Raw genomic sequence first — 57,671 nt, 5'->3', positions numbered from 1 at the left:
CAACAACACCTATTGCACCTAAGGTACGCACATTAGCAACTGCATTAAGTTCGCTGCATTTATGAAGTTGTTGTAATTGGGTGTTTATATCGCTAATACGTTGTTGCCAGTTTTGATTTAGTAGTAAATCTATACTCGCGCACGCCACTGCACAGGCGAGTGGGTTACCCATAAATGTAGGTCCGTGCATCAAAACGCCGGCTTCGCCTTCACTAATACCCGTTGCTATTTTTTCGCTGGTAAGTGTTGCCGAAAGCGTCATTGAGCCGCCGGTAAGGGCTTTACCAATACATAAAATGTCGGGCTCAATGTCAGCGTGCTCAACAGCAAATAATTTACCCGTGCGGCCAAATCCTGTGGCAATTTCGTCGCAAATCAGCAGTATATTATAACAGCTACAAAGTTTACGTACGCAGGCTAAGTAATCGGGGTGATAAAAGTTCATACCACCCGCGTTTTGCACTATGGGCTCAATAATAAAAGCGGCTACTTGGCTGTGGTGTGCTTTAAAGTATTGCTCAAGCGTTTGAGCTTCTGCTTGGTTAAATTTGCTACCAAATTGACTCACTGGCGCAGGTACAAATATATGCTCGGGTAAAAAGCCGCTGTATAAACTGTGCATGGAGTTAACGGGGTCGCATACGCTCATGGCAGCAAACGTGTCGCCATGGTAACCCTTATAAGGCGTCATTAGTTTTTGTTTAGTGGTAATGCCTTGGCTAAGCCAATATTGCAGGGCCATTTTTATGGCCACTTCTACACTTACCGAGCCGCTATCGGCTAAAAACACTTTAGTTAAACTTTCAGGGGTAATAGCAACAAGCTTTTTACATAGCTCAACCGCGCTGTTATGGGTAATGCCACCAAACATTATGTGGCTCATGCTATTGATTTGCTCAACCATGGCGGCGTTTAAAGTAGGGTGATTATAGCCATGTATAGCGCTCCACCATGAGGCCATGCCATCTATAAGTTGCTCGCCGGTTTCTAGGTGAATTAAATTATGATTGGCATGGGTAACAGGGTAAACCGGGATTGGCTGAGTCATAGACGTATATGGGTGCCAAATGTGTTCACGATCAAAAGCAAGGTCAATCGTTTGTTTTTTATTCATATGTAAACTTTAACTTGGTGGGCTTCGTTGACAATGGTACTTCAAGACGTAGACTAAGCCAACATCACCACTGAGAAAAATAAGAGACTACTATGGAATTTGCACCTGTTCGCCACGATTGGACTCACGCACAAGTTAAAGCATTATTTGAAATGCCATTTAATGATTTACTTTTTAAAGCGGCGTCGGTTCACCGTGCTAATTTTAATCCTAACGAAGTACAAATATCTACTTTGCTATCAATTAAAACAGGCGCTTGCCCAGAAGACTGTAAATATTGCCCTCAATCAGGGCATTATAAAACCGACCTAGAACGTGAACGCCTAATAGAAGTAGAAAAAGTAGTAGAGCAAGCACGCCTTGCTAAACAAAAAGGCGCTACACGTTTTTGTATGGGAGCAGCTTGGTCAGATCCAAAAGACAGAGACATGCCGTACATTTCGCAAATGGTTAAAGAAGTAAAAGAGCTTGGCCTAGAAACTTGCATGACCCTTGGTAAACTTAGCAACGAAAAAGCTCATGAATTAAGCAGTGCTGGGCTTGATTACTACAACCATAACCTTGATACCTCACCAGAATACTACGAGCAAATAATATCAACCCGTACTTTTCAAGACAGATTAAACACTATTGATCACGTACGTGATGCAGGCATGAAAGTGTGCTCAGGCGGTATAGTCGGTATGGGCGAGCAAGCAAGCGACCGTTTTGGTTTGTTAATGCAATTAGCTAACTTGCCACAACAACCCGAAAGCGTACCCATTAATATGCTGGTTAAAGTAAAAGGCACACCCCTTGAAAACGTTGACGATTTAGATCACTTTGAATTTATACGAACCATAGCCACAGCCCGCATTATGATGCCACACAGTTATGTACGTTTATCGGCAGGGCGCAACGCCATGAACGAGCAAATGCAATCAATGTGCTTCTTTGCAGGCGCTAACTCCATTTTTTATGGTGATAAGCTTCTAACAACCGAAAACCCAGAAGCCGATGCCGACATGAACCTCATTAAAAAATTAGGCATGAACCCAGAAACTCGCGAAGATTACTCAGACGAAGCAGTAGCAGCGTCGCTTTCATCGCAAGTGGCTGATAAAGCAACGTCAGAATTATTTTACGAAGCTTAAGTTTAAACGTATGCCATTTGAATTTATAAGTACGCATCTGCAAGCGCGAAAGCAAGATGCGTTATTACGTAATCGCCATACTGTGCAAAGCGCTACAGCCCGCACCATTACAATAAATGACGTAACCTACCTCAACTTTGCGAGTAATGATTACTTAGGCTTTGGCGATTGCGCATTAAACCTTGAGCAAAGCCAAATACTGGGTAGTCACAGCTCGCCGTTAGTTACAGGGTATCAAGCGCAGCAGCAACAGCTTGAGCACTACCTTTGTGAGCAATTTGGCTATGGTGCAGGTATGTTGTTTAGCTCGGGGTTTAGTGCAAACAGCAGTGTAATTAAAGCGCTGTTTCAAGATAAAACCGCTGCGCAAAATAGTGCTATTTTTCAAGATAAGCTAAATCATGCCAGCTTAATTGACGGTGCAATGCACTCTAACGCCGCATTAGTGCGCTTTAATCATAACGATTTAAACCATTTACGTTCTCGGCTCGAAAAGTCAAAAGCGAAAAACAAGCTTATTATAAGCGAAGGGGTGTTTTCGATGGATGGCGATACCGCGCCATTAAAAGAGTTACTCGCCTTGGCTAAAGCACATAATGCATGGCTTATGATAGACGACGCACACGGCTTTGGCGCTTTGGGTAAAACGGGCTTAGGTAGCTGCGAAGCATTATTAGATGAGGGGTTAGCGCTTCCCGAAGTACTGGTTATTACTTTTGGAAAAGCCGTAGCAAGTAGCGGTGCGTGTGTATTAGCAAGTAAAGAGCTCATAAATTACATGCTGCAATTTAACCGCGATTACACGTATTCAACTGCTATGTCGCCGCTTATGGCAAGCCTTACGCTTTCTCGTTTAAAAACAATTAAAACAGCAACCAACAAACGCGAGCAACTTAATAGCAATATTGCTTTATTTAAACAGCTTGCTAAAACGCATAGCCTTGCGGTAATGGAGTCAAACACGGCAATTCAACCCATTGTACTTGGCTGCGCTGAGCAAACTCTAAAAGCCGCTGAGAAATTAAAAAAGCACGGTGTTTGGCTAACGGCTATTCGCCCACCAACGGTTGCACATAATACCGCTCGCTTACGAATTACGTTAACGGCGGCACATACACAAGCCGATATAACAACGCTTATTGAACATTTAAAAGGTTCAATAGCATGATTGCACGCGCATTAACTAATACACCAAAGCAAGCTGAGCGTATAACTGAGGTAGTTGAGCATAAAGTACCTCAAAACATAAAACCAATTGCAAATATGGCGAGCGGTATAATTAAACATCCTGCCAATAAGTCACTAAAAAAAGCAGCGCAAACTAAGTTTTCAAAAGCGGCAGAGCAATACAACAGCCATGCTAATGTACAAAAACAGGCTGCAAGTGACTTATTTAAATTAATAAATGTAAAATCACAAAATAAAAACAAGCTGTGTGTAGATTTAGGGGCTGGCCCGCTTGTAAATACACACACGCTGCAAAATGAGTTTGGGCAGGTATTGGCCATAGATTTAAGCTTAAACATGCTAAAAAGTAGCACGTTAAAATCACCTTGTATTTGCGCCGATATGGATAACCTACCGCTACAAGCAAACAGTGTAGATGCCATATTCAGTAACTTTGCTGTTCAGTGGTCTGCTAATTTTGAATTGTTAGTGCAATCACTTTATCGTGTTTTAAAACCAGGCGGGCAGGCGTATATAAGTACTGTGGTTGCGGGGTCGCTCAATGAAATTAAAACAGCCTTTACTGCGCTTGATAACAGCAGCCATATAAACTCATTTAATACACATATCCATATAAACCAATCAGTCCAAAAGGCAGGGTTTGCAATCAATAGCTTTCAAAAAAAGGTTTATACCGATTGTTACTCAACGCCTTTAAAAGCCATAAAATCAATTAAAGCCATTGGCGCTACTACACAAAACCATACTAATACACGCCAAGGGTTATTAACTAAATCGGCTCTGCAAAAGGTGTGTAATGCGTATCCGCTTATAAACAATCAAGCGTGTGTGTCGTACCATGTGGTATTGTTATCACTACAAAAACCAATCACAAAATTTAAATAGCGCACGATTAAAATACCAAGGCTAAGCAATGAGAGAATTTTTTATAACCGGTACCGACACCGACGCCGGAAAAACCCACGTTACCAGTTTACTATTAAAGCTACTTGCCCAACATAAAAAACCAGCTATTGGCTTTAAGCCGCTTGCTGCAGGCTGCGAAATGGCATTTGATCAGCTAGTAAACGCCGATGCGCTTATGCTTATGGAAAGCGCAACGGTAAGCGCCAAGTACGATGTAATAAACCCATTTGCTTTTGCACCGCCAATTGCACCGCATATAGCAGCAAAACAAGTAGGTGTAACCATCACGCTTGATAAATTAAGCGCAGCGTACTCTACACTTAAACAGCAAGGTGCTGATTATCACCTAACCGAAGGCGCTGGTGGCTGGGCATTACCTATTAATAACACCGATTATTTATACGATTGGGTTAAAGCAGAGCAACTTCCCGTAATTTTAGTAGTAGGCATGAAATTAGGCTGCTTAAACCATGCCTTACTTACAGCCGCCCATATGCAAAGTTTAGGCATTAACTGTGTAGGGTGGGTTGCAAACCAAGTAGACCCAAACATGGACGAATACCAAGCTAACCTTGATTCGCTTAAATCACGTTTGCCATTTCCTATTCTTGCAATAAGCCCTTACAGCGAGCAAACACCAAAACTACAAATATACAAAAGCTTACTCAATACTCTCGATTTAAATTCTTAAAAGTTAAAAAACTGCTTTGTTAAATACAAAGCAGCTTTTGTATAAAATACATAAGCTTAATATTTCGTTTCAGCCTTGAAATAATCACCCTTAGTACGCATATTACATTTATAACCAAGTTGCTATTGTTACTAAGGAAATAACAACCACCATGACCCACCCATTTATTGAAAATTACGCTCAAAATACGCACGTAAAGGCCGAGCCAGACGTACTAAAAAGTGCTTTGCCTAAAACCCGTGTGGGTATTTTAGGCGGGGGCACAGCAGGGGCAACAATAGCAATTCGCTTAGCAGCATTAGGTATTCACACTACTGTTTTTGAGAAAAAAAAGTCATTAATAGATGGCCCACCTATGTGCCACTTGCACGCAGGGGGTAATTTATACCGAGAGATACCCGACGAAGACTGCATAGACCTTCTTAAACAATGCATTGATATTTTAAGGCTGTACCCTTACACCATAGACGTACGTCCAACCGTGTTTGCTGTACCAAAGCGCGATGACGACTCACCAGATGATTTACTACCAAGGTTAAATAAAATAACCAATGCGTATAAAGAGTTAGTTGAGCAAGACCCTAACAACCAAGTGCTTGGCGAGCCTGCTAATTACTACCAGCTTTATAGCTATGAGCAAATGATCGCCCTTTCACATAAAGAGCAAATAGCAGAGCCTAAAACACTTGATGAGTGGATGATCCCCGTTGCCAAGCATCTAAATTTAAACAAAATAAAATACCCGCTTATTGTTGCTCAAGAATATGGTTGGAACATATTTAGATTGTCGGCCAGCGCACAGCTTGCACTTGCGCAGTATGAACACGCTAACGTACTTACCAGTACAGAGGTTAAACAGGTTAGCCAAGTTAATAGCAGTAATGACAAAACCCAATCACCAACCTGGCAAATTGAATACCAAAACGCACAAAGCAACGCCACACAAACAACAGAGGTTGATTACCTTATTAATGCCTGCGGGTTTCAAACCGGTATTGTTGATGACATGGTAGGCATTGATACCAAACGTATGGTCGAATTTAAAGCCTCGTATATTACTCATTGGCAGGGAGCGGGTGGGCAAATACCCGAAATTATTATTTATGGTAATCGCGGTACGCCCGAAGGTATGGCGCAATTAACGCCTTACCCAGATGGGTATTTTCAAATACATGGTATGACCAACGCAATTACCCTATTTAACGATGGCCTTGTTGAAACAAGCGGCAATAGCGCGCAACCTCAATTACCTAGCAAATATTTAGAGTACATAAGCGAAGGTTGGGATGAAACGGCACTTAAAGCACGCAGCCAAAAAGCAATAGATTTTGTTGCTGAGTTTGTACCGGCATTTAATAATGCAAATACACAAAACAATGCGTTATTTGGTGGGCAACAAATCCCAGGAGAAGACGACACATTACGCGTTGCCGATGTTAGCTTATATTCGCATATTAGCTATGCGCGCGCCGAAAACGTAAAAGCGTCATCTACGCTTATTGCTGCCGACGAAATAGTGGCTGAATTTACAAAGTTAGGCTTTGTAAGTGGCGAGCCCAATATTAATAACCACCGTAATAATCATCAATGGGCGTATCTTGAGCAAAACTGCAATGAAGACATAAGCAAAATTGCACAAGTGCTTGCAAAAGAGCGTGGGTTCCCTGTGGCTATGGCAAATATTAATAATGGCATAAACAAAACCACCTAAAGTTAAACCTCCTAACCATCTGTTTAAAAAGTGATTTAAAGCTTGCTGTTATTCTTAACTAACAGCAAGCCTATAAAATTTTATGCCTCTAAACACCCCAAAAAATATTTATTTATAAACGCATAAATAACCCTTGCGTTATGACATAGTTTGTCACAGAATAGCGCTAACGCTATGACATAGTGTGTCATAGCGCAGTGATTACTTTTAGCTGATTTAATTCTAAATTCGTAAATGGCTTAGTGATCAAACCTATTTTTGTGAGGACAATATGAAACGTATATTTTTGTTTTTATTAACTAACCTAGCGGTTATGTTGGTATTAGGTGTAGTGCTTTCAATAATAATGAGTGTGCTGGGCTTAAGCCATCGTAGCCTTGGCGGAATATTACTTATAGCCTCTGTATTTGGCTTTGGTGGCTCGTTTATTTCGTTATTTATGTCTAAGTGGATTGCTAAAAAATCAACGGGCGCACAGGTAATTACTCAACCACGCAACGAAACCGAGCACTGGCTTGTACAAACTGTATCAGCACAGGCTCAAAAAGCAGGTATAAAAATGCCTGAAGTAGCAATTTACGACAGCCCAGAAATGAACGCCTTTGCAACCGGCCCAAGTAAAAACAACTCGCTGGTGGCGGTTAGCACAGGTTTATTACATAACATGAGCCAAGACCAAGCGGAAGCGGTACTTGCCCACGAAGTATCGCACGTAGCTAACGGCGACATGGTAACGCTTACGCTAATACAAGGCGTGGTAAATACCTTTGTAATATTTGCTGCAAAAGTACTAGCAGGCATAGTAGATAACTTTTTAAATGGCGATGAAGAAGAGGGCGGCGGTAGCTGGTCTTACTTCTTATTCGACATGCTATTCCAAGTATTATTTGGTGTACTTGCAAGCATAGTGGTTGCTAGTTACAGCCGTAAGCGTGAATTTGCAGCCGACAGCGGCGCAGCTAAATTGGTAGGTGCAGATAAAATGCGATCAGCCCTTGAGCGATTAAAGCAAAACCACCCGTCGCAATTACAAGGCTCAATGATGGCCTTTGGTATTGCAAGTGGTAAAGGTATGGCTGAGCTGTTTTCATCTCACCCGCCGCTTGATGCGCGTATAGACGCACTACGTAAATAAGCTAACCCTTATTTAAAAACACAAAAGCCAGCTAATTAGCTGGCTTTTTAGTATGTGGTAACCGGTTTGTTCAAAGTTCTGGTTATTTACCAAAAATAATATCGGTAATTCCTTCTGGTGAGAGTATTTCAATCCAGTAGCCGTCTGGGTCTTTTATAAATGCTAAGCCCTTCATTGAGCCATCGTCTGGCTTTTTAACAAACTCCACATCGTACTTTGCAAAGCGCTCACTCGCTGCGTAAACATCCGGTACGCTAATACCAATGTGGCCAAAGCCTTTAGGCTCTTGGTTACCGCTGTGGTAACCCTCAAAGCTATCGTCGTCTTCTGTGCCCCAGTTATGGGTAAGCTCAATTAACGCAGGGCGACCAAATACCCATTTAGCTTTTGTTTTATCATCACCCTCTGGCTGCTCTGGCTCGTAGCCTAAAAAGTACAACGTAAACTTCATTTCAGGAAAGTCATACTTACCTAATAGCTTCATACCTAATACATTTTGATAAAATTCGAGCGACGGTTTGGGATCTTTAATACGCAACATAGTTTGCTGCATAACATAGCCTTTAGTGGCTTGTTCAATTTGCTCTGAAGATTCGTTATAGCTAGACATGGTAATCCTTTGTATAAATTAAGAAGCGAAAACATATATATAATGCTTAAACCATCATAATCAACTCTAAGCTAAATAAAAACTCCCTCGCATACATCACTATTTATAACGGATTACGTCCATAAAGCAGAAGTTAGTAAATATACCGCATTATTTTCTAAGCCATTTTCCTAGATGGGTTAGGAAAATGGATGATTTTTAATTACATAAATACTCATAAACTAAACCTAAACAAGGACGTAGGGTACTAAGTATGATTTGTATGGATGAAAATATAACTGAATTTGGCAACATGAGTGTATTACTTAATACCCAAAGTGACACAAGCTACTGTATACAGTGGTTTAGCAAAATGACTGGCGCTACAGTAATACTTACCCGCAAAGCCTCTCGGCAGTATCAAGTTACAAGAAAGTGGGCTACAGGGCGCGAACTCGACGATGTATCAAGTGAATTTACTCATGCTAATCAGGCAATTATTCACTTTTTAAATAATGTTGATATAGCAAAAATTAACGAACAAAGAATCGCTGCAGCAAAATATCACTGTATAAACTTATTTGTAAAAGCTGAAGGGTTAAGGCCTATAACCAACCTTAATTTACCAAAACCTAGGCTGCAAGAAGCGATTGGCAAAAAGGTGATGGTAAAATCAACATTAGGCAATAACAACATCGCAACCGGATTATTACTTCAGCTGGTGGGTAACCAAGTTGAAATACAAGTAAACCCCGACGACTCATACGATGATCAACCAAGGCAAAAATTTTATACTAAGCAAGTGTCAATTTGCTAAATTAGTCAGCTGCTTTTATTGGCAGTTTTACTTTAATAGTAAAGCCGCCATTATTAATAACTTCAAAACTACCCCCTAACGCACTAGAGCGCTCTTGCATAAAAGCTAAGCCATAGTGTCCGGTGTTATCGGTTAACTTTACACCATCGCCGTTATCACTAATTTCTAACTCAATAAAATGCTCGCTCGATTTAATAGTTATAGTGAGTGAGTTAGCATTACTATGTTTAATACAATTGGTTACTGCCTCTTGGCAAATTCTATAAACAGCAATTTCATGCTCTTTAGAAAGCGCTTGTTGTAGTGTAAAACTTACTTCGTAACTTATATTAGCCTGATTAAGTAAGCTTTTTAAGCGTCCCTGAATCATTGCTTTTTTAAGCCCTAACTCGTCAAGCTCTCGTGGGCGAAGATAATGCATTAACTGATAAACAGAGTCGTACATGGCATTTGCATTATTTTTTAAGGTTGTAACAAAGGTTTGTGTTTTTTCATTACTAATATGAGACAAAATAGCTAAATCTGTTTTTAAAGCTGTTAAGTTTTGGCCAAGTTCATCGTGTAACTCTTGTGAAAGGTGTTTTCGTTCGTTTTCTTGTACGGTAACCATTTTAGCTGCAAGGCGTGAGTTTTGATCAAGTTGCTTAGTGAGTGCGCGGTTAATTTTTTTTAACTCTACATTTTTACGTTTAAGCTCAGTAATAGCCGCGCCTAACACCATACTGGTAATGGCATTGGCTAAAATAAATAGCTGGCTTATATAAGTATTACTAGGTTCGTGAGTAATACTTGCTTCAACTATTATTAAAGCGTTAATAAGTGTTGCGCTAGTAATTGCGCCTAAAATACCAAACCGATACGAAAACCAAATAATAGGTAATAAAGATGCAAGGCGAAGTAACGGGTAGGTATCGGGTCGAAGTAAGTATGCAAATATAAGTACAAATATAACTATAGCTAATGTTAAAGCTAAATTAGTCACTTTAAGTAATGCAGGGCGCCTTAACGGAAGCTTTAAAGAGTAAACCAGCATAATAAACGGCGCAATAAGCAACGAGCCAGTTATATCGCCCAGGCACATATTTAACTGATACTGCAATAGCTCTTTAGCAACCTGAATGTTTGTAAATTCGAATGCACTTGAAAACAAAAACCACTTTATTGAAGTGCTTGCTACACATAACAAAATTAACGAAAGTATACCTAAGCTATTATTAATGCTTGGCGGCCAACGACTGTGTTTAAACACATACACAAGCGCATAAAAACAAAGCTCCTGCCAAAAGCCATGCAGTAAATTAAACTCCCAAACACCAGAACCTAAATACCCAAAGTGCGCTGCCAAAGCACGAGACGATAACCACAAAGTAACCCAATAGCGTGTTGGCGAAAGCAAATAAAAAGCTATTTTTATCCCTGCGGGAATAAATATAGCACTACTCTCAGGAACGGTTTCTAAATTAGCCCCAACCCAAAAAGCAGCAATACAGGCAACAAAATATATTCCACCTAGTAAAAGGTGCTTTGTAATTTCTTTGATACCTGCGATAGCAGAAAAGGTAAAAGCGGGGGGTGTACTAGGTAAGTTCATCTAGCTTTATTACTCCCGCATCAATGGCTATTTTTAACAGCTCAAACGAAGTGGTTACATTAAGCTTGCTGTAAATATTTGCCTTATGCACGTGCGCTGTTTTAGGCATAATTTCTAATTGTTGCGCTATTTGCTTAGCATTTAACCCTTTTGCTAATAGTGGCAAAGCTTCCAGTTCTCGGTTAGTTAAAATAGTTAAAGCTGAGCTTTGTGTGTTTAATGCAAAATTTACGTCTTCACTTATATAGCGTTTACCCAATGCAACCGATTTAACTGAATCAATTAGCTCTTCCGACGCAGAGCGTTTAGACACATAACCAAGAGCGCCTAGCCGTAGAGCATTACTCACATAAGGTTCGTAATCGTGCATGGAGGCAACAATTGTTTTTATTTCAGGGAAATTTTCGTTAAGGTAGGTTAAAAAAGTAAGGCCAGTTTGAGATTCATTAAGCGATATATCTACAATAAATACATCGGGTTGCTCAAGTGCAACGGCAAGTATTGCTTGGTCAACATTGCAGGCTTCTATTATTACTTCCCAGTCGGCTTGTAGTTCTAATAGTTTTTTAAAACTGTCGCGTACTAATTGATGATCTTCAATTATTCCAATGTGCATGTATTTCTCCCTTTAAATTTATTATACATTGAAATACATAACCATCAGCCAAAATATTTATTAAATTTAACTACCTAGTAAATATGTACACTGCAAAAATAAAAGGGCAATAACGCTCAGTATTTATATATTTAAACGGAGACACTATGAAAGCACTAAACAGTATTTTTGGACTCGCAATACTCTTTGTTATTTCAAATGCCAATGCTGCTGATGGAGTAATATCTGTAAAAAGCCCGTTAAGCGCTAAAGCCACAATGGATAAGTTTGAACAGCTAGCCAAAAGCAAAGACCTTACTATATTTGCACGCATCGACCATGCTGCAGGCGCTAAAAAAGTAAATAAAGAGCTTGACCCAACAGAAGTACTTATTTTTGGAAACCCAAAAGGCGGAACACCTTTAATGCAGTGCGCTCAAACAATAGGTATCGATTTACCGCTAAAAGCACTTGTATGGAAAGACGCACAATCGCAGGTGTGGTTAAGTTACAACGATCCTGTTTATATAGCTACGCGCCATAATGCAGCAAATTGCCCAGCTGCTAAAAAAATAAGCAAAGTATTACACACACTCGTAACAACTACTGTTACGCAATAAATTAAAAAGTGTAAGTAAATAATGAATATAAAGGAGTGACTATGTTTTTTGATGATATGCAGGGCTTAATACGTGTACTTATTATTGGCGTGCTGGGTTATATCGCGCTGGTGTTTTGGCTGCGTATATCGGGTAAGCGTACGCTTTCTAAATGGAACGTGTTTGATTTTATTGTCACTATAGCGCTGGGCTCTATTTTGGCCTCGGTGATTATTTCAAAAAGCGTTGCTCTGATAGAGGGCATACTCGCGTTTGTAGTATTAATAGGGCTGCAATATTTTATTACGTGGCTAAGTGTGCGCTCATCTAAATTTGCTTCGCTTATAAAAGCAGAGCCTACGCTATTGCTGAGTAATGGTGAATACTGCACGGCGGCACTTAAATCGCAGCGGGTAACTAAATCAGAAATTCGCGCTGCCATTCGTGGTGCGGGTATATTAGCCATAGAAGATGTAGCCGCCGTAGTGCTTGAAACCGACGGCAGTTTTAGCGTACTTAAGCAAAATAACAGCGGCTTAAAAACCGCGCTTAGCGATGTAAGTGTCTATTAAAATAATCCGCTACAATATGCCCAAGGCAGGCTTTATACCTGCCTTAATTTGTATTAATGCCTAAGTTATTTAGCGTGCTGCTCTAACAAACTAAAGGTAGGTAAACGCCATTTAAAGCGTATTGACGCCATACGTATTAAGTAGCCTGCAACAAGGCTTACAATAATGCTAATGTTGTCATCAATATTGTAATGGTGTAGTGCCAAGAATAAGCAGGCAACCAGTAACGATACACTCGCGTATAACTCGTTATGTAATACAAGCGGCGCTTGGCGACATATTAAATCGCGCAGTAAGCCACCAAATACACCGGTTACAACCGCAGCCACTACGCAAATACCATAATGCAGGCCCATATTTAGCCCCACTTGGCAGCCAATAATACTAAACGCCGCAAGCCCTAGCGCATCTAAGCGCATAAATATGCCCTTAAATTTAACTACCCATTTAGCAAGCCAGGTTGTGACAATGCCTGCTATGCAAGTAATTAATAAATACTCTGGGTGTTGTACCCAGGTAAGTGGGTAATTGCCTAGTAAAATATCTCGCACGCTGCCACCACCAATTGCCGTTGCACTGGCTACTAGCACTACGCCAAACCAATCCATTTTCATTCGCCCAGCGCTAAGTGCGCCGGTCATGGCTTCTGCGGTAATACCAATAATATAAACAACGGTTAGTAGCATGAGATAATCACTTGAAAATTGCACGTAAAAATAAGGTGTGGATTGTATAGATAAATTAAGTAAATAACGAATGAAAAATCACACTAAAAACGCTTAATTCAGATAGAAATAACTAATAACAAAACCGAGTGTAAACAAGCTGTTAAGCTAACAGGTTGGCAAAAGTTAGCAGTCGTAGAATAAAGGACAAATGGCCGTAATTTATAAAATAAAACAGGCTATTTTTTCCTGATTTTTAAAGCTCAAAGCTCGATATTTTTCCTATATGGTTAAGTGCTTTGCCATCTAATTAGAATATTTAAATTAACCTAATATGAATATTTGGTTGCGTGGTAGCAATTTAGGAACGTATACTAACGACTCTTAACTTAAATGGAATTTGCGTAATCGCAGCTTAATCAGCACAGGTAAATACATGAACAAAGGATTGTTAAAAGCGTGGAATGACGAAAAGGGCTTTGGTTTTATTAAATCAGACACCCAATCGCACGACACCTTTATACACATTTCAGCGCTCAAACACATGAGCCGCAAGCCCAAAGTGGGCGACATCATCTATTTTGAAGTCGCTACACAACCCGATGGTAAAAGCAAAGCCGTTAATTGCCGAATTGAAGGCGTAGCTGCACTTAAAGTAACACCTAAAAAATCAAACCATCATCGTGTTGCTAAATCTAATTTTACCGATAACTTTTTAGGCAAAGTCGCCTCAATTAGCATTATCGCCGTACTTGGTTTTGTTGCAGTAAATAAATACAACCATTATCAAAGTAACGAGCAATTTAATAGCCAAACTCCTGTTATTACCAACGCCGATTTAGCCACCTTTGATGAGCAATACCCAAAAATAGTTATTCCAAAAAGCGTTATTCCAAAAAGCACGCAAAATTTTACCTGCGATGGCAGGCAGCACTGTAGCCAAATGACTTCACGAGCCGAGGCGGTATTTTTTATAAATAACTGCCCTAATACAAAAATGGATGGCGATAGAGATGGCGACCCGTGTGAGAACGATACAAGGTTTTAGTGGCTAGGGCTTATATAAGTTTTGTAGTTAAAGATTAAATAAAGATAGGATTTAGTGTTTTCTGTATATAAATACAGTGACACGAGGTTTGGGCCATAACATTATTAAAAGTCGTTATAGGGTAAAGTAACAAGGGCTACTGAGTAGCAATAGTAGTAACCTATTTTTAATAGGTTTTTTGGTGTAATTATCGAACAACGTAATATACACCGTTTTGGATTTTACAATCCCCAGGCATAGTTCAACTTTGCGTTTCTACCGCAAGCGTCATTGGTAGAAAAGTAGCAACAAGAAATAATATTGAATATAAGCCTCATTGTTTTTGATCCGTTTATTAAGGTTTTGATACATGAAAATTACTTCCTTCACTTTAAAGAATTACCGGCGGCTAGCCAATGTAACCTTAGTGCTTGATGATAAAACAGCGGTTCTTGTAGGTGCTAATAATAGTGGAAAAACGTCTTGCATTGGTGCTTTACATACATTTCTAAAAAGCCCGGACAATCTCAAGGTTAGAGATATATCTAAGAAGAATTGGAAGCACATCCAAAATCTTGGTAAAGAAATCGAAGAAAAGTTTCCCTCCATCGAGAAAATGAAGGGGCTATCCGATGCTCTTATCAGTTTATTGCCTAGTTTAGATATAGAGATAACAGCGGAAGCGAGTGAGGCATATAAGGTTCGTGACATCCTACCAGACCTAGAGTGGAAAGGTGGTGCTCTATCCGTTCGCATAAATTATGAAGTGATTGACGTCACCAAACTATTTAGTGAGTTTATTAACACGAGAGAGGTAGTAGCCAAGCATCAAGGTAAGGTAAGCCTATGGCCTAAAGATCTCTGTGATTTCTTAGAGAAAGGACGGAACTTCAGTAAGTTCATAAAGCAAAAGCACTATGTTTTGAGCAAAGAGACTGATCCTAGCTCGAACGAAATTTTACAGCCGCTAAAATTTGAAGCTTTGAAAAAGTTAATTCGAGTAGACGTTATATCCGAGCAGCGGGGGCTAGGTGCTGAAGATAACGCAGATCAAAATGGACCATATTCTGAAAAGCAACGGCTCAACAAGTTACTTCGAGGCTACTATGAGGGTATTTTGAACCCAGAAGATTACCCAGAGGCTGACGACCTCAAAGTCTTGGGACAGCAGCAAAATTTAGAAAATGACTTCACCAAAAGATTGAACGATCAGTTTAAGGCTCCTTTCGAAGAGTTGGAAAGTATGGGTTATCCTGGTATCGGTGGCAATCCAGCTGTTGAAATTTTTGCGCAAATTAGCGGAACGGATGCGTTGCAAAAATCGTCATCGGTACGATACCGTTTTGATAAAAAAGATGAAGAATTTCTTCCCGAAAGCTACCTGGGGCTTGGCTACCAGAATCTCATCTATCTGACCTTTAGGCTTCTAGAGTTTCGCGACAAATGGATGCGTGTTGGTAAATCGGCTTCTTCACGGGACAATGTCGAAGAGCAGATTGAGCCAATACACCTAGTTTTACTTGAAGAACCGGAAGTTAATCTTCACGCGCAAGTTCAGCGTGTTCTTGTATCGAAAGCATACGATACTTTGCGGAATCATACCGATTTGCGCGACAAACATACCAAAAAAGATAAGTCTGAATACCAGACACAGCTCGTGATTAGCACCCACTCTAGTCATATTATTAATGATATTGACTTCAAAAATTTACGTTACTTCCGGCGGAATGATGCAAATACGTCCATCGCAATGGACCATACAACAATTGCAAACATGTCAGAGCTTTTTGCGCATGCGAAAGATGAGCTTTTGTTTGTAAGTAAACATTTGACACTCACTCATTGTGACATCTTCTTTGCCGACGGCGTTATATTCGTCGAGGGGCAAGCAGAGCGCCTTCTGGTACCAGAGTTTATTGTCAAGAGCTTCCCAGATTTATCTAATCGGTACATCTCGATGCTCGAGGTTAACGGTGCTCACACGCACAAATATAAAGCGTTAGTCGAGAAGCTCGGGGTCACGACACTAGTGCTGACAGATCTTGACTCTGTTGATAACAGCGGGAAGTCATGTTTTCCGGAAAGGAACTCTGATCAAAAGAGCAATAATGATACTTTGAAGTTCTGGCATCCACAGAAAGAAACCTTGAATGAATTAGTAGATTTGCCCAAAAATGAACATATTAAAACAAGCGAAGGTGCGCCGCTTTACGTTGCTTTTCAAAAGCCTACCCAGATCTCTGAGGAAGAGGTTTTGTCCCGAACATTTGAAGATGCTTTGATTTTGGCTAATTTTGGCCAAGAGTATTTTCAGAAGAAACCTAAACTCAAAAATGCAAAATCGGCCCATGAAGATGGCAGCAAGTCGCTGTCAGAGTCACTTTATGAATATGTGCAAGGTTTAAAAAAAGGCGACTTTGCCTTCGATTGCTTATTCCATCTCGCAGATAATGAGTCGAATAGCTTCAATGCCCCTGAATACATAAGCGATGGCCTTAAATGGCTGGCTGTTCAGCTTTCACCAAAAGAATAGGACGAGAAGTTATGTCAGATGGATTCTACTTGGCGGACACCAAACCCATAGATCATGACAGTAATGTTGATGAAGCTATTAAGGCGTGCCTACGAATAGGGTCAGGGAAAAGCTTTATTACCTTCGCTGGCGCGGGTTCTGGAAAAACCTACTCTCTAAAAAATGCTCTGGATTTCCTGAAAAATCAACACTCTGAGGACTTTTCTCGGCGAGGAAAGAAAATTGCCGTTTTAACCTTTACCAACAACGCGGCAGATGAAATCAAGGACCGAATCGAGCAAAACCCGATCTTCGCGGTTTCCACGATTCATAGCTTTTGCTGGGATGCAATTGGCGGCTTCAATGAGGACATTCGCAAGTGGTACTTGGGAAAAATTCCCACCGATTTAGAAGAACTCAAGGAAAAAGAAGATAAAGGCCGTGCGGGCAAGGCATCAGATGCCCGAAAAAGGGATATCATCCGGCTGAATAAGAAAATGGAATGGTTAGCGCAATCTCGTTCATTTAATTATGATCCAAACGGAATAAACTCCTCCCCAAATGCCCTTTCGCACACAGATGTTTTGAAGATTTTCTCTAATTTATTGACCAGCAAACCGATGATGATGGAAATCATAGTAAATAAATTCCCTTTTATATTCATCGACGAAAGTCAAGATACTAATAAAGACGTAGTTAGTGCATTCTTTGAGCTGCAAAAAGCTAAATCGTATAAAGTTGTTATCGGCCTGTTTGGGGATACGATGCAGCGTATCTTTGGCGGGGGAGAACCTGAACTGGGTAAAACTAAGCCCAGTGGCTGGACTACTTTAGACAAGAAAATGAATCATCGATCAGCAAGGCGCATCGTTGGTTTGGGGAACCAAGTACGTAGTGAGGATGATAAACGTAAACAGTTCGCCCGAGATGGAGCGGCGGAAGGTTATGTTCGATATTTTTTATTGTCGCACGGTGTTTCGGACAAAGACCAAGTCGAAGAGAAAATTCGCGAGACTATGGCGGAAGTGACGGGTGACAAGGACTGGACAGATACTCAATCCAAAGAAACGGCTATCTTACTTTTGGAACATAAAATGGCCGGACGTCGACTTGGATTTGGTGAGCTATGGGACACGCTTTCAAGATCAGAAAAGATAAAGGATCGAATTGCTGAAGGTGAAAATACCGAGCTTAACTTCTTCTCTAGTATTGTTTTTCCTTTGGCTGAGGCGAGCCGGAAGAAAAGGCGAGCCGAATTGATGTATATTTTGAGAGAAAACAAGTCTCCGCTGTTGGAAGCCAATGTGATTGATACAAATAAGAACGATCCGCTAGCTCTTGCACGAGTCGCGGAACATGCATTTAGAGATGTTGTTTCCAATGATATGGTTAGCTTTCGTGAAGTTCTAGAAATACTAGCTGAGCACAAGCTACTTAGAATCCCAGAAAAATTGCAGTCATTTGTGGCGGATTTAGAAAAAACAGAGACTGAGTCAGATACAGGCCAAATGGGAGCTGGCACGGAGATTGAACTAGAACCTAAGGAGCGGGATGACAGTGAAATAGATGCTTGGGCTGAAGCTTTGGAGACTAGTTTTTTCCAGATTGAAAAATATAAAGACTACATCGATGGGAACTCAATTTTCCGAACACACCAAGGTGTGAAGGGTAACGAATTCGAGCGTGTAATGGTTGTAATGGATGATGATGAAGCTGGGGGATTCTTATTTTCCTACGAGCAGTACTTTGGTGTGAAGGAGCTTTCTAAAAAAAGCCAAAAAAAAAGGAAGGCAGGTGAAGAAACTGGTTTGGATCGAACCCGACGATTATTTTATGTCACATCTACTCGTGCGAAGAATAGCCTTGCTCATGTGATTTATACTTCCGATGTTACTAAGGTAAGGGAAAGTCTTATGGATAAAAAGTTAGCGCGAGAAGGTGAAATTATTAAGTTATAAAATCACAGTTGAAACTGTAAATTTATTTCCATTACTCTAAACATAAAACATCGGCGAATTAGCACTCTAATAAACGCCGATGTTTATAATTTATCTAAATAACCACATTACTTATAAGCTATTAAACCCTAGTCCGCTTTACGGTTAAGGCTTATTAAACAGATTGCTAAAAGTAATGTTGCAATCATACCTGAGGCACCAGCAACACCTGATGGCAAGAATCCATCACGGCCAAAGGTGATTAAAATACCATTGGCAAGCATTGCAACTGCGCCTGCTAAGGCTGTAAGGCCGCCAATGGCTTTGCCACCTTTAGCTAAGTAAGATAGGCCAAAAACAACAGCTGCTAATCCTAATAGTAATTTAGCTGCGTAGTAAATCATGAATGACAACGAAACCACGCCACCAATTAAAGGTTGTGCACCTTCTACTGTGCCTGCAACTTTACCAAATGTAGAAAACAACGTAAGGCCAATACTTACCTGAACTATGTTAAGTGCTGCGCTAAACGCGATAGCTGACCAACCAAGTTGGGCGTTTTTTGCCTGCACCATAGACGCACCCGCAAAGGCAACGAGCAAAGTAAATACTAATGCTTCTAGCCCCCAAGCTACCTGTCTTGAAAAACTAATTTCAGCACTGTAAAGGGCTGAATAAATACCCTGTGATATAGCTAATACCAACAATAACAATGCTGTAATTAAGGTGGTGCGTTTATGTGTAAATTCCATTAGGGACCTCTTATAATTTTATATTTAACGCTTTAAAAAGATGCAGTTGCCTTTAATACATCAACCAGCTGAAACTTTTATATAAATAGCGCTTTCACTTGCAGCTATAAGACAGGTAAAGCGATTTAAAAATTTCACTAAAACCAATAAAAATAATAATTAATTACAATTAGACTCAGATTTTGGTTTTTTATGAAATTTAAATTAGCAAAATTGCTTTAATTCAAGCAATTTACGCTCGCTAAATCAACAGTTTATAATTTGAAATAGCTTAATTACATACCTTGTTATGATAAAAGCTTAAAATGAGACCAATCACTTAACGCCGTAAGTGTTTGCTCTGTAGGCGGGGCTACATAGATTAAACCTGAAATGGCAATAACCGATGCCAATGTAATTAATTTATTATCGAAGTCAGCTATTTTTAAAGCAGTGCCGAAAGAGCGTTTAATGGTGACATTATTTAAATCTACACTGTAAAGTTCATCGAGCAATAAATGGATTAATCCGCCGAGTAAAATAAACCCTCCCGTTAACCAGGCAAAGGTAGCTGCTTGTGTAGTTGTTTGCTCGTTAAGTTGCCACGTTACTTGCGTTGTTAACAGCGCGCATAACAGTAAAAATAGTAAAGAGTGGCAACTGCCTCTGTGTACTGTGATCCATTCAAAAATGGGCCTAATAATGTATTTCATAAATCCGTACACCAATAACGGCACTACTATTAACTCAATAAAACTAATTGTAATAATAAGCTCGGTGGTTATGTAATGCAGCACCAGTAATACAGCGCTCAGTGCAAATAAGTTAAAAATAGTGTCGAGTGATGTTGAGTTATCTGAATCTATGTCGGGTAATAAGCCGCCAATAGAGCCTAAAAACCATAGCCAGAGTGCGCCGTTTAAATCAGTATGGCCTGCAGATAATAAAGTGGCTGAGCTTAAGCCGGTGATGATGACTGCAGTATTAAGATGAGTATTGAAATTTGCCATTGTATCTCTTGATAAAAAAATAGGTTGGCATTCTATCAATCAAAAACTTAATTGTTCAATTTACTTTAAAGGTTTGGATGTAAATTTGGTTTAGCGGCGTATTTTTATAATAAAGACTATTTGAAAGCCGTGAAAACGCTATAGCATTCGCTATCTAATTTTTTATATCGTCGTAAAAGGCGACTTTTCCTCGGCCTGTTTCTTTTACGTGATAAAGGGTTTTATCACCGTTGTGTATTAATTCATGAAGTTCAGTGCCATCAGTTGGGGCTATTGCAATACCTATGCTTGCACCCACTGCGCATGTTTTAGTGTTTGAAATACTAACTTGTTGTTGTAGCTCATTTAGTAAGGTGGTTGCTTGCTCAAGGGTTGCTGCTTTGTTGTAGGTGTTTACCTGCCTAGCAATAATAAATTCGTCACCGCCTAGACGAATACACATGTCGTTTTTTTCGTGAAATAGTGTTTTAAATCTGTGCGCTGTTTCTATGAGCACTTTGTCACCAGCTTCGTGGCCGTAGGTGTCGTTAATAGGTTTAAACTTGTCTAAATCGATCATCATAAGTACCAAGTGCTTATTATTTTTTATACATTCCCGTAGCGCTTTTTGAAGGCGTTTTTCACCGGCGCGGCGGTTTAATAGGCCGGTTAGCGGATCGTGGTCGGCTTCAAAGCGGGTTTTAAGTTCGCGTTCTGCGCGCTCGGTTACATCGTGTAAAATTACTTCTACTAGTTGCTCTTGTTGTGGGCCTCGGTTGGTATCTCTTTGGTCTGTTAATCTAACAAATAAGCAGTGAAACCAGAGCGTTTTATAACCAACTTTACACTCTACATCTAACGTAGTTTGTGGTGGGTTATGAGCAAAGCGAATTTCTTCCAGTAGGCTCTGTAATTCATCAACGTTGTTTAATAATTCAGGGAAGTGCAAGGTTGATAACTCTTTTTCACCGGGTACGGTAAAGTAATGTTTAAAAGCGGGGTTAAAGGTGGTGATACTATTTTTACTATCGAGTAAACAAATACCAGCGCTTGCTTGCTCAAAAATAAGTCTAAATTTGGCTTCTAGCTCTTGGGTTTTTTTACGAAGCGTTTGTTCATTACTAATAGTTAAATGCAATTCGTGCATTAGGGCATTTATACCGTGCGTTAAACGGCTTATTTCGTCTCGCTTGCCTTGCTTAAAGGTTAGCATATTAAGGGTTTCTGGTTCTGATGGGTTAATTTTAGCAAAGCTGTCGGTAAGGTTTTGAATAGGTTGAGTAAGCCAACGCTGCACTACAAGCGATACAAAAAATGCGATAACGATAGATTGTATTAGCATTAAAATAAATTCTTTTTTAAGTGCAGCCTGTGCCTGTTGCTGTATAAAATTATCGTCGGGGTATATTGATAAAACACCTATAAAAGTGTCATCTAAAAAAGGATGAACTAGCTTAACTAACACTGCTTCTTTTTGTTTGTTAATAGTGCCATTGGCAATAAACAACTCCATTTCGCCTTTTGCGTTTGCTTCTCCTTCTAGGCTTGCGCCTTGTACTAAATCGTTACTGAGTAGGCCGTTAATTATTTCTTGGCTTAACTCTTTATCGTTTAAATAAGCAGCTATGGCGGCTGTTTTTTCCATTGTTTGCGCTAACTGTTGTACGAGTAAGTAATTGGTGTTTTTCTTTTCTTTAAAGCCTGAATAATACGACAGCATTGACGATACTAAAGATACAACAATAGCAACTAACGCAATTGCTATAGCAACGCGTATGTAGAGTTTTTGGCTAATAATTTTAATCAAATGTGTATACCACTTTTACTGCATCTGTAACTTGCGATAGCGGAATGTAGCCAATAGCAAATTGTGATGCTGCAATTTTATTTATTGCATCTTCAACGGATGCCGAAGGTGTAGGGGGCTTTGCACGGCCAGAAAATAACAACCTGGCCCAATACGCATTTATTTTTTGCTCGTCTTTATTGACCAGTTTTAAGTAAAAATCGTTTTTTAATGCTGATTGAGCGGGCAAATCGAGTGGCTTTGACGTTTCACCATCAGGAAAAGTTAAATACCTACCCATGTAAATATCAATTATTTCCCGTTTTGATAATGCGTTAATTGCGTTGCTTTTATTTACCACTACAACAAACTCTGTAGATTTAGCATAAAAGCTCACAAAAAGCAGGCATAAGGGGAGCATTACATTAAGACCTAGATTACGAGCGCTTATCATAACTAAAACACCATACTAGCATTTAAACTGAGTATATGTACTTTGTTGCTTTTATTTGCATCAGCAGGATTGCTAAGGCTCCATAGCCCCGCACCTTGAGGCTTTATATCAAAGCGGTCTAACTGCGCTTTAAATACTAAGCGATCCGAAAAATGCCATTTTACGCCTACGTTAACAGAGTGCTGGTGAACATTCGTAATTTGAACTGAAGATTGAGTGGCAACCGCGAGTTGTTGTATAGGTACTGAAAACTGCTCAGGAGTACCTGGTGGAAAAATAGGGCTGTTTACTTCAACTACATCATGGCGATTTTTAGCTGCCGTAAAGCCTGTGTAAAATATTGCATTATCTACTCTGTAGCCCGCACTAATATAAGTGCTAAATACAGATGGAGCTATTATCCAATCGGATTCTGAAATACCTAACTCAGATTGAATAAGCCAATTATTATTATCGTAAGTAACGCCAAAGGCTGCGTATTCTATGCTGTTGCCTTTGGTGTTAAATTTGTTAGATATACTTTGTGCTTGCGGCCATATACTTTGTGGTACTAAATCGAGTGCGGTTATAAATTCGTCCAACGCGGTTAGTTTATAATCGCCAAAGTTTGACCTTGATAACGAAAAACGCATTGTCCATGCATCTAAAGAGTATGTTGCACTAAGGGTTGTTAAGTTATCAAAATCAATAAAAAAGTCGTCATTATAGGCTTGTATCTTTGCTGTGGAGCTACCATAAGCGAGTTTTAAGCGTAAGAAGCCATCGTTAATGGCTTTACTGTATTCAACGTCTATTCCATCAAAATTACCTGCAATGTTTGCAAATGAGTAATACGAATGAGGCGGGCGCACCCATAAGTAAGCGTATCCGACGTAAGGGTACTCAGACAGTAAGTAAAGGTCGCTGTTTAACCTACCTGCGCGGATGGCCCAGTTACGTGATGGGCGATAACGTACAAAGGCGAGCTCTAAAAAATTATCAAAGCTTTTAAAGGCATGATCTTGTATTACTAGTTGAACTACAGAGTCCCAATTTTTGGCCAGTGATATATTAGCCTGACCACCTAAAATTGAATCACGCGTTGCTGAAAAACCAGATTCGTTCACATTTGAATAACTAGATGCAAAACCAATATCTGAATCGTCAGTGTAACTAAGGGTTAAGGATGCAAAACCACTAAATTGCACGTCAATGTCGTTTGCATAGGTTTTATTTGCAGCAAAGGTTGCCAATATTGCTATGGCAATAGTACCTCGGAACAACATGTTAGCCCGTATTTTTATAATGTAGATAATAAAAAGATAGCACAATTTATTAAATTACCAACTTCGTTAACATGTACTTTTTTAAATGCATAAGAATGATGCATTTAAGAAAATGACATTATTTAGGACTAGCATAAATTTTATTTTTTAACTCTAAATAACTTTATAAAACGTAATTTATACCGGTAGTTAAGTCCATAAAGATTAGTTAGCTGCATATATAAAAATGCGTAATAAGGCTATTTGCAAGATCTATTGTAACTCTCATATTTACTTTGTCTCATTTGTCAATGATTATAACGTTATATTGTTGCATTTAATTGTTGTTATAGTATAACATTCGCCGAATTCTAATTTATGAAAGAGCTTGAATGTGACAACACACGTACCGGTTACCAACACATCTAATAATGATTCTAAAATTGCAAAACAATCAAACGCTCAAAAAAATGACAATAATAGTGCGACTCAGAAAGCCATTATTGAAGTGGACTCGCTTAGTTTTAGCATTAAAAATAACGCTATTTTAAAAAACTTAAACTTTACTGTGGGCTCAGGCGAAGTTTATGCACTACTTGGCGGTAACGGTGCGGGTAAATCAACCACGTTAAAAACGTTACTGGGTTTTAATAAACCAACGCAAGGCTCGGTAAAAGTAGCGGGTAAAGAGGTGAGCAAAGCACTTGACTTTGTTCGTACTAAAACGGCGTACTTACCTGAGTCTGCAACGTTATACCCGCATTTAACAGCACGCGAAAACGTAGAATATTTTTTATCACTTGCTGATATTAATAAAACAGACGAGCAGATTAGTGCCGCGTTTAACCGTGTAGCGCTGCAACAAGCTGCATGGGAGCGTCCTATGCAAACGTATTCTAAAGGCATGAGGCAAAAAACCGCGATTGCACTGGCTATTTTACGTGAAGCCCCGATATTTTTACTTGATGAACCTACCTCGGGCCTTGACCCTGTTGCCATAGATGAGTTTAACCAGTTAGTGCGCGAGCTTGCATTAGCGGGTGCTTCTATTTTAATGGTTACGCATGATGTATACGGCGCCTGCCAAGTAGCTAACCGTATTGGGTTACTAAGAGCTGGTGAGCTGGTGGGCGAATTTGACGCGCCAGAAAACGGTCGTATTGATACTGAACAAGTGCACGCAGCCTTTGCGCAAAGAGGCGCGTAATGAGTATAAATAATTTCTCAAAAATGGTTATAGTTGCCAAAGATGAATGGCGCTATTGGCTTCGCTCAAAACTAGCAATGACCGTTTTAGCCATTGGCTTACTGCTTACGCTTTCATCGGTTGTGGTGACCGCAATTACTATGCTTGAACTAAGCCATGATCGCCATGAACTTCAATCAAATGCCGAGCAAAGTTTTGTTGAGCAGCCCGATCGTCACCCACATAGAATGGTGCACTATGGGCACTATGCCTTTAGAACGCCTTCACCACTGAGCACCCTCGACCCAGGTATTGACGCATACACAGGTAACTCAATATTTTTAGAAGGACATAGGCAAAATAGTGCAATGTTTGCCGATCAACGCCAAGGTACAGCGCTTACTAAATTAGGTAGCTTAACGCCTGCTTTTATAGTGCAAACATTAGCGCCGTTACTGCTTATATTAATTGGCTACAGCTCTATTAGTCGTGAGCGTGAATCGCAAACGCTGTCGTACTTATTAGCGCAAGGCACGTCGGGTATTACGCTTATTGCCGGAAAAGGTTTAGCACTGCTTTCGGTAGTGGGCTTGGTTATTGCGCCACTGGCTGTATCGGCTTTGTTTACGGTATCTGCGGGTGAAAGCTTATTAGCAGTTGCCAGTTTTGTTGTAGGTTACGCTTTATATTTAACTGTGTGGGTATTACTGATTTTACTCGCATCGAGCGTGTTTAGTAAAAACAGTGGTAGTTTTACGGCGCTTGCGTTTGTATGGATTTTACTGTGTATTGTTATGCCGCGCGTAGCAAGTACTACGGCCTCAACGGCTGTGCCATCTGCCGGTAAAATAGAAACCGATTTTGCTGTTAAAGCCGAGCTTAGAAAACTAGGCGATGGCCATAACACGAACGACCCTGCATTTAAGCAATTTAAACAATCACTCCTTGAAAAGTACAACGTAAATAGCATTGATGAGCTGCCGGTAAACTTTAGAGGTTTAGTAGCCAGTGAATCAGAGGCTAAACAAGCCAAAGTACTAAATCAATTTGCTGAGCAACGTATGCAAAGTGAACTTAAGCAAACGCAGGTATCGCGTTATTTTGGTTGGGTATCCCCTATGGTGGCTATTCGCACGCTTTCTATGATTGTGGTGGGTACAAGTATTGAAACGCATCATCGCTTTTTACGCGAAACTGAGCAACTTCGCTTTGATTTTGTGCAAGGGCTTAACAAAATTCATATTGAAGAGCTTGATTACAAAGATGATATGAACCGCAATGCTGATGCAGCAGCCACTAAAAAAGCACGTGTAAGCGCCCAAAACTGGCAAATACTAAAAGACTTTAATTTTAATGTAGACAGTGCAGATGTTCGAGCACAAAGAAGTGTACCTGCGTTTTTACAGTTATTACTGTGGATTGTAGTACTTGTGGGCGGTATTAAATTTGTAGGAAAACGTTTGTTATGAGCTATTTAATTACACAACTTATGCGTGAATGGGGCTTTTTATTGCGCCAAAAATACGTAGTTGTATTACTACTGTGTAGCCTTGTTTTATCGGGTTTTGCTATTTACAGCGGGTTAAGCGAAGTAAGCGCACAGCAGCAAACAATAGAGCGCTTAAAAGCAGCAGATCAAAGCGACCGCGCCAAAGTACAGAAAAAGCAAAGCGATGCAGGCATGTTGGCTTATTACAGCTTTCATTTAACGTACTCGCAGCCATCTAACCTGGCATTTGCTGCTTTAGGCGAGCGCGATATATTCCCGTGGAAACACCGCATTAATTTATTAGCGCTTGAGGGGCAAATTTACGAAAGCGATGCACAAAATGCTGAGCTGGCTCAAGCCGGTAAAATAGATTTTGTGTTTGTAATTAGTGCGCTAGCGCCACTGGTTATTATTTTGTTGTTTCATGATTTATTTGCAAGCGAGCGTACCAGCGGTAGGCACGATTTATTAGTCACTACAGCTAAGTCTTACTTTGCTTTGTGGGGCGCTCGTATAACCGTAAGGTTTGTAGCAATAATAGTGTGTTTAATGCTGCCATTTTTTGTAGGCGGATTTATAGCTGGGGCAAGCGCGTATGAAGTGGCGTATGTATCGCTGCTCTGTATTGCCTACCTTGCATTTTGGACTGCACTAAGCGTGTGGTGGGGTAAAAATGCAACCAGTGCGCCACGTGTTGCCTCTAGCTTAATTGGTTTGTGGGTGTTGTTTGCTTTTATTATTCCTATTTTAGGCGACCTTGCTATAAACAAGTCAGTGCATTCGCCTAAAGGTGGCGACATTATGCTTACTCAACGCGAGGCCGTAAATGATGCGTGGGATTTACCAAAATCTGCCACTATGCAGCCTTTCATTAAAGAGTACCCAGCGCTTGCACCATATATTGATATGAAAAGCGAATTTGAATGGAAGTGGTATTACGCATTTCAACAAATGGGCGATTTAAAAGCGGCAGAGCTTTCAAAGGCCTATCGCGACGCAGCCGCTAAAAAATACGAGTTAGCCGGTTTTGTATCTTGGGTTTCGCCACCGCTGTTATTGCAGCGCAGCTTAACCCGTGCAGCCAATACCGATTCAATTGCCGCGTATGCTTATGAGCAGCAAATTAGAGATTATCATCAACAATTACGCGAGTTTTATTACCCGTGGTTATTTTACAAAGGCGACCCAACTAAAGCTGCCCTTGAAAACATGCCACTCTTTGAAAACACCACGCAAAGCAGCAACTAAGAATACAGCGCTAAACGTACCTGTTTAGCGCTATTAAAATTACTACATAACTATAAAATACTTACATTACTCACAAGGTTCACAATGAAAACCAATACAAAAGGGTTTAAGCTCACCTATTTAAGTACTTGCTTAGTAAGCTTATTTAGCAGCCACGTTATGGCCGCTGAGCAAAACCAGCTAAGTAAAAGCGTAAAGGATGACGCAATTGAAAAAGTAACCGTTGTTGCATCTCGCCAGGCTTATCAAGGTAACTTTAGCCCTTTAGAAACACCTCAGTCAGAGCTTAAAATTGATTTAGAAGCCCTTGAAAACGCAGGCGCAGTAAGTCTTGATCAAGCGCTTGATTTATCAGCCTCGGTTGCACGCCAAAACAACTTTGGTGGGCTGTGGAATAGCTTTTCGTTGCGTGGCTTTGTAGGCGATGAAAACCTGCCAAGTAATTACTTAGTAAATGGCTTTAATGCAGGACGTGGCTTTGGTGGCTCACGTGATTTGTCGGGTATTGAGTCGGTAGAGGTTTTAAAAGGTCCGCGAGCGGCTTTATTTGGCCGTGGTGAACCAGGTGGCACAGTAAACTTAGTTACTAAACGCCCAACGTTTGATACCGCAGGTGAAATTAAGCTCTCTGTAGGTAGTTTTGATACTTACCGCGCCGATGTTGATTACACCACAGCGCTTAACGACGACGTAGCAATTAGACTGGTTGGTTTTTATGAAGACGCCGAAAGCTTTAGAGATACGATAGAAACCACTAAACAAGGCTTTAGCCCGTCAATCGTGTGGAATATTAATAATAACAGCCAACTAATATACGAGCTTGAATATAGCGACCAAGAAGTACCGTTTGATAGAGGTGTATTAGCCATAGATGGCGAACTTGGCCTTATACCTGAAAGCCGCTTTTTAGGTGAGCCGGGCGATGGCCCAATTGAAGCCGATGTACTAGGGCACCAGTTAGAGTATATTCATGACTTTGATGATAACTGGAGCATTTTATTTGGTGCAAACTACCGTGATACCTCTATGGAAGGCTTTGCAACCGAAACCGGTTTTGGTGGCGTAATTGATGGCGAAGTAAATCGCTTTAGACGCTACCGCGACTTTGATGCGAAATACCAAGTATTTAGAACTGAGTTAAGTGGTAATCTTGAGCTTGGCGGGTTTGAGCACCGTTTAATTATGGGTGTTGATGCCGATAAATTTGAAAACGACCAAGTCATTTTACGTGTACGTGGCGATCAATACATTAATGTATTTAACCCTGTTTACGGCGCGTATGAATTACCAACGCCAACATCAAATACTGACCGCGTAGAGATTCAAGAGTCGGTAGGGGTATTCATTCAAGATCAAATAAGCCTAACCGATAAGTTAGATATACGTATTGGTGCACGTTTTGATGATTACGAGCAGCGCTTAAATAACCGCTTAGCTAACACTAACACTAACACTAACACTAAACAAACTGAGTCACGCGTGAGCCCGCAGTTTGGTGTAGTTTATGAAGCAAGCGATTATGTATCTGTTTATGGTGCTTACGGTGAGAACTTCCGTCCGCTTTCGGGTGCCGATGCCAATGGCGATGGTTTTGAGCCAAACCAATCTACATCTGCAGAGGTTGGTGTTAAATTTACATTAAACGATGGTGCCTTATTTGGTACTGTTGCCGTGTTTAAAGTAGAGCAAGACAATATGCTTGTTGTAGACGATGCAACAGCGTTTACTTTTGCAGCCATTGGTGAAGCACAAAGTAAAGGGATAGAAATAGACCTAACGGGTGAGCTTACCGATACGCTTGAAGTTTGGGCGTCGTATGCGTACGTTGATGCAACAATCGAAAACTCATTTTTTGATGCCAACTTTGGTTACACAGTAGAAGCGGGCGCGTCACTATTAAACGTGCCAGAGCAACAGCTTAGCTTACAATTAGTACAATCAACAGTTCTATACGGTAAAGCCATTAAGTTTGGTGGTGGTTTATTACATGTGGGCAAGCGTAACGGCTTTTTTGGTACCGACTTTGAGTTACCAAGCTACACAACAGCCCGTGCTTTTGTAAATTACGATGTAACAGACGCGATTGGAATTACGGCTGAGGTAAATAACCTGTTTGATGAAACGTATTACACAAACTCGTTTGCCGATGCGTGGGTACAACCTGGTACACCAAGAAACGTTAAGTTTTCTGCATCATATAAGTTTTAATCGTTTTTAAGGTTATATAGCTTTTAAAAGTTATTTAAAGCACTAAGGCCACTTCCAATTAAGTGGCCTTTTTTGTGATTAATTCGTTTTGTTTACGTAGTTAGGCTGTACAAAATTAAATCAACTGTTTATGGTAAAACAACCATTTTAATGAGCCAAGTTATAAGTTTTTGTACATATAAATTGAAAGGACTCTCAATGTTCAGCCCTAAAATTATTTTTGCGTTAATACTTTTGCCATTTATAAACTATGCAAATGCGTCTGAAATTATTTTAAAAGATGCTTATAACTTTGCCAAATTGTTTAAAAAGCAAAGCCATTTAACCCCTCATTTACTACAAACTCAGTATTTAGATATTGGCAGTAAAGGGATTGAAATATTTACGCCTCGGCGCATTAAAAGTGCAGAGAATATGCTTCGTATGATTAACAATAATAAGCACGTTTACAATCAAGCGTTAGACATTTGCCTTCCTCAAATTGAGTCACTTAAAAGTGAAGCATTACAAACCCTAAATGAAACTCAAAGCGTGCTATCGCAAACTCAATCGGCGCCAGTGTATATTGTTTTTGGGGCAAATAATTCTGGTGGAACTGCCTCAGAAAATGGTTTAGTACTTGGGCTTGAAGTTTTATGCTCATTAGCGCAAAGCAAAGAAGAATTTAAAAATGTATTTATGAACTTTATCGCGCATGAAATTACTCATGTTTATCAAAATAGGGCGTATGTAACTCATAAAAACAAACCAAAGCCAACCTTACTATTTGTATCGCTGCATGAGGGGATAGCAGATTTTGTCTCAGGATTGGTGTTAAATAATATTTCTAATGCTGAAATACTAAGGCATACATACGGTTTAAAGCATGAAAAACAGCTTTGGAAGCGTTTTAAATCACAAATGAATGGTACTAAACTTGGAGACTGGTTTTACCAAACTGATACTACAAATCAACCAAACGATATGGGGTATTGGATAGGTAAAAGAATAGCTAAAGCCTATTACGAACGTGCAGAAAATAAAAAAGAGGCGCTTATTACACTCATTAACTTAAAAGACGCTAATGCTATTTATAAGGTCAGCAAATACAACCCTTAAACTTATTCTAGGTAGCTATCAAAAATTTGCTTGTACTTGCCGGTTTCTTTGAGTTTTTGCAGTTGTAAATTAAAGTCATCGCGCACTTTTTTGGACTTAAATAAATACCCATTAGGACTTTTACCAAATAAAGCGAACCGATCAATTTTTTGTGTTGTATCAATATCTTTTATATTTGCGCGAAAGTAGTTAAAGCTTTGTTTATCCATTTGTATTACATCAACCTTATTTAAGTACAAAAACTTAACTTGAAGCGATTGGTCGTGGATTTCGTTATAACGCGGGTTAGCTTTAACCATATTTGCATACTCATCCCCTAGGTGAATGGCTGCACTTGGCCAAGACAATAAACTATAATTTTTTAAATCGGCTATTTTACTAAGGTTAAAGTTATTTTTACTTAAAGCGACAGCTACATTTTCGTAAACATAAGACTCGCTTGATAAATAGCCTTTTAGGAGGTTTCCGTTGGCAGTATTTAAATTGATATCTGCTACTACATCAATTTTATCTTTTTTGTAGTCTTTAGCACGCCTTGTATACGGGTAATAAAGTGCCTCAATTTTGTAGCCCAGTGGTGTTAAAGCCGCTGTAATAATATCTACTGTTAAGCCACTATTTGACTGAGGAAATACAAAAGGGGGGAGTTTTTCACCAAAGCCTACAACGAGCTTTTGTTGTGTGGTGGTGGCACTAACAAAAGGCGACATTAGTATTGTGGCTATTATAATGGTGTTTAACGTCATTTTTTCTGCAATAAATTAATTATTAATATTAAAAAGATAGTAACTAACTCGTTATGCAACAAGTAAAAAGCCCATTAAACTAACTATTAGTTAGCTTTAATGGGCTGATAGTTATCTGTTTTTTTAAACAATTTTAAAATGGCGCGTAACCATCAGGTGTTGTAACCGGTGTACTCCAACGCTCTTTAGCCTCTATCCCAGGGCGTTGTGCGCCTTGCGCTGGTAAACGGCCGCGATCACCAAACAGCCATAATACAAAGTTTGTTCTATCGCCACTGGTAATAGGTTTTGCTGCGTGAGGTACATTGCCTCGGTGTATCATTGCGGTGCCTGGTTTAAAGCCAAGTTGTACAACGTTACCATTTACTTGGTCGTAAAAATCAAGCTCAGAACCTGTAAATTCCTCACCCGGTAAATTTAAATTAATATTTAACGTTACCGCTGATGCATCGGTATGTGGGCGAATCGATGCATCTGTATTTGGATCGTAGTAAATAGAAAATCCAAATGTTTGCGTATCGTAGCCAATTATTTCAGGAAACAATAAGCGCGAAATAGGGCGCATATAAGTGTTTAGCATTTCGTTATAAAATGCTTGAAAACTTGGCGCTGCTAAATAGCCCTCAGATCGTTTGTCGAGCATGGCACCACGGCGGTTTAATACAATACCGTACGGTGGACGCATAGGAATGTTAGAGTTCCATACTTGTTCAAGGTAGCCACGTAAAACTGCTAGGCGCTCAGGGTCAAAAAATTGGAACTGAAACACATCAGGAGCCACTTCTTCTAGTAGTGATTTTACTAAATGCTCTTTTGATGGATCTTGCCATGCAGCATTAACGGCTTCACGTAAGTTTTTATCTAGTAACGAATCGTCAAGTGTAAAGATGGTTGTATCTACTTCGGTTTCTTCCCACTCTTTCCAGGCTTGTGTAAGTAGTTGGTCGTTGTTGTACCAGAAATGCTGTACAGAGTGCTCACGGTTTAACATGGCCTCTCTTGAAGGTAACGCTAGAGCACGAGCAAGTTGTAATTGGGTGGCAGACATAATGTGTAACTCCCGTTATTGAATTGGTTTGTATCAATCTAGGAGTGCAATTTATTATATTTATAAACTTAGATAAATAAGCTGTTTTAGGAAACAGTATCAAAATAATGTTTATAATTAGGGGCGAATTGTATAATTTAGTGTTTAATTTATGGTTAGCGGTTACTTGTACGTTAAAAGTTTTAAATGGATTTTCTATGTTGCCAAAATGTCTGAATTGCCAAGAGAGTATATCTCTAGCTTGGTTTGTTGTTGCCCGTATGTCTACAAAGTATAGGTGTACTGAATGCGGGGCACTGCATGAGTTTACCCAAAGGCATAAACTAATTGGTATTATTGCTGTAATTCCACTGTTATTTTTAGTGAATTTGTTAGAGCCCTTTGTGACTATATCAATCCTGAGGTTTGTAATAGTGTTAGCTATTGCTGTAACAGTGATGGTTTTTATACCTAAACAACACATACTCTCAGATCATGATAATTTTAAAGAAGAGATTAAAAATAACGATTAAATTTGATGAGTTAACACCTAACCCATCAAATTTATAATTATTAACTTGTTAGTGAGTTGCTCTATCGCCCCAAATATCTTCTAGGCGACTATCGCGGCCGCAGCGCCAACGGTATGTGTTGTAACGAATAGGGTTATTTTTATAATAATCTTGATGAAAGCTCTCTTTACCTTTAATAGGGTAAAAGGTGCTGGTACTTAATATAGGCGTTACCACTGTTTGATTAGGGAACTCGTCTACAACGGCTTGCTTGGTTTGCTCTGCTATTTTTCGTTCTTGCTCGTTAGCTACAAAAATTGCGCTTAAATAACTTGGCCCTTTATCACAAAATTGGCCTTTGGCATCAAAGGGATCAATATTTACCCAATAGTGATCAAGTATACCTTTGTAGCTCACCACATCCGGATCGTAAGTAATTTGCACAGCCTCGTAATGACCTTGATGATTGCCATTGTAGGTCGGGTTTTTAAGCTTACCGCCTGTAAAACCAGATATTACATCTTTTACGCCTTCGAGTTTTTCAAAGTCGCTTTCCATACACCAAAAACAACCACCGGCTAACACTGCTTTTTCGGTTTTTGCAGCATGAGAAAAAGTGCTAAACAAAATTGCGGCAGATGTTAATGCAAGCGTAAGTGAGTTTTTCATATAATAATCTACCTCTAGTGTGGGTTTAAATACATATTCTTAATAGTTAGACCCTTTAACTGTAAAACCTATTTCATTATTTTTAGTAGGCTAACGTGAATAGCGGAAAAAGTAATATACGTAATGGTTTTTAATTAAGGCCATACGTACATTAGCTAACCTCTGTAGCACAATGTTGTATTATTAGAGTGTGTTTATTAAAGTGAAAGCATTGAGATAAAAGTAGCAGGTGTTAAATGAACCAGTTAACCGAAAAATCGATAAGTTGCCCGTATTGCGGCGAAAGCATTGAAGTATTACTTGATGCAGCTGACATTGATGAGCAATACATAGAAGACTGCCAAGTATGCTGTAAGCCTATTTCGTTTGTTGTATTTGAAGACGACGATGAGCTCAAAGTAAATGTATACAGTGAAGACGATACATTTTAAATTGGCGTAAATTATAAAAAAGGCTGCATAACTGCAGCCTTTTTTATTGGGGCGTTAGCTATTTTGTTCTCGAGCTAGCTGGTTAGGGAGTAGCTCTTCTACTATTTCGCGAGCGGGAAGCGTGTAACGTGTGCCATCAAACATGACTGAGGTAAACTCATTTATATTAGTAATGCCGGTTAGGGTCCAGCCCTCGCCGCGCTTAGGACAATACACAGTTGTGGTAGGTTGTATTACTTTAAAATCATCACTCATTTGAGCCTCTGTACTGTTATTACTTTAAATATAATGCTTGTTAATAGGGTATGGTAAGTTAATAATGCTTGCCCATAAAGCGCTATTTTAATTCACTAAATAAAATGTTTAAAACAATTGAGCTCGAACGCGTTACTTTGCGTTTAATTACCCACAAACATGCCCCGCAATTATTTACTATTTTGAATCACCCGCAAGTGAGCGAGTTTAACGATTACAATACGCCGCTGAGTAAAAGCCAAATTAAACAACTAATTCAAGATGATATTACCGCCTATTACGAAGGCGAAGTGATTAGAGTCGCAATTGAACATAATATTACCGGCGAGTTAATGGGGACCTGTGGGCTTTACAATTTATCGGCGTGTAAAAGTAGTGCGTTTATTGGTTTTGAGCTTCACCCAAACTTTTGGGATAAAGGCGTTATGTTTGAGGTAATAACTGGCTTCATAAAAACACTTAAACAGCATATTGGCCTTAAACATTTAAGCGCTGAGGTAAGCGCGCATAATGCGCGTTCTCATAATTTACTTTTAAAATTGGGGTTTAGTTTGCGCGAGCATTCTATATGGCATAAGCAGTTATAGTGAATACTCGTTAAAAAACTTATCATTACAGGAACAAATAAAATATAAAATTTAACCTCTTTGACTTATAGTGAAGTGTAAGCAAATGAATTTGTTACCCGAGTTTTTAAAACGTGTTCGCTTAACAAGGATTTTATATGCTAGAAAAGCTATCTCAAGATGCCCTCGTTATTTGGGCTACCATAGACCCAATAGGCACCATGGCACTATTTGCGGCGCTTACTTCTCATTTAAATGATCAACAACGTCGTAAAACTGCATTTAAAACGGTGCTCTATGCCGGGGCTGTTTTACTGGGTTCTATATTAATAGGGCAGCTAATACTTAATGCGATGGGTATTAGGTTGGTTTCGTTTCAGTTAGGGGGCGGAATTATATTGTTTTTGTTTGGCCTGCAAATGATTTTTGGCAGCGACTCTAATAAAGTAAAGCAAGATCCAGGGCACGATATAGCTGTTTTTCCACTGGCTATACCTGCAACGGCTACGCCAGGCGCTATTTTGGCTGTAATACTCCTTACAGATAACCATATACACCCCATTACCACTCAAATCGGCACTGCGCTTGTTACGCTTGGTGTATTAGGAGTCACATTAATACTGTTACTACTTTCGGGTAAAATTATTAAACTAATTGGTACGGGCGGCGCATCTATTTTAACTCGCGTAATGGGCATGATTTTAGCGGCTTTTTCGGTAGAACTAATTATGACGGCGCTTGAAATAGAACAATGGGTAAAAATAGATTAAATGCTAAAGAGGATTCGCTAATGGCAATAAAAATATCAAAGTACCATTTAGTAAATGTGTGTTTGGCCATTGTGATGGTAGCTTTGGCTGTAACGGCTATTAGATATTATAACCATTATGTATCGGCGTTTACTGACATAACCATTGAGTCTAAAGTGCTTAACGAATCGCGTAAGGTATTTATTAGGTTGCCTGCCAATTACGATAAGAGTAAAGCTTACCCATTAATTATTAAAACAGACGGTAATTTTAATTTAGATAATTGGGATCGTACTTTAACCGCGCAAAGAAAAGCCGGTGAATGGGATGGTGCTATATTAGTATCTATCCCTAATAAGTTTTGGAAAACTACACGTAACCGTGACTTAGTGCCGCCTTATGCTCGCCAAGAGGTAAATACTGAGCCTCGCCCCGAGTTTCCAACGCTTTTAGAACCTAATGGAGAGGCTCATAAGTTTTTAAAGTTTATAGAAGCCGAATTACTCCCTTATTTGCAAACCCATTATAAATTGAATGATCAACGTATATTAAGTGGATTTTCGGCAGGGGGAAGCTTTGTACTTTATACACTGCATACTAAACCTGAGCTATTTAATGGGTATTTCGCATTTAGCCCTGCAGCTTGGTACGACGATATGAGTGTTGTTAAACGCTTTAGTGACTTTTTAAAAACAAATAACCCAAAAATTAAAGCGCCTACATTTTTATATTTAACGGTTGGCGGGGCAGAGCATCCGCTAATGTTGGAGGCTTTCCAAAATTTAGAAGCAACGCTTAACGCAAATCCTAACGCTAATTTAATGTGGCATAGCACAGTTAACCCAAACGCAGAACATAATGACAACCCTAAGCAAAGTTTGGCAAAAGCTCTAGTTGATTATAAAGAGTTTGTACAAAGCTTAACTAAACATGTTGGCTCGGGTATCGCTATGCATGAAGAAGGTTTATCAATTAATAGATGATGATAGATGGGTTGTTTTGAACCGTGAATATTAGGGATTGATATGGATTATTTAGTTAAAAAACAGCTCATCGTTTTGTTATTTTTAATGGCTACAATTATGAGTAGCTTTAATTCTACGGCAACGGCCATTTGGGAAACTGAAGGGTACGGATATGTGTTCGATTTAACAAATCATGTGAAACCACTTGTCTACGATATAAGTGATAATTATTGTATTTTGAATCATTTTTTAACTGATGAAGCGCAAAGAGATGGTGTAGCCATTAATGAAAGAACCAATAAATTAGATTTTGATAAGTTATTCCCTCTATCTGTCAGAAGACTAGATGTATTACCAAAAATCTGCAGTTTTAAAGAGCTAAATAGCTTTCAAAGCAATAGTTACGTATTCGATAGCCGTCAGGTATTAAGTGTTGTATTAGACAGCTTTTCTGATCATTACGCATTCACTGAGGAAAAAGAGTTAGACTGGAAGGCATTGAAGTCACAGTGGCTCCAACGTGCTGATAACAATACAACTCCAAATGAGCTACAACGAATCATTGACGAATTTCTTGAATATATGCGAGATGGTCACGCGATATTAATTGATGGATCATTAAATAGGTTAAGCCATTACTCACCGAGAAAGTCTGCTTCAGAAAAAAGGCTGAAAGAATTCCTAGCTGAAAACCCAGCATTCTCGGATATTTCACAAGTTTACAGACATATTTATAAGAAATGGATAAAAAATGTAGAATCCTACTTTTCTACCAACAAACCAGCACACTATCTAGAAGATAATTATCTCATTGCAAAACTAAAAGGTGGTGCTTCTTACTTTAGAATCGAAAGTTTTGATCTACATGAAACACACAAAGTAATGCAAAAAGTAACGCCACACTTTAATCGCTCTAAGGGAGTGATAATAGATCTTAGGGATAGTTCTGGCGGCAGTGATTTAGTGGCTCTACAAATAATGTCATACCTTATTGAGAAACCACTTCGAATTGGCACTAAAAGCTTCAAAGTTCCAACTGGCATGAGTGAAAAGAAAGATATACTTGTTTCCCCCACGTACGTTAAACCTTTTATTGGTAATATTGTTGTGATTACCAGTCACCTCACTCCAAGCGCTGCTGAGCTGTTTTTAATAGCATTAAAAGCTAGGAATAATGTGACATTCATCGGTGAAAGTAGTTATGGAGCCTTCAGTGATGCGTTGATAAAAGCACTACCAAATGGTTGGGGGATTACGTTATCTAATGAGTTTTATTCCGACAGTGAAGGGCAAAGCTATGAATTTGTAGGAGCTCCTGTGGAACATGCTTTTGAATTTCCTAACATCGAGGATGTTGAGGATAGTAAAGACTCAGCGTTAGAATATGCCATAAAACTTTTAGGTGAATAACTCAATAGAAATTAACTGAAGTAATGGCGTATTTGCTTTAGGTAGAGCCATTACTGTGTTTATGTACAGCAATGGCTGTGTTGGCTATAATATTAGCCAATTAAACAAGGTTAGTACTAATTAAGCTATTTAAACTTAACCGCTGGTGGAATGCTAAAGAACACATCATACTAGATTTGGTTTAGTACCTATCTATGCAATAGGGTTAAATTTTAAAGTAAATAAACAGAGAGATGCGGAGTTACCGTTCATCTCTTATAAATTTAGCTTTAACTAGCCTTAACTAAGGTTCTGCTCAGCTGCTTGCTTTTTATTTTTAACAAATAAGGTAACAGCAACAACAGCACTTAAAATGGAGCAAATAATAAATACGTTATGAATTCCCCCAGGTATATATTCCATAAACGAGGTAAAAAACTGCCCAGAGAATACCGCCATAGTAAAGTACGATAAGTTACGACCACGTACGTTTTCTTCGCTGAGTTCTACCGTCATATGGTTTAAAAGCGGGATACTAAAGCCAAAACCTATACCTATTAATATTGCACCTAAAATTAAAACTAGGGTACTTGGTTGGGTAAAACATACATACGATAATCCAAAACCTAAAAACGCCAGTGCCAGTACGTTTGTTTCACCAATTAGCTTAGTTGCTTTTGGCATTACGCCCGCTGTAAATACAGCTACTAACGATATAAATGCGAGTAATTCACCTATTTGAGATTCGTTATAGTCAAGTGCACTCATAGTAATAGGTAATAAAACGGTGGAGGTAAAAAATATAGTCATCGCGAGGGTAGAAACTATATAAACCCCTTTTAATGAAAAGGCGCCAATAACGGCTTTTGTATTATCAGTTATGTGTTCTTCAACTTGGTTGCTTGCTTTATGTTTGCTTGGAACAAAAAACAAAAGCATGGCTAAAAATACCCAGGCAATTAAATAAAGTGCGAGCGGTAAACCCCAAAACTGTGAAGCTAAATAACCACCTAAAAATAAAAATATTACTCCGCCAAGTTCTATTGCCATGCCTTGTTTAGCTATCATGCCTAAGCGAGCTTCACCTTTGTACCAAGTAGAAATTAATACAGTACAGCCAGCCATTACTATGGCCGTTACACCACCAAGAATAAATCGGTTAATAAATACAAGTGTTGGACCATATAAAAAATAGCCGCTAGCCCCTACAAAGCCATATAAAAATAATCCAATTATTAAAAGTTTATACGCGCCATATTTATCTATTAACCGTCCGGCAATTGGCGCAAATACAACAGCACCTAAAGAAGGTAATGTAATTAAAAGTACAGTGTTATTAGTTATACCTAAACCGTTTGAAATACTAACTAAGCCTGGCGCTAAAAGAGTGCCAACCATAATGGTTAAGCTGGCAATACATAATAACGTAAAGCTACCGGCCGCTTTGAGTGAATTCATCGTTTCTCCAATTAATGTAAAAATTAAGCTTTTTTAGCTAGGGCATTAAAAACTCCGCTAATAACTATAAAAGTAATACTTATGGCAATTACGCCATCCCATTTGTATAAATCAAATGCTTTTACACCTGCAGCAGACCCAACAGCACCACCAATGTAATAACCGAGCATATAAATGCCGTTTATTCGGCTTTGTGCGCTTGGATCTATACTAAATACCCGTACTTGGTTTGATACCTGAGCGCTAAATACCCCAAAGTCTATGAGTATAATGCCAACTATTAACGCCACTAAACTGCTACCAAATAGTCCTGTAATTAAAAAACCTATTGCAATTAAGCTAAGCGATATGGCAATAACGTTTTTAGAACCAAGCTTACTTACAAAGTTACCCGCTAATTTTGCGCCAATAACACCTGCAAGGGCTATAACACCAAATAATCCTGCTTGTTGAGCACTGTAATTAAATGGCTCATTGTTTACATAGATTGCAAGCGTTGCCCAAAGCACATTGAACGATGCAAACCAAAATGCGCCTGAAAACGTAAACATACGCAGTTGCTTGTATTGTTTAAATAAACTTAAACTACTTTTTATAAGCGCTAAGTAACTTAAATTAGCATGTGGTTTATTAACGGGTAAAAATACATAAAGTAGGGTGCCAAACAATGTGGCTAATAGCGCCGACATATAAAAAACACTTTGCCAGCCAAAGTGATCACCAACAAAACCACTCAACGTACGTGAAAGTAATATTCCAAGTGTTAACCCCATCATTAACGTACCAAGTGTGGCGCCTTTGTTTTGAGCGCTCACCATTGAAGCCGCAAAGGGAATGAGTTGCTGAGTAATATTGGCGCCTACGCCAATTAAAAATACGCTTATAAGTAATACGGTTAAGTTGGGCGCTAATGCCGCAATGAGCGATGCTGCAACTAACAAACCAGACAAAATAGTGATTAGTTTTCGCCTTGGCAGTGAATCACCAAGGGGCGATATAAATAAAAGCGCAAAGGCATAACCAAATTGGGTTAGTGCAGGAATACTCCCTAATTGAGCGTCGGTTAAATTAAACGCGACTTTCATTAAAGGCAGTATGGGTTGGTTGTAATATAGGTTTGCAGCGGTTGCTGCAATTGCAGCGGTCATTAGTAATAAAATAAATCGACTTAACTGCTGGTTTTGTTCAGGCTTGGTCATAGCTATCTTGCTTTATTAACTGTAGGGCTATGGTATGAGTTCTTTACCTATAACAAAAATGATATTATTTTATAGAATCTATACAAATATTGTATTTAAGGTGTGTTATGGATATTAAAACATTAAAAAGCTTTGTGAGCGTGGCTAAGTATCAGAGCTTTTCAGAAGCTGCAAAAGAGCTACATACCGTGCAACCTGCAATTAGTAGGCATATTGCACAGCTTGAAAGCGAGCTTGATGTTGTATTGTTTTTACGAAATTCACGCGATGTCGCTATTACTGAAGCGGGTGAACAGTTATTAAAAGATGCAAATGCAATTGTTGAGTTAACTCAACAGGCCAAAACAAAAGTTAAGCGCGCTCAAAATGGTCAAATTGGGTCGCTAACGATTGCCCATTTAAGCTCTGCGTGTTTATCGTTTATGGCGTCGCTCGTTCGTAGCTATAAAGAAAAGTACCCACAAGTTCACGTTACACTTATCGAAATGACAGCTACAGAGCAAATAGAGGCACTTAAAAATGAGCGTATTGATATTGCGTTTTCTCGAGCGTTACCAAGCTCAATTGCCGATGAGTTTTTAAGCCACTGTATTTATATTGACTCGTTAGTGGCTATTGTTAATCAAAACCATTTTCTTGCTACTAGTAAAAGCATTGATTTAGAGCGTCTTAAAGATGAGCAATTTATTATTTTTAATCGCGAAGAAGCGTTAGGGCTTTTTGATGAAACCATTTTGCAATGCAAACAAGCTCATTTTTCACCGAACATTATTAGCCAACCTCGACATATGCAAACGTTAGTCACCGAGGTGGCCGCTGGGCTTGGCGTTGCTATTGCGCCTTATTGCGTGCGTAAGTTATACAGTGATGGGTGCCACTTTATTAAGCTTAATAATGTAACTACGCAAATACCGGTAGAAATTCAATTTAAAAAAGCAGCGACTAATGCAGCTGTAAATGCATTTGTTGATATAGCGCTTAATGCAAGGCAACAAATACAAAAAAGCATGGCGTAAAAAAAGCCCAGTTAAAAAGTTAAAAGGGCTAAAAGGGTTGTGCTTAGGGAGGAGTGCTCGTTTTAAAACTTATATCTAAATCCAAATGCGATGCCGTCATCTTCTGACTGCTCCATTTGTGCTTGCTGATCTTTATCATCGCTTTCAAAGTCACTAAAATCTTTACGTGCTTCAACGTAAGCAATGGTGTCTTCATCAATTAAGTAATGGAGCCCGATAACGGCAAACTGTCGTTTAAATTCATCGTTCGGATCAGCGTTAAAGTTTGGTTGAATTACGTAATCATCACCTGCATCAAATACGTTGTAGGCAATGAAAGGGCGAAAATCATTTTCAAAGCGATACGATGCAAACGTTTCTATACCAATGGCGTCTTTTATTAAACGACCAATATTGTCTGTATCGTGGTTTTTGTTCTTATTAACATTTGCAGCAACATAAAGGCCTTGCTTATCAATGCTGCCCCACATAATACCAGCGCCATAAATTAAATCTTCAACGTTACGAGTAGAGCCATCACCAAAGGTTAAATCAAACTCGCCACGGTTAACGCCTGCTGTAAGGGTTAGCATATCGGTAGGAGTGTAGGTAACAGATGCACCAAATGTGTAATTAAATTCTACTTCTTGGGCAGCTGTATCGCCTGCATTCCAAAGCGTTTCACATTCTTCTTCTGTAATGTCACTCACGTCACAGGTATAAAATTCACTGTTTTTAAGTTGCGCCTGTACTGCAAAGCTAAAGTCGTTAAAACTATTACGGTATTGTACTAATTTATCGCCACGGCCTGTACCGTTTACTGCGCCGTCATCTTTGTTGTACGTGTAAACACCAGCGGCATTACCATCCCATACAAAGCTGTTATTCGTGCCGTATACAACGTCGTACCATGCGCCCCATTGCTTACCAATCGTAAGCTGGCCGTATTTTTCATGTGAAAGGCCGGCATAACCTAAACGGTTGTACAAAAACTCATCTTGAATTGATTCAAAGCGATTATTATAAATAATGTCGCTGCTACCCACTGGGTTTACGCCCCATTCCACAAGTGCAAGGGCAGAGAAGTCATTTTTGAGTTTGCGGGTAAACCCAAAGTTAATACGCGACGTGCCATTTACTACTTCGGTTTCGTTTTGTGTGTTGATTACACGTACATCAAGATATCCGCCCACTTTTACTGTGTTTTTATCATCTTTGTATAATTCAACCGCAGAAACTGTCGGTGCAAATACAATACTTGCGCTGATAAGTGTTGCTAATTTTTTGCTCATCTTGTGTGTGCCCTGTGTAAATAGTGCGTAGGTAAAAATTCAGGCTCGAAGACTAGCAAAGCAATAAACAGCTCAAAAGTGAAAAATACTCAATAAATTTGAGCGTAAAAATTAATGAATATTCACTTAAGGTTAACGTTGTTTTTTTATGTGTTGCTGAAGTTTGTTTTTACAGTTAAGTAATAAGTAAAAAGGATTAGAAAAAAGCGGGAGGGAAGTTTTTCAATTTGAATTATTTTCATGTTGTTTAAAAAACAACGACTAGTGCAAAAGCTCTAAAGTGCTTTGTATTCATAAATATAGCCTTTTTATATGATCGCATATACATAAATGAGTTAAATAAACACGCAAACACGTTAAAAGTAATTACTCTAAATTTTAGTGCGAATTGTAAAATTGTTTATCGATGAATTTTAATGTACTCAAATTGAATAATAATTAGTAATCTAAAGCGGGTTTAAATCGCGAGCCGTTAAGTGCGTGTGCCTTTAAACTTTCATAGAAAAATAGGCCATTTTGGTTTAAACTGCGCGCAATTTAAATACATCCTGTCTCCCTTGGAGGGTAGCGCTATTATTAGTACAGCTAACATCACCATGCAATTTGGTGCTAAACCGTTATTTGAAAATATCTCAGCAAAATTTGGCGAAGGTAACCGTTATGGTTTAATTGGCGCAAATGGTTGTGGTAAATCAACATTTATGAAAATACTCAGTGGTGAACTTGAGCCATCTTCGGGTAACGTAAGCACTGATCCAAATGAGCGTGTTGCTAAACTAAACCAAGACCAGTTTGCTTACGAAGAATACTCTGTAATCGATACTGTGATCATGGGTCACAAAGAGTTATGGGATATTAAACAAGAGCGCGATCGTATTTATTCATTACCAGAAATGAGTGAAGAGGATGGTATGAAGGTCGCTGATCTTGAAACTGAATTTGCTGAAATGGACGGTTACTCTGCTGAGTCTAAAGCGGGTGAGCTTTTATTAGGTGTTGGTATTGCTACTGAGCAGCATTATGGCCCAATGTCTGAAATTGCACCAGGCTTTAAACTACGTGTGTTACTGGCACAGGTGCTGTTTTCTGATCCAGATATCATGCTACTTGATGAGCCGACCAATAACTTGGATATTTATACTATCAAGTGGTTAGAAGATGTTCTTAATCAGCGCGATTGTACTATGATCATCATCTCGCATGACCGTCACTTTTTAAACTCAGTGTGTACGCATATGGCCGATATAGATTACGGTGAGCTGCGTATTTACCCAGGTAACTACGACGAATACATGTTTGCAGCAACGCAAGCACGTGAGCGCCTATTGAGTGAAAATGCCAAAAAGAAAAGCCAAATTGCAGAGCTTCAGCAGTTTGTATCGCGTTTCTCGGCTAACGCGTCTAAAGCTAAGCAAGCAACATCGCGTGCTAAGCGTATCGACAAAATTCAGTTAGATGAAGTAAAAGCCTCTTCGCGTCAAACACCGTTTATTCGTTTTGAACAAGAAAAGCAGTTATTCCGTAACGCGCTAGAAATGACAAACCTTAGCCAAGGTTTTGAAGACAACACGTTATTCTCAGGTCTTGAAGGTTTAGTGGAAGTAGGTGAGCGCATTGCCATAATTGGTGAAAACGGCGTAGGTAAAACAACCTTACTTAATACTCTTTCAGGACGCTTAGCACCTAAAGGTGGTGAGTATAAGTGGTCTGAAAACGCTAACATTGGATACTACGCACAAGATCATGCTGACGAATTTGCAACCGACATGAATTTGTTTGAGTGGATGGAGCAATGGCAGCAAGAAGGCGACGACGAGCAAGTTGTTCGTAGTTTCTTAGGACGTATGTTGTTTTCACAAAACGATATTAAAAAGTCAGTTAAAGTAATATCAGGTGGTGAGCAAGGCCGTATGTTGTTTGGTAAAATTATGATGCATAAACCAAACATATTATTAATGGATGAGCCAACTAACCATATGGATATGGAATCTATCGAGGCGCTTAACTTAGCCCTTGAAGCTTACGAAGGTACGTTATTGTTTGTATCTCACGATCGTCAATTTGTATCATCGGTAGCGACCCGCATATGGGAAGTTAAAGATGGTAAAATTATTGACTTTAGAGGCAATTACGCAGAATACCTAGCGAGTAAAGAAGCGTAAGCTCTTTTAACCCCTAAACTTTAAAAGCCATGTTTAAAACATGGCTTTTTTTGTTTTTGGCACTTTGTATTAGTCGCAATTAATGTGGCTTTGGGTATAATACCCGCCTAAAACCGGACATAAGTCCGCTATTTTAAAAATACATTACTGAGGAGTATTTATGACTGTTGGCATTATTATGGGTTCTAAATCAGATTGGCCAACCATGGAACACGCAGCACTTATGCTAGAAAAATTTGGCATTGAGTACGAAACCAAAGTGGTATCAGCCCACAGAACTCCTCAATTACTTGCAGATTATGCAAGCTCAGCAGCCGATAGGGGCATTAAAGTAATTATTGCCGGTGCTGGCGGTGCAGCGCATTTACCTGGTATGGCTGCTGCTTTTACATCGCTTCCTGTATTGGGCGTGCCAGTGAAGTCAAAAGCCTTAAATGGTGTTGATTCACTTTTATCTATTTGCCAAATGCCAAAAGGTGTAGCAGTAGGTACATTGGCTATTGGTGAGCCGGGTGCTGCAAATGCTGGTTTATTAGCGGCTCAAATTTTAGGGTGCCAAAACCCAGAGATCTTTGCAAAAATTGAAGCGTTTCGTAAAGAGCAAACCGACACTATTTTAGCTAATCCAAACCCTGCAGAGTAATAATGACTATTTTAATTTTAGGTGCAGGCCAGCTAGCACGTATGATGAGCTTAGCCGGTGCACCACTTAATTTAAATGTGGTTGCTTACGATGTTGGCAGCCAAAAAATTGTTCACCCGCTAACAGGCGAAGTGTATTCAACCACGCTTGAACAAGCTATTGAATCAGCTGATGCAATTACCGCTGAATTTGAGCACATTCCAGATGATGTATTAACGATTTGCTGTAACAGTAATAAGTTTTACCCAGGAAAAGCCGCTATTAAAACCGGTGGTGACCGTGCTCTTGAAAAAGCATTACTAGATAAAACTAACGTAACCTGTGCGCCGTACCAGCTAATTACTGAAAAAGCGCATTTAGAACTTGCCGTTAAAAACTTAGGTAAGCCACTTGTTATTAAAACATGCCAAGCAGGCTATGACGGTAAAGGGCAATGGCGATTAAAATCAGATGATCAAATAGACGAAATTTGGTCACAAATGGCTGATTTTATAGCATCGGGCACAGAAGAAGCGCCGCATACTATTATTGCTGAAAAAATGATCCCGTTTGATCGTGAAGTTTCTATTATTGGTGCGCGTGATAAACACGGTAATGTAGCTATTTATCCGCTAACTGAAAACGAGCACACCAATGGTGTGTTAACGCTCTCTATTGCAGGTAAAAACAATCATCAGGTTGAGCAGCAAGCTGTAGACGCATTTACTAAAATAGCGAATGAGCTAAATTATGTAGGTGTGTTGGCCATTGAGTTTTTTGATGTGCAAGGCACATTGTTAGTTAATGAAATGGCGCCGCGAGTTCATAACTCAGGGCATTGGACACAGCAAGGTTGTCACTGTTCGCAGTTTGAAAACCATATGCGTGCTGTTGCAGGGCTGCCTCTAGGTAATACAGAGCTTAAACACATTACGGCGATGATCAATGTGTTAGGTCAACCAAGTATTCCAAGTGATGTACTTAAAACGGTTGATGTAACGAGCCACTGGTATGGTAAAACAGCTAAGCCGGGTCGCAAAATGGGTCATATTAATGTATCGGCGGTTAATATAAGTGAGCTTGCAGACAAACTTGGCGAACTGACAGAGTACCTACCTGAGCAAGACTATCCAGGTATTTTAAAAGCAGCTGCCAATTTAGTGCTTAGCTAGCATAACTTGCCTAAATTAATTATATAAATACCGGCTTTAGCCGGTATTTTTTTGTCATAAAAATAGGCTTTAAATATGTAATACTGTTAAAGTCTATTTTTCAAATTTGTGAAGTAAAATAATGAAACTAAAAACAATTTATGGCGCGCTTGTTATCGCCGCTTCATTTAGCTTTAACGCATTAGCAAGTGAGAGCTTACGCATTGCTACCTTTAATGTAAGTATGGATGCAACTAATCACACGCCAAAAGGTGAGCAAATTAAAAGTGATGCTTTAGCTAACGCGCTTAAAGCCAACCACCAGCAAATTAAAAACATTGCTGAAATTATTCAGCGTGTACGACCAGACATTATTTTACTCAACGAATTTGATTACATACCTAAAGAGCAGGGCATTGAGTATTTTAAAAAACATTACTTAAACGTTAGCCAAAACAATCAGCAAGTTATTGATTTTCCTTATAGCTTTATTGCTCCTGTAAATACAGGCTTAGCCACTCATTTTGACTTAGATAACGATGGTAAAAGTACAGGCATAATGGCTGATGCACAAGGTTTTGGCTTTTTTGAAGGTCATTATGGCATGGCTGTGTTGTCTAAATATCCTATCGATTTTGATAAAGTAAGAACGCTGCAAAAATTTAAATACAAAGATATGCCAAATGCTCAAATGCCAACAGATCCTAAAACAGGTGAGAACTGGTATAACAAATACGAGTGGCAAGCACTTAGGCTAAGCTCTAAATCGTTTTGGGATTTACCCGTTAAAGTCAATAATAAAACGGTGCACGTACTGGCCTCACACCCAACACCACCTGTATTTGATGGTGACGAGGATAGAAATGGTAAGCGTAATCACGATGAAGTAAGGCTAATTGCCGATTACGTGAGCAACAAAGCTTACATTTACGATGATAAAGGTCAAAAAGGCGGGTTAAAAGCGGACTCTCGTTTTGTTATTTTAGGTGATTTAAACGCATCCCCTGAGGGCGATAAAGCCCGTACAAATACAACAGATCAAATACTTAAAAACGCACTTATCAACGCAAGCTTTGTGCCGCAAAGTGCAGGCGCAAAAGAGCAATACGACACAAATGAAGCGCAAAATTATACGGCGAACTGGCAAGCACGTGTTGATTACGTTTTACCGTCAAACTATGGCTTAAAAATTAAGAACGGTGGTGTATTTTGGCCAACAAAATCAAGCAACGAGTATCGTTTAATTAAAGATAGAAACGCATCAAGCGATCATCGTTTGGTTTGGCTAGACTTAATTGTAGAGTAAACTGAACTTTACCCTATTAAATAGCTATTTATCTTAAAAAATTGCAATAACTTATGTGCTTCTGCTTAAATATGGATTAATTATAATAACCGTATAGAAGCACTATGATTTTTAATCTTTCTTCATCTAAAACGTTAGTGGCATTGGCCGTCGCCTCAAGTGTTATGCTTACCGGCTGTAGTGCAACCGCTAATACTTCCTCCTCACAGCAAAGCGCTTTACCAGCAACTAAAGTTGCTGCGGTTGTAAACACACCTGCCAATGTAGGCTCGCAAAATATAACGCTAGAGCAAGCAATGGCCGATCCTGATTGGATGGGTAACAAGCCTGAAAACGCCTATTGGGCAGCTGATTCTTCTACTATTATCTATGCTCAAAAACAGCAAGGTAGTACGCTTCGCGATGTATATAGCCAACCAGTTACAAGTCAAACAGCACAGCAAGTAGCGCTTAATAAGTTGCACACGGTTGGGTCTTCAAAAGCTGTTTATTCAAAAAATAAAATGCTTGCTGCTTACACTTTTAAAGGCAATGTATTTGTTAAAAACCTAAAAACGGGTGAACTTAAACAAATTACCGCCACGTCAGCTAGCGAATCTAAACCACAGTTTTTAAATAATGGTGATTTAGTTTATCGCCAAGGCAATGTGTTTTTTAAGGTTGATTTAAAAACAGGGCTTACAACTGAGCTTGCTAATTTAAAATTAGCCGATGAGCCTAAAGGGCTTCAAGAACCAAGTAGTTACATAGCTAAAGAGCAGCACAAGCTTATTGAATTTGTCGCATTACAGCAAAAAAATAAGCAAGATAAGCAAACTCGCAACAAGCAAATTAACGAGCAAAATAGCTCTATTGCAAATACAAGTTACTACCTTGGCGATGGTAATACAGTTAAAGAAGTTCAGCTTTCGCCAAATGGCGATGCGTTAATAGTTGTTGTTCAAAAGCAGCAGTCGTGGCGTGGTGAAGGCGATATTATGCCTAACTACATTACAAATGACGCGACAATAGAGCCTAAAAAAGCACGCCGCCGTGTAGCCGATGCAAAAGAGCAAACATCAGAGCTTGTTTACATTAACTTAGCTGATAAAACACAAAAAACACTTAGCTTTGATACGTTACCGGGTTTTGACGAAGACGTTTTAGCAAAAGTTAAAAAAGAAAACTATGCACGTGATGGCAAAACGTATAAATCTGAAAAAACACCACGTGGTATTAATTTAATTATGGACTGGGGTTTTGAGCAAAGCCCAATAGTGTGGAACGATGATGGCTCGCAAGTCGCTATTATGCTTGAAGCATGGGACAACAAAGATCGCTGGATAGCAACGGTAGACTTTGAAAGTAATAAACTTGTATCGCAACACCGCTTGCATGATGACGCGTGGATTGCTTACGCATTTAATAACTTTGGCTGGTTACATAATTCAAATACGCTTTATTACCTTTCGGAAGAATCTGGCTACAGCCAGCTTTATAAAAAGCCATTAAATGGTAAAGCAACGGCGCTAACACAAGGTAAATTTGAAGTATCAAACTTAACGCTTACAAGTGACAACAGCGCAATTTACTATAAAGCAAATGTTGAACACCCAGGTCTTTATGAAATTTATCGTGTTGATCCACAAACGGGTAATAATGAGCAAGTTACCGATTTAAACGGCATGACTGATTACACGCTAAGCCCAGATGAAAGTAAGTTACTTCTAAATCACTCTACCATTATGAAACCAACAGAATTGTACGTTGCAGATGCTAAGGCAAATACTACTGCTAAGCAGTTAACACATACAGTTTCTGATGAGTTTTTAGCTAAAAAGCTAACCGCCCCTAAAATTGTTGCCGTGCCGTCTAGCCATACTGATCAACCTATTTATGCAAAAGTATATTACCCAAGTGATTACGTAGAAGGGGAGACAGGTAAAACTCGTAAAGCGGTCATTTTTAATCATGGTGCTGGTTATTTACAAAATTCTCATATGGGTTTTTCAGTGTATTTCCGTGAGTTTATGTTTCATTCATTACTGGCTGATGAAGGCTACATAGTAATGGACATGGATTACCGTGCATCAAAAGGATATGGACGCGATTGGCGTACTGCTATTTATCGTCAAATGGGCACACCTGAAACACAAGATTTAGCCGATGGTGTTAAATGGATGGCGCAAAATGCGAACGTTGATACCAAGGCGGTAGGTACATATGGCGGGTCATACGGCGGCTTTATGACCTTTATGGCATTGTTTACAGCACCTGAGTTGTTTCAATCGGGTGCGGCGCTTCGCCCAGTTACCGATTGGGCACATTACAACACCGGTTACACAGCGAATATTTTAAACCATCCGGATGTAGACCCTATTGCTTATGAGCGAAGCTCACCAATTTACTACGCAGAGGGATTAAACAAACGCTTGTTGATTAACGCCCCTATGGTTGATGATAACGTGTTTTTTCAAGACTCAGTGCGTTTAGTACAACGTTTAATTGAGCTTAAAAAACAAAACTTTGAAACGGCTATTTTCCCAGTGGAACCACATGGTTTTGTTCAGCCTTCAAGCTGGTTAGATGAATACCGCCGTATCCATAAGTTATTTAAAGAAACGCTTTAATCTTAAATTTTTAAATTAAAGTATAAAAATAAAAACGCCGCGTTAGCTAACGCGGCGTTTTTATTAATATTTGAAAGCTTAATCGCTATTTTTTAAGTATTTTATCGCCAAAGGTATTCCAAGCAATGTGCCGCCTACAGCACCAATTAAATGTGCATCTATTGCAACAGTTGAATTTATTAACTTGCCTATGTCGGCATTTGGGCCGCTAAATTGCTCAAACGCTATTTTTATCCATACACCTGTAAACAACAAATAACCCGACTTAAGTCCTAACGTGACATCTTTAACTGCTCCCCAAATAATTACACCATGAAGTAGGGCGCTGAGCCCTGTATAGATATGTATACTTGGGCAAAACCAATAAACACCGAGTCCACACCAAAGAGCCAGTAAACAGATATTAGAGGTATACCGTAAAGGCGTGGTGTATTCGCCGTGTAGTAGCCAAATTAGGAATATACCACTGCAATTTAAGCCTAAATGTGCCCAATTAGCATGCACAAATTGGCTGGTGAACACTCGCCATATCTCACCTTGTTCGACAAGGTTTCGGTTAAATTCAAGTAAATTATTTAAATCAAATGCAGCAAAAATGGTACTAAAAAGCATCAAGAATAATGGCGGTAATAAATAACGAGGTTGAAAAGGTAAATTAAGCATTTTATTGTATTTTTTTAGTCAAAATTTTTGCATATTGTGCCCGTTTAACTTTAAGATGCCAAATACAACTACGTAATTAAGTGTTTTTAGTATTTTTATGCATTTTAAACTTAACTCATTATTTGCCATTGGCTTGTGTGCAGTAACACTGCCAACTATTGCCAAACCAACTCAAGTCGAAACACGCGAACCAGAAGCCACCACTTCAATTGTGCAAAAGCAATTAGTAACTGGTGAAAAGTATATGGTTGCGGCAGCAAATCCATATGCGTCTAAAGCGGGTCAACAAATTTTAGCCAAAGGTGGTAGCGCAGTCGATGCCGCTATTGCTACTCAACTTGTACTTACACTTGTTGAACCACAGTCGTCGGGGATTGGTGGCGGTACATTTATGATGTACTACAACAAAGCAAACAATAAACTGACCAGCTTTGATGGCCGTGAAACTGCACCCGCAAATGCAGATGAAACACTGTTTTTAGATAAGCACGGAAAAGCGGTAAAATGGATTGAAGCCGTTGTAGGTGGTCGCTCTGTTGGTGTGCCGGGTATTTTGCATGCATTTGCTAATGCGCATAAGCAATATGGCACATTACCTTGGCAGGAGCTTTTTAAACCCGCCATAGAGCTTGCAGAACAAGGCTATGAAGTATCACCCCGTTTACATGGCTTATTAGCGCGTCAGCTAAACCCGGGTGTACTTAGCATGCCAGTTATAAACGAATACTTTTACCCAAATGGTAAATTGATTGAAGCAGGCACTATTAAAAAAAATCAGCCACTTGCTAATTTATACAAAGACATTGCCAAACAAGGGATTGACGCATTTTATAAAGGCGATAACGCCAAGCAAATGGTAAATGCTGTTCAGCACTCTAAAATTGCACCTGGTAAGCTTAGCGTACAAGACCTAGCTGAATATAAAAGTAAAGAACGCGATGCCGTGTGTATTCAATACCGCGCATATAACGTATGTTCGATGGCACCACCAAGTAGCGGTGGTGTAGCTGTGCTACAAATGCTTGGGCTTTTAGAGCACAAAGACATGAGCGCGCTTAAACCAAACGGCGAAAAAGCGATTCATTACTTTAGCCAGGCATCACGTATTGCTTTTGCCGATCGTGATATGTACATGGGCGACCCTGATTTTACTCAAGTGCCTACCAAAGAGCTTTTAAACAAAGATTACATAGCATCACGTGCCAAACTAATAACCGAGCAAGATACAAAAGCAGTAGCAGGTAATCCGGTTAGTTATTTAAGTTACGCAATGGATGACTCGTATGAGCTTCCGTCTACTTCGCATGTATCTATAGTTGATGCACAAGGTAATGCTGTTTCAATGACCAGTTCAATTGAAATGGCATTTGGCTCTACCGTTATGGTCAATGGTTTTATTTTAAATAACCAACTTACCGACTTTTCACTTTCTCCACGTAAGAATGGCAAGCTGGTAGCAAACCGTGTAGAAGCGGGTAAACGCCCGCGCAGCTCTATGTCGCCGGTAATGGTATTTAATAAAGACGGCAGCTTACGTTTGGTTGTAGGCTCACCTGGTGGTAGCCGTATTATTGATTACGTTGCTCAAGTGGTAGTAGGTGTTATTGATTGGGATTTAACCGCGCAAGAGGCTATAAACTTGCCGCGCACCACTAATCGTAACGATTACACCAGCCTTGAAAAAGGCACAGCACTTGAAGCCATTGCACCTGCACTTACAAAACGTGGTCATAATGTACGCGTACTTGATTTAAACTCAGGTTTGCATGCGGTTGAAGTTAAAAATAATACGTTATTTGGCGGTGCCGACCCACGCCGAGAAGGTGTTGCGTTATCTGATTTAACAGACAAAAACGCCACTATCAAATTTTAATTTATGTATAATACACATGCAGGCGGTGAGGCCTGCATGTGTTTCTCTCAATGGTCTGACAAGCTGAATTGTCATTGCAATTAAACCTTTAACAATGATAATGACAGATCATAACTTAAGACTCCGTTAAAGCCTGGAAATATGACAACTAATACTGATCCTAATTACTTATATATTCATCACTCTGGCCCTGGCCTAATTGAAACGCCGCTATTAAACAAAGGCAGTGCCTTTAGTAAAAAAGAACGCGAAAATTTCAATCTTGCTGGTTTACTTCCTCCACGCTTTGAAACTATTGAAGAGCAAGTAGAGCGTTGTTATCAGCAGTATTCTAGCTTTACCGAAAACTTAAATAAGCATATTTATTTACGTGCCATTCAAGATAACAACGAAACACTGTACTACCGATTAGTACGCGATCATCTTGAAGAAATGATGCCTATTATTTACACGCCAACCGTTGGCGATGCATGTGAAAAATTCTCAGATATTTATCGTAGTGCGCGTGGTTTGTTTATTTCGTACGAAGACCGCTTTCAAATTGACGACATTTTACGTAATGCGACGAAAGGTAAAGTAAAAGTAATAGTGGTAACTGATGGTGAGCGTATTTTAGGCTTAGGCGATCAGGGTATTGGTGGCATGGGTATTCCTATTGGTAAACTATCGCTTTATACAGCGTGTGGCGGTATTAGCCCAGCTTACACGTTACCTGTAATGCTAGATGTAGGTACCAATAACGAAAAACTACTTAACGACCCAATGTACATGGGCGCACGCCATAAGCGTATTGCTCAAGACGAGTACGATGAGTTTTTAGATTTATTTATTAAAGCGGTTAAACGCCGTTGGCCAAGTGTATTACTTCAGTTTGAAGATTTTGCACAACCAAATGCAATGCCGTTACTTAAGCGCTACCGTGATGAAATTTGTAGCTTTAACGATGATATTCAAGGTACTGCAGCAGTAACTGTTGGTTCTTTATTAGCAGCGTGTCGTGTTAAAGGGTCTACGCTTAGTCAGCAAAAAGTTGTTTTTGTTGGCGCGGGCTCTGCAGGTTGTGGTATTGCTGAGCAAATTATTAGCCAAATGGTATTTGAAGGCATTAGCGAAGCACAAGCACGTAGCCAAGTATTTATGGTTGACCGCTTTGGTCTTGTATCTGAGGGTATGGAAGGTCTACGCGATTTTCAACAAGCTCTAGCTCAGCCTACAGCAAGCTTAAGTGAATGGACTTACAGCGGTGAATACGCATCACTATTAGATGTTATGCACTGTGCAGCACCTGATATTTTAATTGGTGTATCTGGCCAACCTGGTTTATTTACTGAGCAAGTAATTCGTGCAATGCATGCTAGTTGTGAACAGCCGATTATTTTCCCACTAAGTAATCCATCTAAGCAGGTAGAAGCGCACCCAGCCGATGTAATTGAGTGGACAGACGGTAAAGCACTTGTAGCAACGGGTAGCCCATTTGATCCTGTTGAATACAATGGCGAAAAATTCCCAATTCCACAGTGTAACAATAGTTATATTTTCCCTGGCATTGGTTTAGGTGTAATAGCGGTAAAAGCGACGCGCATTACTGATGCAATGCTAAGTGTATCTAGTGAAATGTTAGCGGAGTCATCTCCTCGTGCAAATACAGGTAAAGGTAGCTTACTACCAGCACTTACAGAAATTGAAACGCTAAGCAAACGTATTGCATTTGCTGTTGCTAAAAAAGCGATAGAAGAGGGCGTAGCACTTGAGTTATCTGACGATGCGCTATGGGCTGCTATTGATAGAAATTACTGGTTACCTAAATACCGTAATTACAAACGCTGTAGTGTTTAATTACGGTACTCGTAATTTAAAGTAAATAAGGCTGTACGTTAAGTTACAGCCAATAACAAAAAACAGGCAATTGCCTGTTTTTTTGTGCTTGTTCATTTATTGTTAACCACGTAGGCTCTTTAATAGAGTTAATTAAATACAATGGATAACGCTATGAAATCACTCACACTATTTTTGGGCAGTGCATTAGCTTTAACAGCTTTTAGCTTTAATACGCTTGCGGCCTCAACACCAGACGCACCTCATATTTATGTCAAAGGTGAAGCTACCTTAACGACAATGCCTGACTATGTTCAACTAAGTGTTGGTATTACTGAAATTGATAAAGACCTACTTGCAGCTAAAAACAAAACAGATACTGCAATGGCTAAAGCAATTAAGCTAGTTAAAGAGGTTGGAGTAAAAGAAGGGGATATTAATGCTGGCCATATCTCAATAAATCGTGAAAGCCAATATAACCGCACATCGGGTACACAAGATTTTAAAGGCTTTAGAGTATCGCGCACACTTACTTTAAAACTAAGTGATATAAAAAAATACCCAGAGCTATTACAAAGCTTAGTAAACAACGGAATTAACGAAATTAATCAAACACAATTTTTAGCAAGTAATTACAACGAGCTTCATAAAAAAGCGCAAAAGCTTGCTATTAAAGATGCCCGCGCTGCAGCAAAAGAGTTTAGTGAAGATTATGGCGTGGAGCTTAAAGGGCTTTATACGGCTTCGCTTAGCCCAATGAATGTGCCATCTCAACCATATATGCGCGCCGAGCAAACAATGATGAAAGCAGATAGTACACCAGGTAACTTTGTGCCTGATGCCTACCATGCTGGTGAAATAAAAGTGACTGCTTCAAGCTATGCAGTTTACTTTATAGAATAACTATCTGAACAGTCACTAAAACTGTGATTAATATTGGTGGCGCTCAAAACGCGCCACTAATTCCTCACCTTGTTGCTCACTTATTCGGGCAATTGAATTAAGCATATTTTTAATTTCACGCCTGTCGTAATCATTCGTCACTTGCTCATTAATGTCATCTACTATGGCGTTTAAATAGTTAAACAAACTATTGCGCGCACCTTCATCGTTATGAGCCACAAACAAAATGTTTTTAAACGCTTCAAGCACGTTAGTCATTACATAAGCATCGCTTTTAGCGTAATTACGCAGTGGTGTAAAATTATCGTGTAATAGCTCATCAAAACTTGTTTCGTGTATAAATAACAGCGGATCATTGTCGGTGTGCTTAAACGAGTAATTTGTGTCGCTTATTTCGAGGCGCTTAATAAGTAAAATACTTAGCATATCAATAGATTTAACCGCAGTACCAGGATCGTTTATCCCTGGGCTCATTGCTTTAACCGCTATTTCAGAAATTTGCGTTAAGCCATAACGATAATGATCGCTAATATACTCTTCTATATAAAAAATAAAGCAGTCTAAAATTTTAGCTATTAGCTCTTCATCGGCTGATATGTCTTTATCGCATTTTAAAAACGGATACCCTTTAACTGTAAAGTAACCTTGATTTACAGAGATATAAATACGGATGTTTTCTTGCTCTAAAAGCGCACAAAGTTTGTCGGTGTGAACGCCTTTGTAATAACCCTCAGTGGTACTTTTAATTGAATGCCACTGCGTAAAATCTGGAAAGTCATTAATAGGACACTCTGCTTGCCTAGCTTGTATGCTTTTTATCTCTGTTTTAGTTTGTCTAAACAGGCCATTTAATACGTTATCAACCTGTATTGCTTTAGAAATAGAGTGGATAAAAAATACAAACAACCCCAGCGATATCAAACCAAATACCAGCGCAAATAAAACCCCTAAAGAGGGTATTGCTGTATCGCCACCTTCAAGCTTATTGATATTGATAAGCATAATAATTGAGTAAATTATGCTACCTAAATAAAAGCCAAGCACCATTTGGTGAGATTTACGGGTAATAAGTCCAGGCACAACACGTGGCGATAAACTT

At 39.4% G+C, this 57,671-nt stretch carries 51 protein-coding genes (2 of these 51 cut by a window edge); 32 read left to right on the top strand and 19 right to left on the bottom strand.

The genetic code is table 11. From position 1 onward, the window contains the following. On the bottom strand, positions 1-1,114 hold the 5' portion of the coding sequence (gene bioA / locus ATS74_RS17235) for an adenosylmethionine--8-amino-7-oxononanoate transaminase (RefSeq protein ID WP_058550096.1). The gene continues 188 nt to the left of window position 1, outside the view; the window shows 1,114 of its 1,302 coding nt (coding positions 1-1,114); it begins with the start codon at positions 1,112-1,114; the stop codon falls past the left edge of the window. A 92-nt stretch (positions 1,115-1,206) separates the two neighbouring features. On the opposite strand from bioA, the gene bioB reads away from it, so the two are divergent. The 6 genes from bioB (at position 1,207) to htpX (ending at position 7,878) form a co-directional block, all read left to right on the top strand. Next, the gene (bioB, locus tag ATS74_RS17230) at positions 1,207-2,247 is read left to right on the top strand and encodes a biotin synthase BioB (protein WP_058550095.1); all 1,041 of its coding nucleotides are present in this window, start codon (positions 1,207-1,209) and stop codon (positions 2,245-2,247) included. A 10-nt stretch (positions 2,248-2,257) separates the two neighbouring features. Further along, positions 2,258-3,415: an aminotransferase class I/II-fold pyridoxal phosphate-dependent enzyme gene (locus ATS74_RS17225; protein ID WP_058550094.1), complete on the top strand. Its 1,158-nt coding sequence runs from the start codon at positions 2,258-2,260 to the stop codon at positions 3,413-3,415. Positions 3,416-3,510: 95 nt separating this feature from the next. Continuing rightward, positions 3,511-4,320, top strand: coding sequence for a methyltransferase domain-containing protein (locus ATS74_RS17220; protein ID WP_058550195.1), 810 nt, complete (start codon positions 3,511-3,513; stop codon positions 4,318-4,320). A gap of 28 nt (positions 4,321-4,348) precedes the next feature. Beyond that, positions 4,349-5,032: a dethiobiotin synthase gene (bioD, locus tag ATS74_RS17215; RefSeq protein ID WP_058550093.1), complete on the top strand. Its 684-nt coding sequence runs from the start codon at positions 4,349-4,351 to the stop codon at positions 5,030-5,032. Between the two features lie 151 nt (positions 5,033-5,183). Then, entirely contained in the window at positions 5,184-6,743 is a 1,560-nt protein-coding gene (locus ATS74_RS17210) for an FAD-dependent oxidoreductase (protein ID WP_058550092.1), read from the top strand. Between the two features lie 271 nt (positions 6,744-7,014). Beyond that, positions 7,015-7,878, top strand: coding sequence for a protease HtpX (gene htpX, locus ATS74_RS17205; RefSeq protein ID WP_058550091.1), 864 nt, complete (start codon positions 7,015-7,017; stop codon positions 7,876-7,878). Positions 7,879-7,960: 82 nt separating this feature from the next. Here htpX and gloA read toward each other — a convergent pair whose 3' ends face one another. Continuing rightward, positions 7,961-8,488, bottom strand: a complete 528-nt coding sequence (gloA, locus tag ATS74_RS17200; protein ID WP_058550090.1) for a lactoylglutathione lyase — start codon at positions 8,486-8,488, stop codon at positions 7,961-7,963. 262 nt (positions 8,489-8,750) lie between these two features. Here gloA and ATS74_RS17195 point away from each other — a divergent pair, with 262 nt between their 5' ends. Continuing rightward, on the top strand, positions 8,751-9,284 hold the full coding sequence (locus ATS74_RS17195; RefSeq protein ID WP_227006936.1) for a hypothetical protein: 534 nt from the start codon (positions 8,751-8,753) through the stop codon (positions 9,282-9,284). A gap of 1 nt (position 9,285) precedes the next feature. On the opposite strand, the gene ATS74_RS17190 is transcribed toward ATS74_RS17195, so the two are convergent. Together ATS74_RS17190 and ATS74_RS17185 are read right to left on the bottom strand one after the other, a co-directional pair. Then, positions 9,286-10,875 (bottom strand): MASE1 domain-containing protein, encoded by a 1,590-nt coding sequence (locus ATS74_RS17190; RefSeq protein ID WP_058550088.1) that lies wholly within the window; start codon positions 10,873-10,875, stop codon positions 9,286-9,288. After that, entirely contained in the window at positions 10,862-11,491 is a 630-nt protein-coding gene (locus ATS74_RS17185) for a response regulator transcription factor (RefSeq protein WP_058550087.1), read from the bottom strand. Before ATS74_RS17185 ends, ATS74_RS17190 begins: the two co-directional genes overlap by 14 nt. 146 nt (positions 11,492-11,637) lie before the next feature. Here ATS74_RS17185 and ATS74_RS17180 point away from each other — a divergent pair, with 146 nt between their 5' ends. Next, positions 11,638-12,090, top strand: a complete 453-nt coding sequence (locus ATS74_RS17180; RefSeq protein WP_058550086.1) for a DUF302 domain-containing protein — start codon at positions 11,638-11,640, stop codon at positions 12,088-12,090. Between the two features lie 41 nt (positions 12,091-12,131). Continuing rightward, complete coding sequence (locus tag ATS74_RS17175; RefSeq protein WP_058550085.1) at positions 12,132-12,641, top strand: DUF421 domain-containing protein; 510 nt, start codon at positions 12,132-12,134, stop codon at positions 12,639-12,641. A gap of 65 nt (positions 12,642-12,706) precedes the next feature. Here ATS74_RS17175 and ATS74_RS17170 read toward each other — a convergent pair whose 3' ends face one another. Further along, positions 12,707-13,327: a trimeric intracellular cation channel family protein gene (locus ATS74_RS17170; protein WP_058550084.1), complete on the bottom strand. Its 621-nt coding sequence runs from the start codon at positions 13,325-13,327 to the stop codon at positions 12,707-12,709. A gap of 415 nt (positions 13,328-13,742) precedes the next feature. Between ATS74_RS17170 and ATS74_RS17165 the strand changes: the two genes are divergently transcribed. The 3 genes from ATS74_RS17165 to ATS74_RS17155 all read left to right on the top strand — a co-directional run bounded on the left by ATS74_RS17165 (position 13,743) and on the right by ATS74_RS17155 (position 18,803). Then, complete coding sequence (locus tag ATS74_RS17165) at positions 13,743-14,354, top strand: cold shock domain-containing protein (protein ID WP_058550083.1); 612 nt, start codon at positions 13,743-13,745, stop codon at positions 14,352-14,354. A gap of 349 nt (positions 14,355-14,703) precedes the next feature. Beyond that, on the top strand, positions 14,704-16,866 hold the full coding sequence (locus tag ATS74_RS17160) for an ATP-dependent nuclease (RefSeq protein WP_058550082.1): 2,163 nt from the start codon (positions 14,704-14,706) through the stop codon (positions 16,864-16,866). 11 nt (positions 16,867-16,877) lie between these two features. After that, on the top strand, positions 16,878-18,803 hold the full coding sequence (locus ATS74_RS17155) for a UvrD-helicase domain-containing protein (protein WP_058550081.1): 1,926 nt from the start codon (positions 16,878-16,880) through the stop codon (positions 18,801-18,803). A gap of 128 nt (positions 18,804-18,931) precedes the next feature. Here the strand turns inward: ATS74_RS17155 and ATS74_RS17150 are convergent, their stop codons facing one another. The 5 genes from ATS74_RS17150 to ATS74_RS17130 all read right to left on the bottom strand — a co-directional run bounded on the left by ATS74_RS17150 (position 18,932) and on the right by ATS74_RS17130 (position 24,007). After that, entirely contained in the window at positions 18,932-19,534 is a 603-nt protein-coding gene (locus tag ATS74_RS17150) for a hypothetical protein (RefSeq protein WP_058550080.1), read from the bottom strand. A 287-nt stretch (positions 19,535-19,821) separates the two neighbouring features. Continuing rightward, on the bottom strand, positions 19,822-20,523 hold the full coding sequence (locus ATS74_RS17145) for a metal-dependent hydrolase (protein ID WP_058550079.1): 702 nt from the start codon (positions 20,521-20,523) through the stop codon (positions 19,822-19,824). A gap of 154 nt (positions 20,524-20,677) precedes the next feature. Then, positions 20,678-22,309 (bottom strand): sensor domain-containing diguanylate cyclase, encoded by a 1,632-nt coding sequence (locus ATS74_RS17140; protein ID WP_058550078.1) that lies wholly within the window; start codon positions 22,307-22,309, stop codon positions 20,678-20,680. Continuing rightward, the gene (locus ATS74_RS17135) at positions 22,302-22,742 is read right to left on the bottom strand and encodes a hypothetical protein (protein WP_058550077.1); all 441 of its coding nucleotides are present in this window, start codon (positions 22,740-22,742) and stop codon (positions 22,302-22,304) included. Before ATS74_RS17135 ends, ATS74_RS17140 begins: the two co-directional genes overlap by 8 nt. 2 nt (positions 22,743-22,744) lie before the next feature. Next, positions 22,745-24,007 (bottom strand): hypothetical protein, encoded by a 1,263-nt coding sequence (locus ATS74_RS17130; RefSeq protein WP_058550076.1) that lies wholly within the window; start codon positions 24,005-24,007, stop codon positions 22,745-22,747. A 421-nt stretch (positions 24,008-24,428) separates the two neighbouring features. Between ATS74_RS17130 and ATS74_RS17125 the strand changes: the two genes are divergently transcribed. The 5 genes from ATS74_RS17125 (at position 24,429) to ATS74_RS17105 (ending at position 31,215) form a co-directional block, all read left to right on the top strand. Further along, positions 24,429-25,193, top strand: coding sequence for an ABC transporter ATP-binding protein (locus tag ATS74_RS17125; RefSeq protein WP_058550194.1), 765 nt, complete (start codon positions 24,429-24,431; stop codon positions 25,191-25,193). Then, positions 25,193-26,641 carry an ABC transporter permease gene (locus ATS74_RS17120; protein WP_058550075.1) on the top strand — a complete coding sequence of 483 codons (1,449 nt, stop codon included), beginning with the start codon at positions 25,193-25,195 and terminating at the stop codon, positions 26,639-26,641. Before ATS74_RS17125 ends, ATS74_RS17120 begins: the two co-directional genes overlap by 1 nt. Further along, entirely contained in the window at positions 26,638-27,909 is a 1,272-nt protein-coding gene (locus tag ATS74_RS17115; protein ID WP_058550074.1) for a DUF3526 domain-containing protein, read from the top strand. The genes ATS74_RS17120 and ATS74_RS17115 overlap by 4 nt, the downstream gene beginning before the upstream one ends. Positions 27,910-27,993: 84 nt before the next feature. Continuing rightward, the gene (locus tag ATS74_RS17110) at positions 27,994-30,117 is read left to right on the top strand and encodes a TonB-dependent siderophore receptor (RefSeq protein ID WP_058550073.1); all 2,124 of its coding nucleotides are present in this window, start codon (positions 27,994-27,996) and stop codon (positions 30,115-30,117) included. A gap of 198 nt (positions 30,118-30,315) precedes the next feature. Further along, entirely contained in the window at positions 30,316-31,215 is a 900-nt protein-coding gene (locus ATS74_RS17105; protein ID WP_058550072.1) for a gliding motility protein GldB-related protein, read from the top strand. A gap of 2 nt (positions 31,216-31,217) precedes the next feature. Here ATS74_RS17105 and ATS74_RS17100 read toward each other — a convergent pair whose 3' ends face one another. Next, positions 31,218-31,961 (bottom strand): substrate-binding periplasmic protein, encoded by a 744-nt coding sequence (locus ATS74_RS17100; protein WP_058550071.1) that lies wholly within the window; start codon positions 31,959-31,961, stop codon positions 31,218-31,220. Positions 31,962-32,094: 133 nt separating this feature from the next. Continuing rightward, the gene (locus tag ATS74_RS17095) at positions 32,095-33,009 is read right to left on the bottom strand and encodes a 2OG-Fe(II) oxygenase family protein (protein WP_058550070.1); all 915 of its coding nucleotides are present in this window, start codon (positions 33,007-33,009) and stop codon (positions 32,095-32,097) included. A 128-nt stretch (positions 33,010-33,137) separates the two neighbouring features. Here ATS74_RS17095 and ATS74_RS17090 point away from each other — a divergent pair, with 128 nt between their 5' ends. After that, a complete protein-coding gene (locus ATS74_RS17090) occupies positions 33,138-33,521 on the top strand; it encodes a hypothetical protein (protein WP_152996129.1) in 384 nt (127 codons plus the stop codon). A gap of 48 nt (positions 33,522-33,569) precedes the next feature. Here ATS74_RS17090 and msrA read toward each other — a convergent pair whose 3' ends face one another. Beyond that, positions 33,570-34,169 (bottom strand): peptide-methionine (S)-S-oxide reductase MsrA, encoded by a 600-nt coding sequence (gene msrA, locus ATS74_RS17085; RefSeq protein ID WP_058550068.1) that lies wholly within the window; start codon positions 34,167-34,169, stop codon positions 33,570-33,572. 236 nt (positions 34,170-34,405) lie between these two features. Here msrA and ATS74_RS17080 point away from each other — a divergent pair, with 236 nt between their 5' ends. Beyond that, positions 34,406-34,600 (top strand): CPXCG motif-containing cysteine-rich protein, encoded by a 195-nt coding sequence (locus ATS74_RS17080; protein ID WP_058428886.1) that lies wholly within the window; start codon positions 34,406-34,408, stop codon positions 34,598-34,600. Positions 34,601-34,654: 54 nt separating this feature from the next. Here ATS74_RS17080 and ATS74_RS17075 read toward each other — a convergent pair whose 3' ends face one another. After that, positions 34,655-34,855 carry a hypothetical protein gene (locus ATS74_RS17075; protein ID WP_002962626.1) on the bottom strand — a complete coding sequence of 67 codons (201 nt, stop codon included), beginning with the start codon at positions 34,853-34,855 and terminating at the stop codon, positions 34,655-34,657. Between the two features lie 104 nt (positions 34,856-34,959). On the opposite strand from ATS74_RS17075, the gene ATS74_RS17070 reads away from it, so the two are divergent. From ATS74_RS17070 to ATS74_RS17055, 4 genes are all read left to right on the top strand, one after another. Next, positions 34,960-35,442, top strand: coding sequence for a GNAT family N-acetyltransferase (locus ATS74_RS17070; protein ID WP_058550067.1), 483 nt, complete (start codon positions 34,960-34,962; stop codon positions 35,440-35,442). 137 nt (positions 35,443-35,579) lie between these two features. Beyond that, positions 35,580-36,191 carry a MarC family protein gene (locus ATS74_RS17065; protein ID WP_058550066.1) on the top strand — a complete coding sequence of 204 codons (612 nt, stop codon included), beginning with the start codon at positions 35,580-35,582 and terminating at the stop codon, positions 36,189-36,191. A gap of 20 nt (positions 36,192-36,211) precedes the next feature. Beyond that, positions 36,212-37,153, top strand: a complete 942-nt coding sequence (locus ATS74_RS17060) for an alpha/beta hydrolase (RefSeq protein WP_058550193.1) — start codon at positions 36,212-36,214, stop codon at positions 37,151-37,153. Between the two features lie 42 nt (positions 37,154-37,195). Beyond that, on the top strand, positions 37,196-38,545 hold the full coding sequence (locus ATS74_RS17055) for a S41 family peptidase (RefSeq protein ID WP_058550065.1): 1,350 nt from the start codon (positions 37,196-37,198) through the stop codon (positions 38,543-38,545). Between the two features lie 279 nt (positions 38,546-38,824). Here ATS74_RS17055 and ATS74_RS17050 read toward each other — a convergent pair whose 3' ends face one another. Further along, positions 38,825-39,982, bottom strand: coding sequence for an MFS transporter (locus ATS74_RS17050; protein WP_058550064.1), 1,158 nt, complete (start codon positions 39,980-39,982; stop codon positions 38,825-38,827). Between the two features lie 23 nt (positions 39,983-40,005). After that, positions 40,006-41,181 (bottom strand): MFS transporter, encoded by a 1,176-nt coding sequence (locus ATS74_RS17045; RefSeq protein WP_058550063.1) that lies wholly within the window; start codon positions 41,179-41,181, stop codon positions 40,006-40,008. Between the two features lie 107 nt (positions 41,182-41,288). Between ATS74_RS17045 and ATS74_RS17040 the strand changes: the two genes are divergently transcribed. Then, the gene (locus ATS74_RS17040; protein ID WP_058550062.1) at positions 41,289-42,197 is read left to right on the top strand and encodes a LysR family transcriptional regulator; all 909 of its coding nucleotides are present in this window, start codon (positions 41,289-41,291) and stop codon (positions 42,195-42,197) included. 62 nt (positions 42,198-42,259) lie between these two features. On the opposite strand, the gene ATS74_RS17035 is transcribed toward ATS74_RS17040, so the two are convergent. Then, positions 42,260-43,468 (bottom strand): porin, encoded by a 1,209-nt coding sequence (locus tag ATS74_RS17035; RefSeq protein ID WP_058550061.1) that lies wholly within the window; start codon positions 43,466-43,468, stop codon positions 42,260-42,262. Between the two features lie 572 nt (positions 43,469-44,040). Here ATS74_RS17035 and ATS74_RS17030 point away from each other — a divergent pair. The 5 genes from ATS74_RS17030 to ATS74_RS17010 all read left to right on the top strand — a co-directional run bounded on the left by ATS74_RS17030 (position 44,041) and on the right by ATS74_RS17010 (position 51,318). After that, positions 44,041-45,630: an ABC-F family ATPase gene (locus ATS74_RS17030; protein WP_082660683.1), complete on the top strand. Its 1,590-nt coding sequence runs from the start codon at positions 44,041-44,043 to the stop codon at positions 45,628-45,630. A 160-nt stretch (positions 45,631-45,790) separates the two neighbouring features. Then, a complete protein-coding gene (gene purE, locus ATS74_RS17025) occupies positions 45,791-46,273 on the top strand; it encodes a 5-(carboxyamino)imidazole ribonucleotide mutase (RefSeq protein WP_058550060.1) in 483 nt (160 codons plus the stop codon). A gap of 2 nt (positions 46,274-46,275) precedes the next feature. Next, positions 46,276-47,424 (top strand): 5-(carboxyamino)imidazole ribonucleotide synthase, encoded by a 1,149-nt coding sequence (locus tag ATS74_RS17020; protein ID WP_058550059.1) that lies wholly within the window; start codon positions 46,276-46,278, stop codon positions 47,422-47,424. Between the two features lie 121 nt (positions 47,425-47,545). Then, on the top strand, positions 47,546-48,709 hold the full coding sequence (locus ATS74_RS17015; RefSeq protein WP_058550058.1) for an endonuclease/exonuclease/phosphatase family protein: 1,164 nt from the start codon (positions 47,546-47,548) through the stop codon (positions 48,707-48,709). Positions 48,710-48,813: 104 nt separating this feature from the next. Beyond that, positions 48,814-51,318 carry a S9 family peptidase gene (locus ATS74_RS17010; RefSeq protein WP_058550057.1) on the top strand — a complete coding sequence of 835 codons (2,505 nt, stop codon included), beginning with the start codon at positions 48,814-48,816 and terminating at the stop codon, positions 51,316-51,318. Positions 51,319-51,396: 78 nt separating this feature from the next. Here ATS74_RS17010 and rrtA read toward each other — a convergent pair whose 3' ends face one another. Beyond that, a complete protein-coding gene (gene rrtA, locus ATS74_RS17005; RefSeq protein WP_058550056.1) occupies positions 51,397-51,981 on the bottom strand; it encodes a rhombosortase in 585 nt (194 codons plus the stop codon). A 97-nt stretch (positions 51,982-52,078) separates the two neighbouring features. Between rrtA and ggt the strand changes: the two genes are divergently transcribed. The 3 genes from ggt (at position 52,079) to ATS74_RS16990 (ending at position 56,572) form a co-directional block, all read left to right on the top strand. After that, positions 52,079-53,854 (top strand): gamma-glutamyltransferase, encoded by a 1,776-nt coding sequence (ggt, locus tag ATS74_RS17000; RefSeq protein ID WP_058550055.1) that lies wholly within the window; start codon positions 52,079-52,081, stop codon positions 53,852-53,854. Between the two features lie 141 nt (positions 53,855-53,995). Next, on the top strand, positions 53,996-55,690 hold the full coding sequence (locus ATS74_RS16995) for an NAD-dependent malic enzyme (protein ID WP_058550054.1): 1,695 nt from the start codon (positions 53,996-53,998) through the stop codon (positions 55,688-55,690). Between the two features lie 153 nt (positions 55,691-55,843). Then, positions 55,844-56,572, top strand: a complete 729-nt coding sequence (locus ATS74_RS16990) for an SIMPL domain-containing protein (protein WP_058550053.1) — start codon at positions 55,844-55,846, stop codon at positions 56,570-56,572. 27 nt (positions 56,573-56,599) lie between these two features. On the opposite strand, the gene ATS74_RS16985 is transcribed toward ATS74_RS16990, so the two are convergent. Further along, positions 56,600-57,671, bottom strand: the 3' portion of a protein-coding gene (locus ATS74_RS16985; protein WP_058550052.1) for a DUF2254 domain-containing protein. 281 nt of this gene lie beyond the right edge of the window; 1,072 of the gene's 1,353 nt are visible here — the last part of the coding sequence; the start codon falls outside the window, past its right edge; its stop codon occupies positions 56,600-56,602.

This window comes from Pseudoalteromonas sp. H103 (genome assembly GCF_001469205.1).
Classification (GTDB): Bacteria; Pseudomonadota; Gammaproteobacteria; order Enterobacterales; family Alteromonadaceae; genus Pseudoalteromonas; species Pseudoalteromonas carrageenovora.
Note: the sequence above shows the minus strand (reverse complement) of the source record. Positions and strands in the feature narration are given on the sequence as shown.

Bases quoted from the DNA above. Each gene is read 5' to 3' on its own strand.
- bioB (WP_058550095.1), top strand. From the start codon at position 1,207: ATGGAATTTGCACCTGTTCGCCACGATTGGACTCACGCACAAGTTAAA.
- ATS74_RS17225 (WP_058550094.1), top strand. From the start codon at position 2,258: ATGCCATTTGAATTTATAAGTACGCATCTGCAAGCGCGAAAGCAAGAT.
- ATS74_RS17220 (WP_058550195.1), top strand. From the start codon at position 3,511: ATGGCGAGCGGTATAATTAAACATCCTGCCAATAAGTCACTAAAAAAA.
- bioD (WP_058550093.1), top strand. From the start codon at position 4,349: ATGAGAGAATTTTTTATAACCGGTACCGACACCGACGCCGGAAAAACC.
- ATS74_RS17210 (WP_058550092.1), top strand. From the start codon at position 5,184: ATGACCCACCCATTTATTGAAAATTACGCTCAAAATACGCACGTAAAG.
- htpX (WP_058550091.1), top strand. From the start codon at position 7,015: ATGAAACGTATATTTTTGTTTTTATTAACTAACCTAGCGGTTATGTTG.
- gloA (WP_058550090.1), bottom strand. From the start codon at position 8,488: ATGTCTAGCTATAACGAATCTTCAGAGCAAATTGAACAAGCCACTAAA.
- ATS74_RS17195 (WP_227006936.1), top strand. From the start codon at position 8,751: ATGGATGAAAATATAACTGAATTTGGCAACATGAGTGTATTACTTAAT.
- ATS74_RS17190 (WP_058550088.1), bottom strand. From the start codon at position 10,875: ATGAACTTACCTAGTACACCCCCCGCTTTTACCTTTTCTGCTATCGCA.
- ATS74_RS17185 (WP_058550087.1), bottom strand. From the start codon at position 11,491: ATGCACATTGGAATAATTGAAGATCATCAATTAGTACGCGACAGTTTT.
- ATS74_RS17180 (WP_058550086.1), top strand. From the start codon at position 11,638: ATGAAAGCACTAAACAGTATTTTTGGACTCGCAATACTCTTTGTTATT.
- ATS74_RS17175 (WP_058550085.1), top strand. From the start codon at position 12,132: ATGTTTTTTGATGATATGCAGGGCTTAATACGTGTACTTATTATTGGC.
- ATS74_RS17170 (WP_058550084.1), bottom strand. From the start codon at position 13,327: ATGCTACTAACCGTTGTTTATATTATTGGTATTACCGCAGAAGCCATG.
- ATS74_RS17165 (WP_058550083.1), top strand. From the start codon at position 13,743: ATGAACAAAGGATTGTTAAAAGCGTGGAATGACGAAAAGGGCTTTGGT.
- ATS74_RS17160 (WP_058550082.1), top strand. From the start codon at position 14,704: ATGAAAATTACTTCCTTCACTTTAAAGAATTACCGGCGGCTAGCCAAT.
- ATS74_RS17155 (WP_058550081.1), top strand. From the start codon at position 16,878: ATGTCAGATGGATTCTACTTGGCGGACACCAAACCCATAGATCATGAC.
- ATS74_RS17150 (WP_058550080.1), bottom strand. From the start codon at position 19,534: ATGGAATTTACACATAAACGCACCACCTTAATTACAGCATTGTTATTG.
- ATS74_RS17145 (WP_058550079.1), bottom strand. From the start codon at position 20,523: ATGGCAAATTTCAATACTCATCTTAATACTGCAGTCATCATCACCGGC.
- ATS74_RS17135 (WP_058550077.1), bottom strand. From the start codon at position 22,742: ATGATAAGCGCTCGTAATCTAGGTCTTAATGTAATGCTCCCCTTATGC.
- ATS74_RS17130 (WP_058550076.1), bottom strand. From the start codon at position 24,007: ATGTTGTTCCGAGGTACTATTGCCATAGCAATATTGGCAACCTTTGCT.
- ATS74_RS17120 (WP_058550075.1), top strand. From the start codon at position 25,193: ATGAGTATAAATAATTTCTCAAAAATGGTTATAGTTGCCAAAGATGAA.
- ATS74_RS17115 (WP_058550074.1), top strand. From the start codon at position 26,638: ATGAGCTATTTAATTACACAACTTATGCGTGAATGGGGCTTTTTATTG.
- ATS74_RS17110 (WP_058550073.1), top strand. From the start codon at position 27,994: ATGAAAACCAATACAAAAGGGTTTAAGCTCACCTATTTAAGTACTTGC.
- ATS74_RS17105 (WP_058550072.1), top strand. From the start codon at position 30,316: ATGTTCAGCCCTAAAATTATTTTTGCGTTAATACTTTTGCCATTTATA.
- ATS74_RS17100 (WP_058550071.1), bottom strand. From the start codon at position 31,961: ATGACGTTAAACACCATTATAATAGCCACAATACTAATGTCGCCTTTT.
- ATS74_RS17095 (WP_058550070.1), bottom strand. From the start codon at position 33,009: ATGTCTGCCACCCAATTACAACTTGCTCGTGCTCTAGCGTTACCTTCA.
- msrA (WP_058550068.1), bottom strand. From the start codon at position 34,169: ATGAAAAACTCACTTACGCTTGCATTAACATCTGCCGCAATTTTGTTT.
- ATS74_RS17080 (WP_058428886.1), top strand. From the start codon at position 34,406: ATGAACCAGTTAACCGAAAAATCGATAAGTTGCCCGTATTGCGGCGAA.
- ATS74_RS17075 (WP_002962626.1), bottom strand. From the start codon at position 34,855: ATGAGTGATGATTTTAAAGTAATACAACCTACCACAACTGTGTATTGT.
- ATS74_RS17070 (WP_058550067.1), top strand. From the start codon at position 34,960: ATGTTTAAAACAATTGAGCTCGAACGCGTTACTTTGCGTTTAATTACC.
- ATS74_RS17065 (WP_058550066.1), top strand. From the start codon at position 35,580: ATGCTAGAAAAGCTATCTCAAGATGCCCTCGTTATTTGGGCTACCATA.
- ATS74_RS17060 (WP_058550193.1), top strand. From the start codon at position 36,212: ATGGCAATAAAAATATCAAAGTACCATTTAGTAAATGTGTGTTTGGCC.
- ATS74_RS17055 (WP_058550065.1), top strand. From the start codon at position 37,196: ATGGATTATTTAGTTAAAAAACAGCTCATCGTTTTGTTATTTTTAATG.
- ATS74_RS17050 (WP_058550064.1), bottom strand. From the start codon at position 39,982: ATGAATTCACTCAAAGCGGCCGGTAGCTTTACGTTATTATGTATTGCC.
- ATS74_RS17045 (WP_058550063.1), bottom strand. From the start codon at position 41,181: ATGACCAAGCCTGAACAAAACCAGCAGTTAAGTCGATTTATTTTATTA.
- ATS74_RS17040 (WP_058550062.1), top strand. From the start codon at position 41,289: ATGGATATTAAAACATTAAAAAGCTTTGTGAGCGTGGCTAAGTATCAG.
- ATS74_RS17035 (WP_058550061.1), bottom strand. From the start codon at position 43,468: ATGAGCAAAAAATTAGCAACACTTATCAGCGCAAGTATTGTATTTGCA.
- purE (WP_058550060.1), top strand. From the start codon at position 45,791: ATGACTGTTGGCATTATTATGGGTTCTAAATCAGATTGGCCAACCATG.
- ATS74_RS17020 (WP_058550059.1), top strand. From the start codon at position 46,276: ATGACTATTTTAATTTTAGGTGCAGGCCAGCTAGCACGTATGATGAGC.
- ATS74_RS17015 (WP_058550058.1), top strand. From the start codon at position 47,546: ATGAAACTAAAAACAATTTATGGCGCGCTTGTTATCGCCGCTTCATTT.
- ATS74_RS17010 (WP_058550057.1), top strand. From the start codon at position 48,814: ATGATTTTTAATCTTTCTTCATCTAAAACGTTAGTGGCATTGGCCGTC.
- rrtA (WP_058550056.1), bottom strand. From the start codon at position 51,981: ATGCTTAATTTACCTTTTCAACCTCGTTATTTATTACCGCCATTATTC.
- ggt (WP_058550055.1), top strand. From the start codon at position 52,079: ATGCATTTTAAACTTAACTCATTATTTGCCATTGGCTTGTGTGCAGTA.
- ATS74_RS16995 (WP_058550054.1), top strand. From the start codon at position 53,996: ATGACAACTAATACTGATCCTAATTACTTATATATTCATCACTCTGGC.
- ATS74_RS16990 (WP_058550053.1), top strand. From the start codon at position 55,844: ATGAAATCACTCACACTATTTTTGGGCAGTGCATTAGCTTTAACAGCT.